Source organism: Sphingobium scionense (assembly GCF_014197035.1).
GTDB lineage: Bacteria > Pseudomonadota > Alphaproteobacteria > Sphingomonadales > Sphingomonadaceae > Sphingobium > Sphingobium scionense.
Genome location: NZ_JACIEU010000002.1, coordinates 280,947 through 338,132, shown reverse-complemented (window position 1 = coordinate 338,132; position 57,186 = coordinate 280,947). Strand labels below are relative to the sequence as shown.

The window sequence follows — 57,186 nt, the reverse complement described above, 5'->3', positions numbered from 1 at the left end:
ATATATCATGGTGGACGAATATCAGGATACCAATAGCAGCCAGTATCTCTGGCTCCGCCTGCTCGCCCAGACCCGGAAGAATATTTGCTGCGTCGGCGACGACGACCAGTCCATATATTCATGGCGCGGCGCAGAAGTCGCCAATATCCTGCGGTTCGAAAAGGATTTTCCTGGCGCCGTAATCGTCCGGCTGGAACAGAATTACCGCTCCACTCCGCACATATTGGGCGCCGCGTCCGGTGTGATCGCGGAAAATGGCAATCGCCTGGGCAAGACATTGTGGACCGACATCGATGTCGGCGAAAAGGTGCGGGTGCTCGGCGTGTGGGACGGCCCGGAGGAAGCCCGCCGCGTCGGCGACGAGATCGAGGCGATCGCCCGCGCCGGCGGATCACTGGATGAGGTGGCGATCCTCGTCCGCGCCCAGCACCAGACCCGCGAGTTCGAAGACCGCTTCATCCAGATCGGCCTGCCCTATCGCATCGTCGGCGGCTTCCGCTTCTATGAGCGCGCCGAAATCCGGGATGCGCTCGCCTATCTGCGCCTCGTCAATCAGCCGGCCGACGATCTGGCCTTCGAACGCATCGTCAACGTCCCCAAGCGCGGCCTGGGCGACAAGGCGGTCGAGAAGCTGCACCGGCTGGCGCGGGCAGAGGGCATTCCCCTCGCCCTCGCCGCCGCCCGCATCCTCGACACCGACGAACTGACGCCCCAGGCGCGCCGCGCACTCGGCGCCTTCATCGGCGACCTCGCCCGCTGGCGCGACCGTGCCGGGCAATTGCCCCATGCCGAACTGGCCCGCCAGATACTGGACGAAAGCGGCTATACCGCCACGCTCCAGGCTGAACGCTCCACCGAAAGCGCCGGGCGCCTGGAGAACCTGTCCGAACTCGCCCGCGCGATGGAGGAATATGAGACGCTGGGCGCCTTCCTCGAACATGTCAGTCTGGTCATGGATAATGAGGCGCAGCAGGATGAGCGCAAGCTTACCATCATGACCATCCACGCGGCCAAGGGGCTGGAATTCGACAATGTCTTCCTCGCCGGCTGGGAGGAAGGCATTTTCCCCTCGCAGCGCGCGCTCGACGAGGGCGGGCTCAACAGCCTGGAGGAGGAACGGCGCCTCGCCTATGTGGCGATCACCCGCGCGCGCAAGCGCTGCACCATCCTTCATGCCGCCAACCGCCGCATCTATGGCCAGTGGACCAGCTCCATCCCCTCCCGCTTCGTCGGCGAATTGCCGCCCGAACATGTGGATGAGGAAAGCAGCATGTCCGGCGGTGCCTCGCTCTGGCGCGCCAACTGGTCCGAACGGGACGATCCCTTCGCCAATGTCGCGCGCGGTTCGTCGCGTGGCCCCGGCTGGCAACGCGCCCAGACAGGCGGCCAGTTCAGCCGCGAACCGGTACGCGTCGTCGAAGCCCGCACCTCCGCCGTTTCGCTCGGCAACAAGGGCCGCGACGATGTCTCGCTCGGCCAGCGCGTCTTCCACCAGAAATTCGGCTATGGCACGATCGCCGCGATCGAAGGCAACAAGCTGGAAATCGACTTCGAAACCGCCGGCCGCAAGCGGGTGATGGACAGCTTCGTCACGCTGGCATAAGCCCGGCAAAGCCCGCTCCACTACCCCTTATGCTTTCCTATTTGCACTGTCCCTGCTCTATCCTGGGGATGGTACGGCGCCCCTGTTCACCGCGATGCGCTTTGGTCGGGTTGCTCTGGTGTCACCCGGAAGAGGCGTGCCAGACGCGCGATGCTAACCCGCCTTCACCTGCCACAGACGCTTCGGCGGGACCTGGCAGGCGCGTCGCCGATGCGGCACAGGTGCCAAAGCCCCGAACAGGCCGTTTACACTGTGAACTTCGTAGGAGAATCCCGCTGTGATGTCGCCATGACGGCCTCGCCCCTAGCCAAGCGGTTGCATGCGCGGCACTAAGGCGCCCCCGGCGGGCGGGTGACCGTTCGTGCCAGGGCCAGAACAGGGAGCATTTCGTGAACCGACGGCAATTCCTCACCACCAGCGGCGCCACGGCGCTGGCCGCATCCACCCCGCGCGCCTTTGCGCAGCCGGGATCGCAGGATGCCCGCCTGCGCGCCATGCTGGACGGCTTCTTCTATGAGCGGCTGGACGACAGCCCGGAACAGGCCACCCGCCTTGGCCTCGACACCGGTGCCCGCGCCGCGCTGCGCGGCAAGCTCAGCGATACCAGCGCCGCCGGCGCGGCCCGCGACCTCGCCCGGACCAGGACGCAGGCGAAGCAGCTTGCCGGTCTCGACCGCGCGACGCTCAGCCCGGCCAGCCAGCTCGACTATGATGTCGTCGCCTATCAGCTCGACCGCGCGGTGGGTGGCGAGCGTTTCGCCTATGGCGAGACGGCGGGCCGCTACGCGCCCTATATCCTCAGCCAACTGACCGGCTCCTATCGCGAGACGCCCGATTTCCTCGACAGCCAGCACCGGGTGAAGGACGCGGCCGATGCCGACGCCTATCTGGCGCGGCTCGAAGCCTTCCCCGTCAGCATGGATGGCGAGCTGGAACGGCAGAAGGCGGACGCGGCCAAGGGCGTGTTCGCGCCCGACTATATCCTCGACACGACGATGAAGATGCAGGCGGCGCTGCGCGACCAGCCCGCCGCCCAGACCGTGCTGGTGGCGAGCTTCGCCAGGAAGCTGGCCGCCGCCGGCCTGCCGCCCGAACGCGCCGCGCAAGCGGAAAGGATCGTCGCGGAAAAGGTCTTCCCCGCCGTCGATCGCCAGCGCGCGCTGGTGCAGCAGTTGCGCGCCAAGGCCGTGCATGACGCCGGCTGCTGGCGCCTGCCCGATGGCGAGGCTTTCTATGCGGCCGCCGCCGAGGCCGCGACCACGACCCGGCTGACCGGCGACGAAATCCATCAGATGGGCCTGGATCAGGTCGCCAGCATCTCGTCGCGGATCGACGCGATCCTGAAGGGCGAAGGGATGAGCCAGGGCACAGTCGGCGACCGGCTGGTCGCGCTCAACAAGCGCCCCGACCAGCTCTACCCCAATACCGATCCGGGCCGCGAAGCACTGCTGGCGCAGCTCAACAGCCAGATCAAGGCGATGCAGGCGCGGTTGGGGGAGGCGTTCAACACCGTGCCCAAGGCACCGGTCGAGGTGCGCCGCGTGCCGGTGACGATCCAGGCGGGGGCGCCGGGCGGCTATTATCAGAATGCCTCGCTCGACGGGTCGCGGCCGGCCATCTATTTCATCAACCTGCGCGACACGTTCGACCGGCCCAAATTCGGCCTCGCCACGCTGACCCATCATGAGGCGGTGCCGGGCCATCACCTGCAGGTGACGGTGGCGCTGGAATCGGATTCGATCCCGATGATCCGCCGCCGCGGCTTCTACAGCGGCTATTCCGAAGGCTGGGCGCTCTATTCCGAGCAGCTGGCCGACGAGATGGGCATGTACAAGGGCGATCCCCTGGGCCAGGTCGGCTATCTCCAGTCGCTGCTGTTCCGCGCCACCCGGCTGGTGGTCGACAGCGGCATGCACGCCAAGCGCTGGAGCCGCGAGAAAGCGACCGATTATCTCATCGCCACCACCGGCATCGCGCGCGGCCGCAGCCAGGGAGAGATCGACCGCTACACCGTCTGGCCGGGCCAGGCGTGCAGCTACAAGATCGGCCATACGGTATGGAACGACCTGCGCGAGCAAGTGAAGACGGCACAGGGGGACAAGTTCGACCTCAAGCAGTTCCACGAAGTGCTGACGCTGGGCGCGATGCCGCTCGACATATTGAAGCAGGCGGTGCGCCAGCGAGCGGGGATAGTCTGACACAACCGCCGTTCGTTTCGAGCCTGTCCAGAAACGAGGGCACTGCGCTACGCACTTCTCGACTTCGCTCGAAGCGAACGGAGTAGGGTGAGCGAAATGAAAAAAACGGCCCGGTGGTGCGCCACCGGGCCGTCGAGGTCCTTCCACCCAAATCGCGAAGGGCCACACCTCAAAAAGAAATGTCGAATTCCCCGCGAACTGACTGTCTTCACGGCCCCGGCCGCGAAACCCTAATCTTCCATGCTTGTTACGCTTGCGGAACCCATCTTCCCGACAAGCATCGGGATATCGCCGGGAAGATGGGGCGCGTGCGGTCAACTCCAACCCGTCATTCCCGCGCAAGCGGGGATGATGGGGATAGGGTTTAGGCCGCGAACTGATTCATCGTGTTGTGCGTGCCGCCGGCCTTCAGCGCGGCGTCGCCGGCAAAATATTCCTTATGGTCGTCGCCAATGTCGGAGCCGGCCATATTCTGGTGCTTCACGCAGGCGATGCCCTGGCGGATTTCCTGCCGCTGCACGCCCTTGACGTAGCCCAGCATGCCGGCCTCGCCGAAATATTCCCTGGCGAGATTGTCGGTGCTGAGCGCGGCCGTGTGATAGGTCGGCAGGGTGATGAGGTGGTGGAAGATGCCAGCCTGCGCCGCCGCATCCTTCTGGAAGGTGCGGATGCGTTCGTCCGCCTCGATGCCGAGGTCGGTGGCGTCAAAATCCGCGCTCATCAGCCTTGCCCGGTCATAGGCGCCGACATCCTTGCCCGCCGCTTCCCACGCGTCGAACACCTGCTGACGGAAGTTCAGCGTCCAGTTGAAGCTGGGCGAGTTGTTGTAGACCAGCTTGGCATTGGGGATCACCTCGCGGATGCGGCTCACCATGCCGCCAATCTGGCCGATATGCGGCTTTTCGGTTTCGATCCATAGCAGGTCGGCGCCGTTCTGGAGCGCGGTGATGCAGTCGAGGACGCAACGATCCTCGCCGGTGCCGGCGCGGAACTGATAGAGGTTCGAGGGCAGGCGCTTGGGCTTCAGCAACCGCCCGTCGCGGCTGATGAGAACGTCGCCATGGCCGATCGCGCCGGCATCGACCGGATCGCAGTCGAGGAAGCCATTATAGAGGTCGCCGATATCGCCCGCTTGCCGGGTGAAGGCGATCTGCTTGGTGAGGCCCGCGCCCAGCGAGTCCGTCCGCGCGACGATCACGCCGTCGTCAATGCCCAGTTCCAGGAAGGCGTAGCGGACTGCCCGGATCTTCGCGAGGAAATCCTCATGCGGGACCGTGACCTTGCCGTCCTGATGGCCGCACTGCTTTTCGTCCGAAACCTGGTTCTCGATCTGGATGCAGCAGGCGCCGGCCTCGATGAACTTCTTGGCGAGCAGATAGGTCGCCTCCGCATTGCCGAACCCGGCGTCGATGTCGGCAACGATCGGGACGATATGGGTTTCGTAATTGTCGATCTGCTGCTGCAGCTTCGCGGCGCGGACCTCGTCGCCTTCCGCGCGGGCCTTGTCGAGATCGCGGAACAGGCCGCCCAGCTCGCGGGCGTCGGCCTGGCGCAGGAAGGTGTAGAGTTCCTCGATCAGCGCGGGGACGCTGGTCTTTTCATGCATCGACTGGTCGGGCAGCGGGCCGAACTCGCTGCGCAGCGCCGCGACCATCCAGCCGGACAGATAGAGGTAGCGGCCCTTGGTGGTGCCGAAATGCTTCTTGATGCTGATCATCTTCTGCTGGCCGATGAAGCCGTGCCAGCAGCCCAGCGACTGGGTGTAGTTGGCCGGATCGGCATCATAGGCGGCCATGTCGGCGCGCATGATCTTCGCGGTATAGCGGGCGATGTCGAGGCCGCTCTGGAAGCGGTTCTGCAGGCGCATGCGGGCGACGGATTCGGGCGCAATGCCGTCCCAATGGCCCTGGCCGCCGATCAGCGTGTCGGCCTTCGCGATTTCACTTTGATAGGTCATGTCGTCATTCCCTCGGGGTGAGCTGCAAGAAAGAATGACAGCGAAGTAGACACAGGAACCGGGGTGCGGCACCCCTGCCAAAGTCCAGTTGTCGATCTTTACAAAAATCTGCTGTAAAGTTGTAAAGAGCGTACAGGAGTCGGTGTCATGGCCAAGGATCGTCCCGTCTATATGGGGCCGCGATTGCGGCGGCTGCGGCGCGAGCTGGGCCTGACCCAGGCGGACATGGCCAATGATCTGGAGATCAGCGCCTCCTATGTCGCGCTGCTGGAGCGCAACCAGCGGCCGCTGACCGCCGACATGCTGTTGCGCCTCGCCCGCACCTACAAGCTCGACATGGCCGAGGTGGCGGGCGACGGCGGCGCGGAGCAGACGGCGCGGCTACAGGCGGTGCTGAAAGACCCGATGTTCGCCGACATCGACCTGCCGCAACTGGCGACCGGCGATGTCGCGGTCAATTATCCCGGCATTACCGAGGCTTTGCTGCGGCTCTATACCAGCTATCGCGAGGAGCATCTGGCACTGGCCGACAGAGGGGCGGACCGGGGGGCGGAGGCGGAACCGCAGGAGGATGGCGCCGATCCGGTGGCGGAGGCGCGGCGCTTCATCGCCGCGCGGCGCAACAGCTTCCCGTTGCTCGACGATGCGGCCGAGAAGCTGGCGACGGAGGCGGAGGCCGAGGGGGGCTTAGCTGGCTGGCTCAAGGCGCGGCATAATTTGCGGGTGCGGCGATTGCCGTCGGACGTGATGGCGGGATCGATGCGGCGGCTGGACCGGCATCGCGACGCGGTACTGCTGGACGATGCGCTGGACGGCGCCAGCTCCGCCTTTCAACTGGCGTTGCAGATCGCCTATCTGGAGATGCGCAAGGGCTTCGACGCGCTGCTGAAGGACGGGCAGTTCGCCAGCGAAAGCGGGCGGCGGCTCGCCCGGCGGGCATTGGCCGGCTATGGTGCGGCGGCGATCCTGATGCCCTATGGCGCCTTCGCCAAGGCGGTGGAGGCCAAGCGCTATGATGTCGAGGCGCTGGCCCGGCAGTTCAGCGTCAGCTTCGAACAGGCGGCGCATCGCCTCACCACATTGCAGAAGCCGGGGCAGGAGCGCGTCCCCTTCTTCTTCCTGCGGGTCGATCCGGCCGGCAATGTCTCCAAGCGGCTGGACGGGGCCGGCTTCCCCTTTGCCCGCCATGGCGGTTCCTGCCCGCTCTGGTCGGTGCATCGCGTGTTCGAAACACCGCGCGAGGTGGTGACGCAATGGCTGGAACTGCCCGACGGCCAGCGCTTCTTCTCGATCGCGCGCACCGTCACCGCCGGCGGCGGCAGCTGGGGCGCGGCGAAGGTGGAGCGGGCGATCGCGCTGTGCTGCGCGGCCGACCATGCCCATCGGCTGGTCTATAGCCAGGATGCGCCGCCGCCCGCGCCGACGCCGATCGGCGTCACCTGTCGCCTGTGCCACCGCAGCCAGTGCATGGCCCGGTCCGCCCCGCCGATCGGCCGCGACATGCTGCCCGACGATTATCGGCGGACGCGGGCGCCGTTCGGCTTTGCCGATGGTTAGGGAGTGGGGGATTGTTCTGATGGACGAGGAGACGCCACCGATGGGGCAGCCACCCGGCCTCTCGAAGCGATCGCTGGCGATTGCCGGGCTGTCGACCATCGTCGAATGGTATGACTTCACCCTCTATCTCTATCTCGCCACCTTGTTGTCGCGCATCTTCTATGGCGGCGGCGCGGCGGGCATCGGCCATGTGCTGGCCGGCTTTGCGGTCGTCTATCTGATGCGGCCGCTGGGCGCGATAGTCTTTGGCCATATCGGCGATCGTCATGGCCGGCGGCCGACCATGTTGCTGTCGATGGCGCTGATGAGCGCGGCGATGCTGGCAACCGCACTGCTGCCGACCCAGGCGCAGGCCGGGGCGATGGCGGGCTGGCTGCTGCTGGCGCTGCGCTGTGTCATGGCCTTCTCGGTCGGCGGAGAATATACCGGCGTCGTCGCCTATCTGCTGGAAGGGGCGCCGTCCGGCAGGCGCGGCCTCGTCACATCCCTGGCGTCGGCGGCGAGCGAGGTCGGCGGGCTGCTGGCGGTGGCGCTGTCGGCCCTGACCGTGGCGCTGCTGGACGAGGCGGCGCTGGCCGACTGGGGCTGGCGCATTCCCTTCCTGGTCGGCGCGGGACTCGCGGCCCTCATCCTGCTTGCGCGGTCGCGGATCGAGGAGTCGCCCGATTTCCTGGCGCAGCGCGCCCGTGGCAGCATCCCGGCCCAGCCGCTGCGCCTCAGCCTGCATGCCTATCGCCCCGCGATCGGCCGCGGCTTTGCCATTTCGGCGCTGGGGTCGATCACCTATTATGTCGGCATCGTCTATGTGCCAAGCTTCCTGATCGCGACCGGCCGCATGGGCGAGGCCGATGCGCTGACACTATCGACGCTCGCCGCGCTGGTGGTGATCCTGGTGACGCCGCTGGTCGGCGCTTTGTCCGACCGGATCGGGCGGCAGCCGGTGCTGGTCACGCTGGCGCTCGCAGGCGTCACGCTGCCGGCCCTGCTCTTTGCCCTGATGGCACAGGGAAGCGCATTGGGCGGTGCGCTGGTGGGCGCGATCCTGCTAGCGGCGCTGGGCGGGGCAGTGAGCGCGGTCGGCGCCGTGACCACGGCCGAGCAATTTCCCGGCGAAGGGCGGCTGAGCGGCCTGGCCTTTGGCGCGACCGGCGCGACCGCGCTGTTCGGCGGCCTCACTCCCTATCTGTCGCACCAGTTGACGCAGGCGAGCGGATGGGCGTCCGCCCCCGGCTGGCTGATCGCGATCGTGGCGCTGGGCGTGCTGCCGGTCCTCTGGCGCCTGCCCGAAAGCGCGCCGCGCATGATGCGCTAAGCCGCGAGGATAAATCCGGGAACTGCCGGACGGCAAGGATGAATGGATAGCTGACCACCAGCTTTTGGCAGGACGCATCGACTGCACTGATGAGGGCGGTGCAAACAGAGCAGGTGAATGATGATCCTGCCGCTGAGACGGATCATAGCGCGAAAAAGCCTAATCCGACCGACATGACCAACATTATTGGACAGATCACGACCAAGGCGATCCACAAACGCTCATTTGTTGCACAGGCCTTCGCGGCCCAAAGGCGCGAACAACGCCCAACCTGCTACGGGGACAAATGAGTAGGTCGCAATCGCTGCACAATGAAGGCGGTTCGCGCGCATAATGTTATTTGGAAAAATGGTGGAGCCTAGCGGGATCGAACCGCTGACCTCCTGCATGCCATGCAGGCGCTCTCCCAGCTGAGCTAAGGCCCCATCCTGATACGGCGCACGCCGCGTCCCGATGGATCAGACCATGTCCGGCAATGCCGTCGGCCGAATGTCCTCCCGCGCTTACGCTTGGGAATTTTTCGGGAAAATGTCCCCCGGACATTTTCGGATTCCGAAAAATTGGTGGAGCCTAGCGGGATCGAACCGCTGACCTCCTGCATGCCATGCAGGCGCTCTCCCAGCTGAGCTAAGGCCCCGTACCATCATGAGGCGCCGTTGGGTCCGGCGCCTCGGAGGTCGCTGCCTCTAGGATCAGGCGATCCCGTTGGCAAGCAGAATTTTCACTTAATTATCGTCGTCATTGTCATCGCCGCCGGCTTCGACGCCCAGGTCGTCATCGCCGCCCAGATCGACGTCATTGTCCGGCGAATCGCCATCGTCGTCGACGTCCAGATCGATGTCCAGATCATCGTCCGCCGTCTCCAGCTCGCCATCGGCGGTCTCGACGACCTTCTTGGGCGCAACCTCTTCATACGGCAGCGGCTGCTTCGACTTCAGCACCGGTTCGGGCTCCCAGGCGGCGCCGCAGTTGATGCAGGTCACCGGGTCATCCTTGCCCAGGTCGTAGAAGCGAGTCGCGCATTTCGGGCAGGTCCGCTTCGTGCCCCATTCAGCCTTCACCATGTCCGGCCTGTTCCTTCTTCGATGCTCAAACAGAAATCACGCGGCACGACGGAAGTCGCCCACGAAACGTCGGGCGCCTTGCCATAGCGAGACCGCGCTGTCAAAAGCCGGGCGCATTTTTTCGGTTCCAAGATGATGGATACCCCGTGACCAGCCATAATGACCAACCCAGCCCGATGACCTTCACCGCCGCCCCTGTCCTGTCCGGCGCCGTGGCGGTTCCGGGCGACAAAAGCATTTCCCACCGTTCGCTGATGCTGTCCGCCCTGGCCGTGGGCGAAAGCCGGGTCGAAGGCCTGCTGGAGGGCGAGGATGTACTGGCCACCGCGGCAGCCATGCGCGCGATGGGCGCGGACATCCAGCGCGACGATGACGGCATCTGGCATATTCACGGCGTCGGCGTCGGCAGCCTGCTCCAGCCGCTGCAAGCGCTCGACATGGGCAATAGCGGCACATCGACCCGCCTGCTGATGGGCCTGGTCGCCAGCCATGGCATCACCGCCACCTTCGTCGGCGACGCATCCTTGAGCAAGCGCCCGATGGCGCGCGTCACCGAACCGCTCTCCCGTGTCGGCGCCAGCTTCACGACCAGCCCCGGCGATCGCCTGCCGCTGACCATGACCGGCGCCTGCCCGGCCGTGCCGCTCGACTATACCCTGCCCGTCGCTTCGGCCCAGGTGAAGTCGGCGATTTTGCTCGCCGGTCTCAACACGCCCGGCATCACCCGCGTGGTCGAGCCGATCCCGACCCGCGACCATAGCGAACGCATGCTCAAGGGCTTCGGCGCCGACCTCGATGTCGAGGTGCAGGCCGACGGCACCCGCATCATCACGCTCAAGGGCGAGGCCGAACTCAAGCCGCAGAATATCGTCGTGCCCGGCGACCCCTCGTCGGCCGCCTTCCCGATGGTCGCCGCGCTGCTGGTGCCGGGATCGCAGGTAACGATCAGCAATGTCGGCCTCAACGCCACCCGCGCGGGCCTGATCGACCTGCTGCGCGAGATGGGCGGATCGATCGAGATCATCAACGCCCGCGAAGTCGGCGGCGAGCCGGTCGGCGACCTGGTCGTCACCGCCTCCGCCCTGAACGGCGTCGAGCCCGATCCCGCCCGCGCGCCCAGCATGATCGACGAATATCCCGTCGCCTTCATCGCGGCAGCCTTCGCACATGGCCGCAGCATCTTCCGCGGCCTCGACGAGCTGCGCGTCAAGGAATCGGACCGCATCGCCACCATGGCCACCGGCCTGCGCGCGATCGGCGTCACGGTCGAGGAACTGGAAGACGGCATCATCATCGAGGGCAGCGGCGGCCAGCCCCTGCCCGGCGGCGGCCCGATCGCCACCAAGCTGGATCATCGCATCGCCATGAGTTTCGCGGTCGCCGGCCTGGTCTCGCGCGATGGCGTCACCATCGACGACATGCGCCCGGTCGCGACCAGCTTCCCGACCTTCACCACCCTGCTCCAGACACTCGGAGCCATCGCATGATCATCGCCGTCGACGGTCCCGCCGCATCAGGCAAGGGCACGATCGCCAAGGCGCTGGGGCGCCATTATGGCCTGCCCGTGCTCGACACCGGCCTGCTCTATCGCGCCGTGGGCTTGTCCGTGCTGAAAAATGGCGGCGACCCCGATCATCAGGCCGACGCGCTGGCCGCCTGCGGTTTCGACGACGCCATCCTTGCCGATCCGGCGCTGCGCAGCGAAGCGGTCGGCAGCCTCGCCTCGCGCGTGTCGGTGCATCAGAGCGTGCGCGACGCGCTGGTCCAGCGCCAGCGCGACTTCGCCACCCAGCCGGGCGGCGCCATCCTCGACGGACGCGACATCGGCACCGTCATCGCACCGGACGCCGATGCCAAGATCTTCGTCACCGCCAGCGTCCATGTCCGCGCCGAACGCCGCTTCAAGGATGCCCAGGCCCATGGCGGCCAGCCCGACATGGACAGCCTGATCGCCGACATCCAGGCCCGCGATACCCGCGACATGAGCCGTGACCACGCCCCGCTCAAGATCGCCGATGGCGCCGACTTGCTAGATACCAGCAATTTGACTATAGACGCGGCCGTCCAGCGGGCGATCGCGCTTGTGGACGCCCAGCTTGAAGGTCGCCCGTAAGCGTGTGACCCGATAAGGCGCGCGGATGTTTCCGGGCGCCCTTTCGTTTTTCCAGCCCGGACGTTCCACCGCCCAACCCCTTGGATACGCGCCGGATATTCGGTCCTGCGCGTGGTTTGGCCAAAGACCATCGGACACAACCGATTGGCCAGCAATGATGAGTGAAGGACCAACCATGGCCTCTACGGCATTCCCCTCGCGCGACGATTTCGCCGCGCTTCTCAATGATTCTCTCGGTGGCGAAGACGGCGGCTTTGAAGGCCGCGTCGTAAAGGGCACCGTTACCGGCATCGAAAACGACATGGCGCTGATCGACGTCGGCCTGAAGTCGGAAGGCCGCGTGCCGCTGCGCGAATTCGCCGCTCCCGGCCAGAAGGCTGACCTCAAGGTCGGCGACGAAGTCGAAGTCTATGTCGACCGCGTCGAAAACGCCCATGGCGAAGCCATGCTGTCGCGCGACCGCGCTCGCCGCGAAGCCGCCTGGGACAAGCTGGAAGCCGAGTTCACCGAAAGCGCCCGCGTCGAAGGCGTCATCTTCGGCCGCGTCAAGGGTGGCTTCACCGTCGACCTCGACGGCGCCGTCGCCTTCCTGCCCGGTTCGCAGGTCGACATCCGCCCCGTCCGCGACGTCACCCCGCTCATGGACATCCCGCAGCCCTTCCAGATCCTCAAGATGGATCGCCGTCGTGGCAACATCGTCGTGTCGCGTCGCGCCATCCTGGAAGAAACCCGCGCCGAACAGCGCTCGGGCCTGATCCAGACCCTGGCCGAAGGCCAGATCATCGAAGGCGTCGTCAAGAACATCACCGACTATGGTGCGTTCGTTGACCTGGGCGGCATCGATGGCCTGCTGCACGTCACCGACCTGTCGTACAAGCGCATCAACCACCCGAACGAAATGATCAACATCGGCGACACCGTCCGTGTCCAGATCATCCGCATCAACCGCGAAACCCAGCGCATCAGCCTCGGCATGAAGCAGCTGGAAAGCGATCCGTGGGAAGGCGCAGCCGCCAAGTACCCGGTCGGTGCGAAGCTGTCGGGCCGCGTCACGAACATCACCGAATATGGTGCGTTCGTTGAACTGGAGCCGGGCATCGAAGGCCTGGTCCATGTTTCGGAAATGTCCTGGACCAAGAAGAACGTCCACCCCGGCAAGATCGTTTCGACGAGCCAGGAAGTGGAAGTCATCGTTCTGGAAGTCGATCCCGAGAAGCGCCGCATCTCGCTCGGCCTCAAGCAGGCCCAGAACAACCCCTGGGACAGCTTCGCAGAGCGTCACCCGATCGGCTCGACCGTCGAGGGCGAAGTCAAGAACGCGACCGAATTCGGCCTGTTCATCGGCCTGGACGGCGACGTCGACGGCATGGTCCACATGTCGGACATCGCTTGGGGCATCTCGGGCGAAGACGCGCTGGCGCTGCACCGCAAGGGCGAGACGGTTCAGGCCGTCGTTCTCGACATCGACGTCGAGAAGGAGCGCATCAGCCTCGGCATGAAGCAGCTTGAGCGTGGCGGCCCGGCCGCTGGCGGCACCACCGCCGCTGCTGCTGGCCTCAACAAGAACGCGATCGTCACCGTGACCGTTCTGGAAGTTCGCGACGGCGGCCTGGAAGTCCAGGCTGGCGAAGATGGCGCCACCGGCTTCATCAAGCGCAGCGACCTGGGCCGCGACCGCGACGAACAGCGTTCGGAACGCTTCCAGCTGGGTCAGAAGTTCGACGCCATGGTAACCGGTTTCGACCGCGCCAAGAAGCCGACCTTCTCGGTCAAGGCGATGCAGATCGCCGAAGAAAAGCAGGCTGTTGCACAATATGGCTCGTCGGACAGCGGCGCATCGCTGGGCGACATCCTGGGCGAAGCGCTCAAGGCCAAGAACGAAGGCTAATCCCTTCCTTCCTGCCAACAGGCAAAGAAAAGCCCGCCGGAACCCAGGTTCCGGCGGGCTTTTTCCTGTCCATGCGACATTTCCTTGCCGCTTCGAAACGATTTGATTGCTCCCCGATTGTCAACGGCTTGCCAATTGTTTATAAATGTCCGGAGGGGAATATTTGGGGTGCTGGAGGACTTATGATCCGTTCTGAACTGATCCAGAAACTCGGCGAAGAAAATCCGGGCCTCAGCCTGCAGGAGGTGGAGAAGATCGTCGACCTCTTCTTCCGGGAAATTGTCGACCGTCTGTCGGGCGGAGGCCGGGTCGAACTGCGCGGTTTCGGCGCGTTCACCACCCGCGCACGCGATGCCCGCACCGGCCGCAATCCGCGTACCGGCGAACAGGTGCCGGTCTCGGCCAAGCGTGTTCCCTATTTCAAGCCGGGCAAGGAAATGCGCGAGCGGCTGAACGGCAAGCTCGCCGACTGACCGCCCCTCTTGACCTGCCGCGCCCAAGCCTTCAGGGGAAGGCGCAGCGCGGACGTGGCGAAATCGGTAGACGCAGCGGACTTAAAATCCGCCTCCCCCGGGGAATATGGGTTCAAGTCCCATCGTCCGCACCATCATCAGACCTGATCTTCGGTAGGCAAAGGCAAGAGCTTGGCAGGACTATGGAAGCGGTGCCTACGCGCTATGCGGCGCAGGAGGCACAGACATGATGATGCCCGGCAGTTGGTCGATATTCTCTATCGCAAGCTGCTGCTGCGCGCGCCTGATCCGACAGGGCATGCCCATTTCGCCGCAGCTCTGTCGGATGATCGGGCATCGGTTTCGGATGTGCTCGACGCGATCCTGCACTCACCGGAATTTTACGCGCGGCGAGCCGATATTGCGCGGCAATATTATCCGCAGGAAAAGAACGGATTTTTCGCCGACATGTCCCAGTTCGGCGAGGTATCGCTGCTGATCCGCGCGATGATGGACACAGCCTGCTCCAATAAGATCCTGGTTGATGTCGGCGTAATGGGCCGGACAGGATCGAACAGCTATGACTTGCTGCGCTGGTTTGGCTGGCGCGGCCTGTTAGTTGAAGCCAATAGCAAGCTGATCGACAATATCCGCGAGGAATTTGGCGCACTGGACTATCGAATCGTCAATGTCGCCGTGTCCGACAGGGCCGGTAGCGCGACATTGCATATCGGATCGTCCGATGGCGTATCATCGCTCAATGAAAATCACAGCCGGATGTTCGGTCCGACAAGGGGGAGCCTCGCGGTCGACATGGAAACATTGCCGACCATATTGGAAAGGGAGAATATCCCGCTCTACTTCGACCTCCTGTCGATCGACATCGAAGGTGAAGACATCAAGGTACTCAACCATCTGATTGGCAGTTCCCCTTATCGCCCCAATTGGATCATCTTCGAAGCGGGCGAAGTCGGCGCCTATCGCCCCGGCCTGCTGCCCCTGATCGCGCAGTTCGATGATGAATATGAAATGGTCGTCAGGACACAGGCTAATCTGATCTTTCGCAATCGATCACTGCCAACGCCCGTGCGCGAAACGGCAAGCAGCTAGTCTAGCCAGACCCCGGTTTTCCGAAGCATCGCGCAAGATTGAGAATCGGTTTTGCGCGTTGCGTTCTCCCATCCACCGGCAATATCCGCTCTAATCCCATCGCCTGCAGCAGCCTGCCCTGGCCAATGATCAGAAATCGGCGTCGATCAACGCCAAACGGTCGAGCGCGAGCATTTCCCGGCGGGTCGGATGTTCGGGATCGTCAGCACCCAGCCACAACCTTACCAGTTGCGCCTCCTCCATCCGGGAAAGCTCGGATGCGATCTCGACATCGGCGGCAGAGCCTATGGCCCGCCCGCACGCCCTGGCCTTGACCAGCGCCGCCAGGGCCGCGTTCTTCCCGGCGAGAGCCTGCTCGACCCGTGCCCAGATCAGGATATCCCCGGCGCTGATCGGCGCATCTTGCAGCGGCGCAGCCATCATTCCCATCACCATTCGTCCATAGCAAATCCGACCGCCCTTTTAGCACCCCCGATTTTTCACCCGGATGTCCGGAAAATTACAGGCCGGTAACGCAAATGCCATGCGCCCCGCGACACAAGCTCCAGCGCGCCTCATGGGATTTCTTTTGGCGAAAGGGTGGCAATTCCCCGCTTCCCCCGCAATGATGCGTCATGACCGACGCAATCAATCCGCAGAGCTTCAGTGACTCCCTCGTCATCCTGGGAGCTGCTGGGTTGGTCATTCCCGGCTTTGCCCGCTTCCGCATCAGCCCCGTCATCGGTTTCATTCTGGTGGGACTTGCTGTCGGCCCGGCAGGACTTGGCTCGCTGGTCGGCGAATATCCCTGGCTCTATCATGTCACCATCTCCAACCGGGCGGCGATTGAGCCATTTGCAGAATTGGGCGTCATATTATTGCTCTTTTCCATAGGGCTGGAACTGAGCTTCCGGCGTTTGTGGAGCATGCGCGCGCAGGTATTCGGCGTCGGTGCCACCGAACTGCTGGGCAGTGCGGCCCTTATTGCCATGGGCCTCTATCTGCTTGGCCAGCCGACGGCCGGCGCGATCGGCCTCGGCCTGGCCCTCGCTTTATCCTCCACCGCCGTAGTGCTGCCCATGGTCGGCACCCAGAGCGCGGTCGGCCGGTCGGCCTTCTCGATGCTGCTGTTCGAGGATCTGGCGCTGGTACCGATCATCTTCATGCTCGGTGCCCTCGCCCCTTCGGTCGCCACCAGCCCGGACGCCGCCTGGAACGAACTCGCCACCACCCTTTTGAAGGGCGGGCTCACCATCGCCGTGATGCTGGTCTTCGGCCGCTTCATCCTGCCCCATATCTTCCGCCAGGCCGCGCGCACCAAGAGCCCAGAAGTCTTCCTCGCCGCCAGCCTGCTGGTGGTGATCGTCTCCAGCCTCGCTACCTCGATCGCCGGCCTCTCGCCGATCGTCGGTGCTCTGCTTGCAGGCATCCTGATCGCCGAAACCGACTATCATGGCGAGGTCGAAGTGATGACCGCCCCGTTCAAGGGGCTGGCGCTCGGCGTCTTCCTCATCACCGTGGGCATGAGCCTGGACCTGCGCGTGATCCTCGCCAACTGGCCCAGCCTGTTGCTCGCCGTGCTCGGCGTCGTGCTCGCCAAGACGCTGGTCACCGGCCTGCTTCTCTATTTCTCGGGCGTGCGCAAGGGCGTCGCGCTGGAAGTCGGCGTGCTGATGTCCAGCCCCTCGGAAACCACATTGATCGTGCTGTCGGCGGCGGCCGCCGCCAAGCTGATCCTCCCCTCCACTGCCGCCTTCTGGCAAATCGTCACCGCCATCGGCCTCACCATCACGCCGCTGCTTGCCCGCTTCGGCCATGACATCGCCCAACGGCTGGAAAACGCGATAGGCGAGGAACGTATCGAAGCCGATCCTGACCAGATCGAGGCGGCCGCCGTCGTCATCGGCTTTGGCCGCGTCGGGCAGATGGTCTGCGACCTGCTCAAGACCCATGGCCAGCGCTTCATCGTCGTCGAATCCGACCCAGACGTCGTCGCCGAAGCCCGGCGCCTGGGCTATCCCATCCTCTTCGGCGACGTCGCACGCGCCGAAATGCTCGACCGCCTCCGCCTCGGCCATGCCCGCGCCCTCATCCTGACGATGGACGATCCGGTCCTGTCGGTGCGCGTCACCAAGCGGGTGCGTGGCTGGGTGCCCGACCTGCCGATCATCGCCCGCGCCCGCGATGCCGACCATGCCACTCAACTCTACAAGGCGGGGGCCAGCGACGCCGTGCCCGAAACGCTCGAAAGCTCGCTGCAACTGGCCGAAACCGCACTGGTCGACCTGGGCGTCGCCATGGGCCCGGTGATCGCCTCGATCCACCAGGCACGCGAGGATCTGCGCGTCGGCATCAAGGAAGCCGCCCAGCTCCAGTCCGCCCCCCGCCTGCGTCGCCTGCGCCAGGACGAGGTGCCCTGAAGGCACCAGCCTTTCCTATTGCGCTCATCTCTGTTCTATCCTCCGCGATGAAACGCGCGCACAACATCGCCCATATCGACCGCAACTGTCGCTTCGCTGTCGCCTGGCTGTCGCTTCACTGTCGCGTCGAAGGCGCGTGGCTGTGACCCGATTGTTACGTCGCTGTCGCGTGGGTAACGCGTGGCAGGCGCGTTTCCGGTGCAAATGGCCCAAATCCATCCTGACGACACTGTGAACTTCGACTGTCGCGTCGCCGCGTCAGCCCTGATGCACCTCGGGCGGGCTGAACACCGACCAGCCGGTCCGCCGCGCCAGCATCTCCAGCGCCTTTGTGCCCAGCGCGCTGTTGCCGCTGGCGTTGAGGCCGGGCGACCAGACCGCGATCGCCGCGCGGCCCGGCACGATCGCCAATATGCCGCCGCCCACGCCCGACTTGCCGGGAATGCCGACGCGGAAGGCGAAATCGCCCGACGCATCATAATGGCCGCAGGTCAGCATCAGCGCATTGATGCGCCGCGCCCGGCTGGGCGATACGACCCGTCCGCCCTCGGGATGGCGCCCGTCGAGCATCAGGTAACGTCCCGCCAGCGCCAGTTGCCGGCAACTCATCTCGATCGCGCATTGATGGAAATAGCTGCCCAGCACCAGATCGACCGGATGGCGGACATTGTTGAAGGCGCGCATATAATTGGCGAGCGCCATGTTGCGATAGCCGGTCGCCGTTTCCGACGCGGCGACCTCCTCATTGATGCGGATCGCGTCGTCGCCAGCCAGGTAGCGGACGAAGCGCAGCATTTCGCCGATCGCCACGCGCGGCTGATGCCCGCCCAGATTGACGTCGGCCACCACGATCGCCCCGGCATTGATGAAGGGATTGCGTGGGATGCCATGTTCCTGCTCCAACTGGACGATGGAGTTGAACGCATTGCCCGACGGCTCACGCCCGACCCGGTCCCACAGCTGGTCGCCGACCTTGCCCAGCGCCAGCGTCAGCGCGAACACCTTGGAAATGGACTGGATCGAAAAGCCGCTATCGGCGTCGCCGCCGGTCAGCAGGCGCCCGTCGGCGGTGGCAATCGCAATCCCGAACTGGCCGGCATCCACCTTCGCCAGTTCGGGGATATAGCTGGCGACGGTGCCCCGCTCCGTCTCCCTGGCCATGGCGGCCACGATATCGTCGATCAAAGCTGTCAGATCCATGGCAGCCTCTTAGTGCCTGTTTCAAAAATCGCGAAAGGGCGATTTTTCGGTACGGTACCAGCCCGCGCCCCGCCCAACCACCCGATCCAGTGTCATCCTGTCGGGTGGTTGGGCGGGGGCGCGGGCTGGTACCGGCTTTCTCAAACGGCGTTTCAGCCAAACAGCCAGTGGCCCAGCATCCGATCGAAGGGCAAGGTGAAGAAACCGGCGATCAGCAGCGCGCCCGTCACCATGCCGCGCACCGAGCGACGATGGCGCTTGAGGTCATGGCGCCGCGCAGACAGCAGGATGATCGGCACCTGGATCAGGGTGAAGATCGACAGGAGATGGATGATGCTGAACCGGCTGCCGGGTCCGTGCAGCAGGAAACTGTCGACCGCGGTCAGGAACAGCGCGCCGCTCCACACCCAGCCCATCCAGCGATGCCGCCCGTCGCCGCGCCGTCGCAACAGCATCACCGGCGTAAGCGCCAGCGCGAGCAGGATCGTCAGCAGATGGAACCAGACCAGCCCCGGCACCTGCGCCACTGCCCATGCCCCCGCCCGATCGCGGTCAGCACCACGGCGAGCAGGATGATCGACGCCACCGCCAGGAAGCGCTCATAGCGATCCGGCGCGAGACTCCGTGGCTGCGACGATGTGCTTGCAATGCTGGCCATATATCCCCCTGCACCGCACCCTGTCAGGCGCGCAGGGACGGGTCAATCGGCTGCGGACAGCGCCTTGTTGGCTGCTGCGATGCGCCGGCGAACCACGGCGGTCAGTTCTTCGATCGTCGACACCTGTTCCACGCCATAGCGGGCAGCGGTGATGTCGACATTGCCCTTGCGCCAGAAACCTTCGGGGCACAGCACCACCAGCTTCCCGCCGCGCGCATGCAGGCCCATTTCCAGCAGGCTGACCGGGCTCTGCGTGCCGGGCGCCAGATAGAGGATGATGATGTCGGCGCTGTCCAGCGCGGCCAGTTCCCATTCCACCTGCTGGCGGAAATGGGGGTCGTTCGCCTCGGGCTTCCAGGCCGGGTTCCAGTCGGCCCGGCGTGGGTTCAGGATCGCCACTCTCTCATCAGCCAGCGCCGCGATCATGTCGCGCTGCCAGTCGGTCGCCTTGCCCATATCGATGCTGCCGCCCAGGAACAGGCGTGCGCGATCATGCGCGACCGGCAACGGCTCGGGCGAGGTAATGATCACCGCCTCGCCCGCCCGCGCTGTCATCGGCAGGGCGAGCAGACAGGATGCAAGGATCAGGCGCAGCATAGGGACGGAAGGCGCACCGGCGGCGCGCCTTCCCATCTTGTCAGGCCGGAACGCTGGCGAGTGCGGCCTTGACCGCGTCGATCGCGGCCTGCGCCTTGTCGCCATCCGGGCCGCCGCCCTGGGCCATGTCGGCACGGCCGCCGCCGCCCTTGCCGCCCAGCGCCTCGACGCCCGCACGGACCAGATCGACCGCGCTGAAGCTGCCGGTCAGGTCGTCGGTCACGCCCACCGCAATGGTCGCGCGGCCATCGACCACGGCCAGCACCGCCGACACGCCGCTGCCGAGCGTCTTCTTGTTGCCATCGACAATGCCGCGCAGTTCCTTGGGGTCGAGGCCGTCGATCACCTGGCCCAGGAAGTCGACGCTGCCGACCTTCTCGGGACCGGCCGGCTTGGCCGAACCGCCACCGCCCGCCCCTGCTCCTGAAAGGGCCAGCGCCTTCTTGGCCTCGGCCAGTTCCCGCTCCAGCTTGCGGCTCTGCTCGACCAGCGCGGCGATGCGCGCGGGCACCTCTTCCGGCGTGGTCTTGAGCGCCGCCGCGGTCTGGCGCAGCTTCTCGTCGCGCTCGACCAGCCACAGGCGCGCCGCCTCGCCGGTCAGCGCCTCGATCCGGCGCACGCCCGAGGACACGGCGCTTTCCGACACGATCTTGAACAAGGCGATGTCGCCCAGCGCGCGAACATGGGTGCCGCCGCACAGTTCGACCGAATAGCTGTGGTCGTCGCCCTTACCCATGGAAAGGACGCGGACTTCATCGCCATATTTCTCGCCGAACAGCGCCATCGCGCCGGCGGCGATCGCGTCGTCCGGGGTCATCAGCCGGGTCATGACCTCGTCATTATGACGGATCTGCGCGTTCACATCGGCCTCGACCTTGGCGATCTGGGCCTGGGTCAGCGCCTCGGGATGCGAGAAGTCGAAGCGCAGGCGGTCGGCCGCGACCATGCTGCCCTTCTGGGTGACATGGCCGCCCAGTTCCTTGCGCAGCGCGGCATGGAGCAGGTGGGTGGCGCTGTGGTTGGCGCGAATGCGATCGCGACGCTCGACATCCACCGTCAGGTTGACGGTGTCGCCGACCTTGACGCTGCCCGCGCTGATCGTCGCCTGATGCGCATGCAGGCGGCCAAGCGGCTTGGACGTGTCGGCAACCTCCGCCACCAGGCCGCCCAGCGTGGTGATCGTGCCGGCGTCGCCATTCTGGCCGCCGCTCTCGCCATAGAAGGGCGTCTGGTTGGTGATGATCGTCACCTTGTCGTCGGCCGACGCTGCATCAACCCGCGCGCCATCCTTGAGGAGGGCCAGCACTTCGCCCTCGCCCTTGGTCGAGGCATAGCCGATGAACTCGGTGCTGCCGAGCGTTTCGGCGATATCGTACCAGATCTCGTCCGACGCCTTTTCGCCCGATCCCTTCCAGGCGGCGCGTGCCGCGGCCTTCTGTTCGGCCATGGCGGCGTCGAAGCCGGCCCGGTCGACAGACAGGCCCTGGGTGCGCAGCGCATCCTCGGTCAGGTCATAGGGGAAGCCATAGGTGTCGTAGAGCTTGAACGCGGTCTCGCCCGGCAGGGTCGCCCCCTCGGCCAGATCGGCGGTCGCCTCGTCCAGCAGCTTGAGGCCGTTTTCCAGCGTCTTGCGGAACCGGGTTTCCTCGCGCAGCAAGGTTTCCTCGATCAGCGGCTGGGCGCGGACCAGTTCGGGGAAGGCGCCGCCCATTTCCGACACCAGGCTCGACACCAGGCGATACATCAGCGGATCCTTGGCACCGATGATGTGCGCATGCCGCATGGCGCGGCGCATGATCCGGCGCAGCACATAGCCACGGCCTTCGTTCGCCGGCAGCACGCCGTCGGCGATCAGGAAGCTGGTCGAACGCAGATGGTCGGCGATGACGCGGTGGCTGGCCTGGAACTCGCCGTCGGTCGCGGTGCGGGTCAGCGCCCCGCTCTCGGCGATCAGCGCCTTGAACGTGTCGATATCATAATTGTTATGGACGCCCTGCATCACTGCGGCGATGCGCTCCAGCCCCATGCCGGTGTCGATCGAGGGCTTGGGCAGTTCCGAAACGATCTCGTTGGCTTCCTGCTCATATTGCATGAAGACGAGGTTCCAGATCTCGACGAAGCGGTCGCCATCCTCTTCCGGCGATCCGGGCGGGCCGCCCCAGATATGGTCGCCATGGTCGTAGAAGATTTCCGAGCAGGGACCGCACGGGCCGCTGTCGCCCATCGCCCAGAAATTATCCTTGGTCGGGATGCGGATGATCTTGTGATCGGGCAGGCCGGCGATCTTCTTCCACAGGTCGAACGCCTCGTCGTCCGTGTGATAGACGGTCGTGGTCAGCTTTTCCGCGGGCAGGCCCCATTCCTTGGTCAGGAGGGTCCAGGCATGATGGATCGCCTGTTCCTTGAAATAGTCGCCGAAGCTGAAATTGCCCAGCATTTCAAAGAAGGTATGGTGGCGCGCGGTATAACCGACATTGTCCAGATCGTTGTGCTTGCCGCCGGCGCGGACCGACTTCTGGCTCGACGTCGCGGTCTTGTAGGGGCGCGTTTCCAGACCGGTGAAGACATTCTTGAACGGCACCATGCCGGCGTTCACGAACATCAGCGTCGGGTCGTTGTGCGGCACCAGCGGCGCGGACGGAACGATGGTGTGGCCATTGGCCCCGAAATAATCGAGGAAGCTGCGGCGAATGTCGTTGGTCGAGGTCATGCGCGCGATTTAGTGGGAAGCGGCCCGCCGCACAAGCGGGGGATTTGGTCTATTCCTCCCCGGCACGGGGAGGTGGCAGGCCGAAGGCCTGACGGAGGGGCACCGGCGGGCAGTCGGAGACTTTCAATCACGCAAAGCGCTCATGGCGACTGCCCCTCCACCACGCCCTTTCGGGCACCGCCCCCTCCCCGGTCCGGGGAGGAATTACCCCATCGGCGCCTCGATCGACACAGGCGGCTTGGAGAACCATTGCGGCCCCTGCGCGGTCATGTGGAAGCAATCCTCCATGCGCACGCCCATCGCGCCGGGCAAATACAGCCCCGGTTCGTTGGAGAAGCACATGCCGATGTCCAGCTTGGTCGTCTCGCCATGGACGAGGTTGACCGGCTCATGCCCTTCCATGCCGATGCCGTGGCCGGTGCGGTGGGACAGGCCGGGCAGCTTGTAGCCGGGGCCGTAGCCCAGTTTCTCATAATAAGCGCGGACCGCATCATCGACCGTGCCGGCCGCCACGCCCAGCTTCGCCGCCCGGATCGCGACCTGCTGGCCCTGTGCCACCGCGTCCCACACCTTGCGCTGCTGCGCCGTAGGCGCGGCGCCATAGACGAAGGTGCGGCTGATGTCGGACTGATAATCCTCGACCGTGCAGCCGCAATCCATCAACACCACCTCGCCCGCCCGCACCGACTGCGGCTTGCCCGAGCCATGCGGATAGGCGGCCGCTTCGCCCAGCAGGATCAGGTTGAACTCGCCCTTGCCGCCGAGCGCGCTGGTCGCCGCGCTCATCAGCGCGCCGATATCGGCCGGGGTCATGCCCGCCTTCACCTGCGGATGGGTCCAGCGATAGGCGGCCATGGTGACGTCCGCCGCCTTCTGCATCAGCGCGATCTCGGCTGCCGTCTTGCGCATGCGAATGGCCCGCGTCACCGGGTCTTTCACCAGGGTCGCGGCGGGCAGCGCGGCCTTCAGCCCATCGACCGCGAAATAGCGGACCGTCTCCTCAATGCCGATGCGGCCCTTGTCCAGCCCTCGCGCCTTCAGATAATCGGCGATCGGCGCATAGGGGCTTTCATGCTCCTGCCAGACGCGGACCTCGGCGGGGATGGCGAGCGATTCGTCGATCGAAGGCTTTTCGAAAAAGGGACAGACGACCAGAGGCCTGCCGCTGGCCGGAATGACCAGCGCGGTCAGCCGCTCGGAACGCCACCAGCGAATGCCGCTATAATAGATGAGGCTGGCGCCCGGCTCGACCAGCAGCGCGTCGATACCCTGTGCCTGCATCAGCTTCTGCGCCCGCGCCAGCCGGTCGGCGCGCTCGGCCCTGCCGATCGGGGTGACGTCGCGCGTGATCGACTGAAGCGCCTCGACTGCCTTTTCCTGCGCGAACAGGCGCGGACTGACCAGCGAGGTAGCGACCCCGGCAGCGGCATAGCGAAGCAAGGTGCGGCGATCAGGCGTAAGCATAATGTCCCCCGGTGCGCAGCGCGGCCTGATAGGCGGGCCGCGCCTGTATTCTCTCCAGCCACCCGATCAGATGCGGACGCGATTCGTCAAGCCCGCCGCGCGCCCGCGACGCCTCGATCGGAAAGCTCATCATCATGTCGGCGGCGGAAAAGTCCGGCCCGGCGAAATAAGGGCGGCTTGCCAGTTCGCTTTCCAGCCAGTCGAGATGATCGTCCAGCATCCCCTGCACCGTCGGTCGCGCCGGCCGGCCGAGCAGGCCCAGCTTGCCGACCACCAGCAGGGCCAGCAGCGGCGGCATCATCGATCCTTCGGCATAATGGAGAAACTGGCGCCAGCGGATCGCGCCCTCCGCCTCGGTCGGCGCGCCGAAGCGGCCACCGGCCCGCGCGACCAGATATTCCATGATCGCCCCGGTCTCGATCAGCCGGTGGCCATCCACCTCCACCACCGGCGACCGGCCAAGCGGATGGACGGCGCGCAGGGCGGCCGGCGCCCGCATCGTCTTGCGATCCCGCTCATAGCGGCGCACTTCATAAGCCTCGCCCAGTTCCTCCAGCAGCCACAGGATTCGCTGCGAACGGCTGTTATTCAAATGATGGACGATGATGGTCATGGCGCCTCTCCCATGCTGCGACCCGATCAGGGCTAACGCAGCATGGGAAAGAGTGACAGCGAAGTTTACGCTATCTCGAGGGTTTCCTCCGCCTTGGCGCGGGCGCGATAGGCGTGCAGCAACGGCTCGGTATAGCCATTGGGCTGCGCGACACCCTCGAACACCAGGGCGCGTGCCGCCTGGAAGGCCAGGCTCTCGCCCTCGCGCCCGCTCATCGGCTGATAGAGCGGATCGCCTTCATTCTGCGCATCGACCTTGGCCGCCATGCGGACCAGCGCGGTATCGACCTGTTCCGCGGTGCAGACGCCGTGCAGCAGCCAGTTTGCCATATGCTGCGAAGAAATGCGCAAGGTCGCGCGATCCTCCATCAGGCCGACATCATGGATATCGGGCACCTTGGAACAGCCAACACCCTGGTCGATCCAGCGGACGACATAGCCCAATATGCCCTGCGCATTATTGTCCAGTTCCTGCGCGATCTCTTCTTCGGAGAAGTTGCGGCCGACCGCGACGGGGATGGTCAGCAGCCGGTCGAGCGAAGCGATGCCCTCGTCCTTGCGCTCTTCCTGACGGGCGAAGACGTCGATACGGTGATAATGGGTCGCGTGCAGCGTCGCCGCCGTCGGGGACGGAACCCAGGCGGTGTTGGCGCCACTCTTGGGATGGCCGATCTTCTGCTCCAGCATGTCGGCCATGCGATCAGGCGCCGCCCACATGCCCTTGCCGATCTGCGCCCGGCCCGACAGGCCACAGGCTAGGCCGATCTGGACGTTGCGATCCTCATAGGCCGTGATCCAGTCACTCGCCTTCATCTCGCCCTTGCGGATCATCGGCCCGGCCTGCATCGACGTGTGCATCTCGTCCCCGGTGCGGTCGAGGAAGCCGGTATTGATGAAGACGATCCGGTCGCGGACGGCATGGATGCAGGCCGCCAGATTGGCCGATGTGCGCCGCTCCTCGTCCATCACGCCGACCTTGATCGTGTGGCGCGCCATGCCCAGCATATCCTCGATCGCGTCGAACAGGCGGTTGGTGAAGGCCGCTTCCTGCGGCCCGTGCATCTTGGGCTTGACGATATAGACGCTGCCCGCGCGGCTGTTGCCATCCGCCTTTGCCAGATCATGCAGCGCGATCAGACTGGTGACGATGCCGTCGATAATCCCCTCGGGCGCATCCTGCCCATCGGGCAGCGCGATCGCCGGCGTGGTCATCAGATGGCCGACATTGCGGACGAACAACAGGCTGCGGCCCGGCAGCGTGAAGCCGCTGCCATCGGGCGCGCTATAGGCGCGATCGGGATTGAGCGCGCGAGTCATCAGCTGCCCGCCCTTCTCGAACGTCTCGGTCAGGTCGCCCTGCATCAGCCCCAGCCAGTTGGCATAGGCGGTGACCTTGTCCGCCGCATCGACCGCCGCGACCGAATCCTCCAGGTCGCAAATAGTGGTCAGCGCGGATTCCAGGACGACATCGGATATGCCGGCCGGGTCGGTCGCGCCGATCGGGTGGGCCGGGTCGAAGACGACCTCGATATGCAGGCCATTATGGCGGAACAACTTGCCCTTCGCGCTGGTGCCGACGAACTGCGCCGGATTGGCCAGCATGATTTCCTCGCCCGCCAGATCCGTCCAGCTTCCGCTCGCCAGCGGAACGGCATCGTCCAGAAACGCCTTGGCCCAGGCGATGACCTGCGCCCCGCGCGCCGCATCATAGCCCTTGCCCGAAGCCGCGCCCGCTATGGCATCCGTGCCATAGAGCGCGTCATACAGGCTGCCCCAGCGCGCATTGGCGGCGTTGAGCAGGAAACGGGCATTGAGGATCGGGACGACCAGTTGCGGCCCGGCCATGCGGGCGACTTCGGCATCGACATTCCTGCTGCCAATCTCGAACGGCGCGGGTTCCTCGACCAGATAGCCGATCTCGCGCAGGAAGGCCTGATAGGCGGCGGCGTTATGCGCCTGTCCTCGACGCACCTGATGCCAGGCATCGATCTGCGTCTGCAGGTCATCGCGCGTGCGCAGCAGCGCCGCATTATCGGGGGTGAAGCGCGCCAATATGTCGGCGGTGCCCGCCCAGAAGGCGTCGGCGTCAATGCCCGTGCCCGGCAGCGCGCGCTGCTCGATGAAGTCGGCCAGCGTTTCGGCAACCTTCAGGCCGGCACGTTCTGTCATGCGGTCGGTCATGCAATCCACTCCTTGCTATGCCGTCCTTTTACGCCTTTCCAATTATACCGTGTAGACGCTATTATTCGAATAAAGACTTTCCTGTGGTGAACGAATATGATGGACCCGGACCATGAATTGTTCGTGAGCATCGTCGATGAAGGCGGGCTGGCGGCCGCCGGGCGGCGGCTCCACATATCGCCGGCGATGATGTCGAAGCGGCTGGCCCGGCTGGAGGACAGGCTGGGCGCCCGGCTGATCCACCGCACCACCCGCCGGCTGGCGCTGACCCCGGCGGGCGAGCGGCTCCATAGCGACCTGCGCGCGATCCTCGCCACCCTCGACGAAGCCGAACGGCGCGTGTCGGGCGTGTCGGCGATCGCGTCCGGTCCGCTGCGAATCACTGCCCCGACATCCTTCGGCCGCATGCATCTTGCGCCCTATCTCCAGCCTTTCCTGGATAATCATCCCCGTATTGATCTGCGGCTCGACCTGTCCGACGATTATGTCGACCTGATCGAAAGCCGGGCGGACCTGGCCATCCGCATCGCCGCCGATCCGGGCGCCGGCCTCACCGCCCGGCGGCTGGCGCCCAACCGCCGCATCCTGTGCGCCGCGCCCGCCTATCTTGAGCGCTTCGGCACGCCGCATCGCATCGCCGACCTCAAGCATCACCGCCTGCTCGCCGCCGACGGCCAGCTGCCCTGGCGTCTGATCAGCCCCAAGGGGCCGGTCGCGATCGACGGCCACAGCCATATCCGCACCAACAGCAGCGAAGTCGTGCGCGAACTGGCGCTGTCGGGCAGCGGCATCGCGCTGCGCTCGCTCTGGGACATCAGCGACGCGTTGGCGCAGGGCGATGTGCGCCAAATCCTGCCCGATCATGAAGGGTCGAGCGACGTCGCCCTCTATGCCGTGCAACTGCCACAGGCCAATCCGCCACTGGCCATCACCGCCTTCGTCGACTTTCTTGCTGCGCAATATGCCCTTGCGCCGCCGTGGGAGTCGCGGACGGACCGCACTGGCTTGCCCTAGCGGAACACAGTCTCTAAGGCGCATCGCATGGACGATAACACCCGCCGCGCCGCCCTAGACTATCACCGCTTTCCCCAGCCCGGTAAGCTCGCGATCGAGCCGACCAAGCGCATGGTGAACCAGCGCGATCTGGCGCTGGCCTATTCGCCGGGGGTGGCCGCCCCTTGCGAGGAGATCGCTGCCGATCCCGCCAAGGCGCTGGACTACACGGCGCGCGGCAATCTTGTCGCGGTCATCTCCAACGGCACCGCCGTCCTCGGCCTCGGCGCGATCGGCGCGCTGGCGTCGAAGCCGGTGATGGAAGGCAAGGCCGTCCTCTTCAAGAAATTCGCCGACATCGACGTGTTCGACATCGAAGTCGACACCACCGACACGGACAAGTTCGTCGAAGCCGTCGCCCTGCTGGAGCCGACCTTTGGCGGCATCAATCTGGAAGACATCAAGGCGCCCGAATGTTTCGAGATCGAACGGCGCCTGAAGGAACGGATGAACATTCCGGTCTTCCATGACGATCAGCACGGCACCGCCATCGTCGTCGCCGCCGCCGTGCGCAACGCGCTGGTGCTGCAGGGCAAGACGCTGGCCGATGCAAAGCTCGTCACCTCGGGCGCCGGCGCCGCCGCGCTCGCCTGCGTCGACCTGCTCGTCTCGATGGGCCTGCCGATCGACAATGTGACGATGACCGACAAGGACGGCGTCATCCATTCGGGCCGCGAAGGCATGCTGCCCAATATGGCGCGCTATGCCCGCGACACCAACGCGCGCACCCTGCCCGACGTGCTGCCGGGCGCCAACCTGTTCTTAGGGTTGTCGGCGCCGGGCGTGCTGAAGCCGGAATGGCTGCCGCTGATGGCGCCCAATCCGCTGATCTTCGCGCTCGCCAATCCGGAGCCGGAAATCCGCCCGGAAGCCGCGCGCGAAGTGCGCCCGGACGCGATCATCGCCACCGGCCGGTCGGACTATCCGAACCAGGTCAACAACGTCCTGTGCTTCCCCTATATCTTCCGCGGCGCGCTGGATTGCGGCGCGACCCAGATCAACGAAGCGATGAAGGTCGCCGCCGCCGACGCGATCGCCGCCCTCGCCCGCATGCCCGCGCATGACAGCGTGGCGCAGGCCTATGGCGGACGCAAGCTGGTGTTCGGCGCCGATTACATCATCCCGACCCCGTTCGATCCGCGCCTGATCGGCGAGATTGCCGGTGCCGTCGCCAAGGCGGCGATGGACAGCGGCGTCGCCACCAAGACGCTGGACCTGGAAGAATATAAGCGCGCGCTGTCGCACCAGAACACCCGGTCGGGCCAACTGATGTTGCCGGTGTTCCATGCCGCGCGCGGCAGCCAGTGCCGCATCGTCTATGGCGAGGGCGAGGATGAGCGCGTGCTGCGCGCGATCCAGGACGGTCTGGACGAAGGCATCGTCAAGCCGACCATCGTCGCGCGCCGCCGCCTGCTGGAACAGAAACTGGGCGACATGGGCCTCAGCTTCCAGCTCGACCGCGATGTCGAGGTGATCGATCCCGAGACGGATCATGACATCATGCGCGAACTGGTCGAGGCCTATCGCGCCATCGCCGCGCGCAAGGGCGTGCCGCCAGACGAAATCCTGCGCCATGTCTATCGCCGCCCGACCGTCACCGCCGCCATGCTGCTGCGCACCGGCCGGGTCGACGCCGCACTGGTCGGTGGCCGCTCCGAATATTGGGGCCAGGTCGAACATGTGCTGCGCATCATCGATCGCGCGCCCAACCACAGCCGCATCTATGCCCTGTCGGGCCTGATCCTCGACGCCGGCGCGCTGTTCATCACCGACACCCATATGGTGCCGGACCCGACGCCCGACCAGATTGCGGAAATGACGCTGCTGGCGTCGACCGAATTGCAGCATTTTGGGCTGAAGCCGCGCGTGGCGCTGCTGTCGCACTCCAATTTCGGCGCGTCCAACAGCCCCAGCGCCCGCAAGATGCGCGCCGCGCTCGACCTGGTGCGCCAGGCCGCGCCGGAGCTGGCGGTCGATGGCGAAATGCACGCCGACGCCGCGCTCAGCCAAGCGCTGCGCGAGCGGCTGATCCCCGACTCCCGGTTCGAGGGACCGGCCAACCTGCTGGTGATGCCGAACCTCGACGCGGCAAATATCACGCTGACGGCGCTCGGCGCCTCGTCCAGCTCGCCCACGGTCGGGCCGATGCTGATCGGCACCGCCCAGCCGATCCATGTGCTGACGCCCGGCGTCACCGCGCGCGGCATCCTCAACCTGACCGCCATCGCCGCCGCCGAAGTGGCACGCGAAGGCTGACCTTAACCTTTGCCGGTTAGGCTGTTAGCTTGACCGGCAAAGGATGAAGCGAGGAAGATCATGGCAGGCGTCATCGGCACTTTGGCTCGCAGCCTTGGCCCGAAACTGCTGATCGGCGCCGTCCTGGGCGGCGGCGCGCTGCTGCTGACCGACAAGATTGATCGCAACGCCGGCAACGCGACCCAGGCCAAGCCGGCCGAGGCCGCCGCCGCGCCCAAGCCGCTGCCGCTGGTCGAACGGCGCAGCGACCAGGGCATGAAGGTCGATCCTCATGCGCTGGCGGTCAAGCGCGTGCTCAAGATCGAGGGGCCTTTCGAGCATGGCGACTATGCCTGGGACGAGGAAGGCGCACCGGCCAAGGGGCCGGTCATCATCACCGTCGACCTGAAAGCCCAGACCCTCTCCGTCTTCCGCGACGGCTATGAAATCGGCGCCGCCGTCATCCTCTATGGCGCGACCGACAAGCAGAGCCCGCTCGGCGCCTTCCCGATCATGCAGAAGGACGCCGACCATTATTCCAGCACCTACAACAACGCGCCCATGCCCTATATGCAGCGGCTGACCAGCGACGGCGTCGCCATCCATGGCAGCGACGTCAAATGGGGCTATGCCACCCATGGCTGCATCGGCGTGCCCAAGGAATTTGCACAGAAGCTGTTCGGCGTGACCAAGGTCGGCGACATGGTCATCATCACCAACGGCAAGATGCTGGATACCAGCAAGGCCGTCGTCAGCGGCTGACCCACCCCTATTGCGGCGCATCCTCGATCGCCGGCGCATGACGCACCGTCAGCGCGCTGCCGCCTGACGCCGCAATGATGCAGAATATCGCCACGCCCTGCAGCACCGTCAACCGCTCGCCCAGCACGACGAAGCCCGCCAATGCCCCGATCGCCGGCGCCGCGCTCAGCAACAGGCCGAACACCGGCGCGGGCAGGCGCCGCATCGCCTCCATCTCCAGCGAATAGGGCAAGGCACTCGACAGCAGGGCGATGGCCAGCCCGACCATCAGCACCCAGGGCGAAAAGAGCGATGCACCGGCATGGGTCAGCCCGACCGGCAGCACCAGAATCGCCGCCGCCAGCATGCCCCAGGCGACCGCATCGCCGCGCAGCGCGCCCGACACCCGCTTGCCGGTCAGGATATAAAGCGCCCAGCAGGCCGCCGCCCCGACAGCGAAGATGACACCCAAAGGATCAAGCACGGCATCGCTGCGCAGCGGCAAGAGCAGCAGCAGGCCGATCACCGCCGCCCCTAGCCACAGGAAGTCGCGCGGCCGGCGCGCCCCGAACAGCACGATCGCCAGCGGCCCCGTCACCTCGATGGCCATGGCGATGCCCAACGGAATGCGGGCGAACGCCTGATAGATGAGCAGGTTCATCAGCGCGAGGGTGGCGCCATAGATCAGCAGCGGCCAGCGCACATCGGCCGGGATCGGTCGGCGCCATGGCCGCCGGAACAGCATCAGCAGGATCGCGGCCAGGAAGATGCGCAGCGCCGCGATGCCATAGGCGCCGACGACCGGGAACAGCGTCTTGGCAAAGGCCGCGCCCATGTTCATCGACAGCAGCGACGCCAGCACGGCGCCCGCCCCCGCCAGCACCGCCCCCTGCCCGTTCATTCCGTTCCTGCTCATGCGCAATGGATACCATATACGATTAATTGGAAAAGCGTCATTCGATACCGCGTTGCACCAGATGCGTTGCCAGTTGCAAGAATCTCATACGTATGCAGCCTTGACCAACGCTGTCACTCGGCCCATCTGGCGGACTTCCGTCATTTTGCATTGCAGCATGGAGCTTGTCATGGGCAGCCAGTCCCACAAGGCGCACCCCGCGCTCGTCCTTTTCGCGCTGTCCGTGGGCGCCTTTGCGATCGGCACCACCGAATTCGCCTCCATGAGCCTGCTGCCCTTCTTCGCGCGCGACCTGCATATCGACCTGCCGACCGCGGGCCATGCGATCAGCGCCTATGCGCTGGGCGTGGTGGTCGGCGCGCCGCTGATCGCCGCCTTTGGCGCGCGCCTGCCGCGCCGCACGCTGCTGATCGCGCTGATGGCGATGTTCGCGGTGGGCAACGGCCTGTCGGCCCTGTCGCCCAGCTATCACTGGATGCTCCTGTTCCGTTTCCTCTCGGGCCTGCCCCATGGCGCCTATTTCGGCGTCGCTGCGCTGGTCGCGGCCAGCCTGGTGCCGATCGAAAAGCGCACCCTGGCGATCGCCAAGGTGATGTCAGGCCTGACCATCGCGACGGTGCTCGGCGTGCCGGTCGCCAACTGGATGGGCCAGATATTGGGCTGGCGCTCGGGCTTCTTCGTGGTCTGTGCGCTCGCCGTGCTGACCATGAGCCTGGTCGCACTCTACGCCCCGCGCGACGCCGGCGACCCGAAGGCCAGCCCGATGCGCGAACTGGGCGCGCTCGGCAAGTCCCAGGTCTGGCTGACGCTGCTGACCGGCGCGATCGGCTTTGGCGGCCTGTTCGCGGTCTACACCTATGTCGCCTCGACCATGATCGAAGTGACCCATGTGTCCGAAACCTATGTGCCGCTGGTGCTGATCGTCTTTGGCCTGGGCATGACGGTCGGCAATCTCGCCGTCGCATGGCTGGCCGACCGCGCGCTCAACCGCACCGTCATCGGCATCCTGTTGTGGAGCGCCGTGGCCCTGGCCCTCTTCCCCTTCATGGCCGGCAATATCTGGAGCCTCAGCCTGATCGTTTTCCTGATCGGCATTGGCGGTGGCATGGGCACGCCGTTGCAGGCGCGACTGATGGATGTGGCCGGCGACGCGCAAACGCTGGCGGCTGCACTGCATCACAGCGCCTTCAACGTCGCCAATGCGCTTGGCCCCTGGCTCGGCGGTCTGTCGATCGCGGCCGGCTATGGCCTGGTATCGACCGGCTGGATCGGCTGCGCCTTGTCGCTCGGCGGCCTGGCCATCTATCTGGTCGCCATCGCCACCGCACGGCGCAGCGCCCAGCCCGCGCTGGCCCCCTGCGAATAAGCCGCTTCCTTCCATCCGTTCCGCTGGTTAAGGCGGGGGGATGACGGATCGGGCACGCGAACAGACCTTACAGGAAGCGGCGATCGCCGCATTGCGCCGTGGCGACGCGGCAGTGGCCCGCGCCACCCTTGGCGAGATGGCCGATCCGCCGGCCATGCTGCTGGCCCAGGCCTGCAACCGGCTGGGTGATCTTGACGGCGAACAGGCGGCGCTCAACCGCATCCTGGAACAGGATATGCGCAATCTGCCCGCGCTGCTCGCCATGGGGCAGAATTTCCAGCGGCGCGGCGATCAGCGCGGCGCGACATCCTGGTTCCGCAGCGCCCTGGCACAGGCCGCCGCCCATGGTGCGGCGCCCGCGCTGCAACCGCTGCTGCAACGGGCGCAGGAGGCGATCGCCGGCGCCAGCCGGGATTTCGAGGATCATCTCGACGCGGCGATGGCGGGCCTCCCCACGCTCCCCCGCATTGCCCAGGCGACCGACCTGCTGCTGGGGAAAAGCGAACTCTATCTCCAGCAACCCAGCATGTTCTATTTTCCCGGCCTGCCGCAGCGCGCCTTTTACGAGCGCGACGAATTTGCCTGGGTGCCCGCAGTAGAGGCGGCAAGCGACGCCATCATCGCCGAACTGAACGACGTCCGTGCCGGCGCCCCCGATTTCGCGCCCTATGTCCAGACGCCCACCGATCGCCCGGCGCCCAACAACCCGCTGCGCGACGATCCCTCCTGGGGCGCCTATTATTTCTGGCAACAGGGCGAGGTCGTTGCCGATCATGCCGCCCGCTGCCCCACCGTCATGGCCGCGCTCGACCATGCCGATCGCCCGATGATCACCGGCCGCTCTCCGATGGCGCTGTGGTCGCTGCTCAAGCCCGGCACCCATATCCAGCCCCATCATGGCCTGCTCAACACCCGCCTGATCTGCCACCTGCCGCTGATCGTGGCCGACAATTGCGCGCTGCGGGTCGGTGCAGAGACTCGCGCCTGGGCACCGGGCGAGATGCTGATCTTCGACGACAGTATCGAACATGAGGCCTGGAACCGGGGCAATGACACCCGCGTCGTCCTGCTGTTCGAAGTCTGGCGCCCGGAAATCCACGCAGAGGAGCGGATCGCGCTCACCCGCCTGTTCGAAGCGATCGACCGCTTCGGCCCGAAACAGGTCGACGCCGGCTAACCCGCCTCTTTCCAGAACGCCCATCTGCGACTATGGGCGCGGACAAAGACGACAAGAGAGGATGGCACGGGGCGCTCACGCTTTTCGGACATGCCATGACCTCGATCGACCCGACGCCCCCGGCGCCGTCTCCTGCCCTGCCCGTTCCGCCCGCCCATGTCGCGCGGCCGCATAGTCCTGCCGAGGATTTCTATGCGATCGCCATCGGCTGCGCGTTCATCGCCATGGGGCTGATGCTGCTGAAACAGGCAAAGCTGGTGACCGGCGGCATGGCCGGCATCGCGCTGCTGCTGTCCTATCTCATCCATCTGTCGCCCGCGACGCTGTTCCTGCTGATCAACATCCCCTTCTTCCTGTTCGCCGGACGGGCGATGGGCATGGCCTTCGGCCTCAAGACCCTGTTCGCCAATATCGCGATCATGGGCGTCGGCCTTGCCATGCCCTATGCGATGGAAATTGCCCGGATCAGCCCCTTTTTCGCCGCGCTGTTCGGCGGCTCGATCATCGGATTCGGCATCCTGGCCATCGCCCGCCATGGCGCGGGCGTCGGTGGCGTCGGCGTGGTCGCGCTGATCCTGCAGAAATCGCGCGGCTGGAATGCCGGCCGCACCCAGATGGCCTGCGACGTACTGATCCTGCTCGCCTCGCTGCCGATCCTCAATGCGGAACGCTTTGGCCTCTCCGTCCTGTCAGCCGCCGCGATCAACGCCGTGCTGTTCGTCAACCACCGCCCCGGCCGCTATATCGGCCATTGATGCGCGCCTGCGTCCCCGGCTAGACGGACCCCGGCGCCCATGCCGGTGCGCCCGTCATAAAAGGGGTCCAGAATGAAGCGGTTCGCGCTCTGTATAGTATTGGCCAGCACGGCCCTGTCGGTTCCGGCCAGTGCCGCCACGCCCACCAGCGCAACCGCACCGGCCGACGCCCGCACCATCGCCGCGATCCGCGCGCGCCCGGCGGTCAAGGCCGCCTTCGCCGCGCTGGAGGCCGAACATGACCAGTGGGTCGACAATATCGTCACCCTGACCCAGATCCCGGCGCCGCCGTTCAAGGAAGAGGCGCGGGCCAAGGCCTATGCCGACATGTTCCGCGCCGCCGGCCTCACCGATGTGGAGATTGACGAGGGCGGCAATGTGCTGGGCCTGCGCCGTGGCAGCGGCAAGCCGGGCGGCAAGCTGATCGTCGTGTCCGCCCATCTCGACACCGTCTTTCCCGAAGGCACGCCGGTCACGGTGCGGCGCGAGGGCAACAAGCTCCACGCGCCCGGCGTCGGGGACGATGTCGCCGGCCTCGCCACCCAATTGAGCCTCATCAAGGCGATCGTCGGCGCCAATATCAGCGCGCCGATGGACATATTGTTCGTCGGCGATGTGGGTGAGGAAGGCCTGGGCGACCTGCGCGGCATGAAGCAGTTGTTCCACAAGGGCAAATATAAGGACCGCATCGCCAGCTTCTTCTCGATCGACGATGGCTCGGTCGATGGCCTGATCAATGGCGGCGTCGGATCGAAACGCTATCGCCTGACCTTCAGCGGTCCCGGCGGCCACAGCTTCGGCGCCTTTGGCCTGGTCAATCCGATGACGGCGATGAGCCAGGCGATCGTCGATCTCTACAAGATCCCGGCGCCCCTGTCGCCCAAGACGACCTACAGCGCCAGCGTCGTGGGCGGCGGCTCCTCGGTCAACGCCATCCCGCAGGAAGTCTGGCTGCAGGTCGACATGCGATCGGAAAGCGCGGCTGAACTGGCAAAGCTGGAACAGGCGTTCCTGGCCACGGTGGACAAGGCGGTCGAGACCGAAAATGGCACCCGCTCGATCAAGGAAGGCCCGATCCGCGTCGACAAGAAGGTGGTGGGCGATCGTCCGGCCGGCAGCACCGCCGCCGACACGGCGCTGGTCCGCCAGACCGCCGCCGCCTATGCCGCCGAAGGCGTCACCGCGCGCATGAGCTTCAGCTCGACCGATGCCAATGTGCCGATGAGCCTGGGCATCCCGGCCATCACCATCCCGCGCGCGGCGACCGGCGGCCGGGGCCATTCGCCCGACGAATGGATCGACGTGTCGGCGCCGGAATCGCTCAAGGTCAAGCGCATGGACCTGGTCGCCCTGCTCGCCGCAGCCGGCTATCGCTAATTGCCATGGCGGGGCTGGCAGATATGCCAGCCCCGTTCAGTCCGCCTCGCACAGCGGCTCGTCCTCGCGATCGCGCGCGCGCAGGGCCGCACCCGCATCATTGGCGATGCGCGGGAAGGTCACCCCTTCCAGATTGCCGCGCCCGTCGCACAACCGGTCACAGGCCATGTCGACCACGCCGGGCAGCGCCACCTGGTCGCCATCATATTGGGCGACGATGATGCACTTCCTGCCCCCGGAAAAGCTCAGGATCAGCTTGTCGCCGGCCCGCCGCGCCGTGCCCGCGCCATGACAACTCTGTTCGGTGCCGAAGATCGCCTCCAGCCCGAAACGATAGTCGCCCGACTTGGCGGGAAGGACGCAGAGCGAATCCCGTCCCGCCTCATGCCGGCGCTGGAACAGCCCTACCGGCGCGACCTTGGACGTGTCCGTAATCGCCCCCGTCTCGATCGCCGCGCGCTCCAGCCCCGACGCCGCCGCCCCATCGCGATCGGGCGCGGCTGCGCCCGGCGTCGCCGCCTGCTGGCACCCGGCCAGAAGAAATGCGAAGAAAAGGCTAGTGCGCCGCATCGACGCCCGGTTCATCGACCGCGCTCAGCCCATCGGGTCCGATCCGGCGGAAGAAGCAGGACCGCGCGCCGGTGTGGCAAGTCGGCCCCGCCGGCTCCGCCAGCACCCAGACCGCATCCTGGTCACAGTCGATCCGGATGTCCCGCACGCCAAGCATATGGCCGGAACTCTCACCCTTCTTCCACAGCGCCTTGCGGCTGCGCGACCAAAAATGGGCAAGGCCGGTCTCGACCGTCAGCGCCAGCGCCTGCGCATTCATATGCGCCACCATCAGCACTTCCCCCGAGGTGACATGGGTCACCACCGCGGTGATAAGGCCATGGTCATCATATTTGGGGTTGAGGGTCAGCCCCCGGTCGCGTGCGTCATCCATCCGCGCGCTATAATCGGCAATGCGGCCCGTGCGAAGTCCCTTCGGCGCTCGGCATTGCGGTCACGGCCTGACAGTGCCATGGGGTCGGACTGTCGCATTTTGGCAAATCTGTTGCACGGATGCTACAGAATGGCGACAGTCTTGCTTGCCCCAAGGCGCGCGCGCGCATAGCGTCGCGCGCGATCCGCAACAGCGGACACAAGCAGGGAAACGGATGCCAGGCCAATCAAGGGGGCCAAATATGACATCTTCGCATATCTTTACCAGCATTTCGCGCGGCGCGCTCGCCGTCGCTCTCACCGCTCTGGCGCCGATCGGCGCTGCCCATGCCCAGACCGAAGCGCCCGCCGCATCGGGCGAAGGCCTGGGTGAAATCGTCGTCACCGCCTCGCGCCGGGCTGAAAATGCCAAGGACGTGCCGGTCGCCGTGACCGCCATCGGCGGCGAAAAGCTCGACGCGCTCAACAGCAGCGGCCTCGACGTCCGCTTCCTCGCCGCGCGCACGCCCAGCCTTCAGGTCGAAAGCTCGTTCGGCCGCACCTTCCCGCGCTTCTACATCCGCGGCCTTGGCAACACCGATTTCGATCCCAACGCCGCCCAGCCGGTCTCGGTCGTGCTCGACGATGTCGCGCTCGAAAATCCGATGCTCAAGAGCTTCCCGGTGTTCGACCTTGCCAGCGTTGAAGTGCTGCGCGGCCCGCAGGGCACGCTGTTCGGCCGCAACACCCCGGCGGGCGTCGTCAAGATGACCTCGGCCGCACCGACCGATCATTTCACCGGCTATGCCAGCGCCTCCTGGGCCACCTACAACACCGTCAATGCCGAAGCCGCGATCGGCGGCCCGATCGCCGACGGCCTCAGCTTCCGCGTGTCGGGCCTGCTCCAGCGTCGCGACGACTGGGTCAAGAACGACAATGAAGGCGGCAACGCCGCCAGCGAGCTGGAAGGCTATCGCGACATGGCCGGCCGCGTGCAGCTGGCCTATGAAGCCGGCGACTTCAAGGCGGTGCTGAGCGGTCATTATCGCGACCTCGACGGCAGCCCGCGCGTGTTCCGCGCCAACATCTTCCAGCAGGGCAGCAACCATTTCGTCGACGGCTTCGACAAGGATCATGTGAACCTGGACGGCTATACCAGCCAGTCGATGAAGCAGGGCGGCGGCAATCTGCGCATGCAGCTCCATGTCGATGGCCTGGGCACCTTCTTCTCGACCACCGGCTATGAGAAGGCCAGCGTCGAAAGCACCGGCGACATCGATGGCGGCGGCTGCTACCCCTATACCGGTTGCACCGCCGGCCAGCTCGGCGTCGGCTCGTTCGACTCCAACACCGGCGGCGTGACCAAGCCGGAGGAATTCAGCCAGGAATTCCGCTTCGCAACGGACGACATGAACGGCATCCGCCTGCAGGCGGGCACCTATTTCTTCCACCAGCGCCTGAAGTACAACGAATATGCCTATGATCTCGCGGGCAACCGGGTGAGTGCGATCCTGCACAACAACACCAACGAGAATATCGGCCTGTTCGCCTCGGGCGAAGCCAAGGTGACGTCGGCCCTGACGCTGCGTGCCGGCGTGCGTTATTCGCACGACGACAAGCGCGACACGATCACGCTCGATCCGGCGCTCGCCGCCAGCAGCATCTCGTCGCAGCTGATCGGCGTCGACCTGCCGCTCAGCAACACCGCGCAGGGCAGCAACCTGTCCTGGGACGTCAGCGCCACCTATGCGCTCACCCCCGACGTCAACCTCTATGGTCGCGTCGCCACCGGCTATCAGGGTCCGGCGATCCAGGACCGCGTGACCTTCTTCAGCGTCCCCTCGGTCGCCAAGAAGCAGACCACCATCTCCTATGAAGGCGGCATCAAGGGCGCGATCGCCAACATGGTCCGCTTCGACCTGTCGGCCTATTATTGGAACACCGACGACCTCCAGCTGACGGCGGTCGGCGGCGTCGGCAACTCGGCTCGCCTGATCAACGTGAACAAGGCGGTCGGCTATGGTCTGGAAGGCAATCTGGAGGCGCAGCCGCTCGATCACCTGAACCTGACGGTGGGCGGCAGCTACAACTTCACCGAAATCCGCGACAAGAACGCCTTCGTGGCAGTCTGCGGCTCGGGCATGTGCACGCCCACCGGCAACACCTTCGTCAATGGCGGCACCACCTACAGCTATCTGGATGGCAATGACCTGCCCCAGGCGCCGCGCTACATCGCCAATGCGACCCTGCGCTATGGCATCCCGGTCGGCGACGTGGGTGAAATCTTCGCCTATACCGACTGGGCCTATCGTAGCAAAATCAACTACTTCCTCTACTCGGCGGCCGAATTCCGCGGCCGTTCGTCGCTGGAGGGCGGCCTCAAGGTCGGTTACAAGTCGAACCATGGTTATGAGATCGCGGCCTTCGCGCGCAACATCACCAACCAGATCCGCGCCGTCAGCGCGATCGACTTCAACAACCTGACCGGCATGATCAACGAGCCGCGCATCATCGGCGGCATGATCAAGGCGAGCTTCTAGAGCCTGATCGCTTGAGGTGGGAGCAGTTCGCGCTTCCACCAATGGCGTCAATCAGGCTCTAAACCGAAGTCTAAGCGCCCCATAGGCGTTAGTCGGCAGAGGAAGGGCGTCCCGCAAGGGGCGCCCTTTCTTGTTGCGCCCAGGACACCGGAAAGCCGCCGCGAAGCGCCAGGAAAATGATCGAAGCCGGAAACGCGAAAACCCCGCTCTACCGAGGCAAAGCGGGGTTTTATTTCGCGCATTCCCGAAGGAAATGGGGCGATCGACGGGATCCGAACCCGCGACCTCCGGTACCACAAACCGGCGCTCTAACCAACTGAGCTACGATCGCCACAGGGGCTGTTGCCCCGCGAGAAGGGCCACATATGCGGCCGCCCCTCCCCCGTCAAGCGGCTTATGTGAAAGGATGAAAATTATCGCCCGGCATCGTTGCCGGACGCCGCCAGACGGGCGCGCAACACGGCCAGTTCGTCCGCCCCGACACGCGGCCGCCCCTCTGCCGGCTTGCCCTTGCGCAGCTTCTTGCGGTCCTTTTCCGAGGGATCGACGGCGCGAACCCGGACCGCCGCATGACCCTGCCCGCGAATCCCAAGTTCCTCCGCAGCCCCGCGCGACAGGTCGATGATCCGCCCGCGCGAAAATGGGCCTCGGTCGTTGATCCGCACCAGGATCGTGCGCCCGGTGTCCAGCGCCGTCACCTCGACATAGGCGGGCAAGGGCAGGCTGGTGTGCGCGGCGGTGATCCAGCCAGGCCGGAAGCGTTCGCCATTGGCGGTGCGATTGCCCGACTCCGATCCATACCAGCTGGCATAGCCGACCAGATCATAGCCCGGCTGATCCGCCGGTACATAGGTGGTGCCGCGCACCGTATAGGGCTTGCCGATCCGCACCGGCATATCGCTCACCGGGCGGAAATTACCGCCGCCACAGGCTGAAAGTGCACCCAGCAGCGCCAAGGCCGCGCCCGAAGTTCCGATGCCCCGTCCGATCGCTCTCATGCCCCTTCCTAACCCCGCCGACCGATCAGGTCGAGGGCAACGGGCCGGCCAACGCCGCCATCCGACGCATAAGGCCATGAAAAAAGGGGCAGTGGCTGCTGGCCACTCCCCCTTCCTTTCGGCATACACGCGCGCAACGGGGCTGTCCCCTATTGCTGCGCCACTCTCCCTTAATCTGTCCCGACCGCGACGCCGGCAAAATCATCGAATGACAACGCGCCCGACCGGGCGCACCTGCATCCTTAGTTGACCGAATCCTTCAGGCCCTTGCCGGCCTTGAACTTCGGCTGCGACGACGCCTTGATCGTCATCGTCTCACCAGTGCGCGGGTTGCGACCGGTCGATGCCTTGCGCTGCGAAACGGAGAAAGTGCCAAAACCCACCAGGCGTACTTCGTCGCCCTTCTTCAGCGCACCGGTGATGGCGTCGAATACGCCCTCGACCGCCTTGCTGGCGTCGCTCTTGCTAAGACCGCTGCTTTCAGCGACCGCGCTGATAAGATCCTGCTTGTTCATGCCTTAGGAACCCCCTTTTTAGCTGTTTGATCGTCAAGGAATCGCGGCGTAGGCGGGGCAATAAGGCCCAGCTTTCAAGCGGTGTCAAAGGGAAAGCGATAAATGCGCCGGCTCCGGCGCGTTTTTGCCTTCACAGGCTCAAACGCGCCGAAAACAGGGATTTAGTGGCGGATGGCTGCGTCCCCATCGCGCCCCTGCCCATGGGTCGGCTGCGCCGCCAGATCATCCTCTTCCGTCCAGGTGATCGCCTCGGGCTTGGACACCAGCGCCCGCGCCAGCACCTCGTCCACATGGGACACCGGAACAATCTCCAGCACTTCGCGGATGTTGGCCGGAATTTCCGCTAGGTCTTTCTCGTTTTCCTGCGGGATCAGCACCGTCTTGATGCCGCCACGCAGCGCCGCGAGAAGCTTCTCCTTGAGGCCGCCGATCGGCAGCACCCGCCCCCGCAGAGTGACCTCACCGGTCATCGCCACATCCTTGTGGACGGGGATGCCGGTCAGGGTCGACACGATGGTCGTGACCATGCCGATGCCGGCCGACGGACCATCCTTGGGCACTGCGCCCTCAGGCAGGTGGATATGGATGTCCTTGCGGTTGAACAGGCTCGGCTTGATGCCATAGCCGGGCGAACGCGCCTTCACATAGGAGAAGGCGGCCTGCACCGATTCGTTCATCACTTCGCCCAGCTTGCCGGTCGTCTTGATAAGGCCCTTGCCGGGCACGGTTACGGCCTCGATCGTCAGCAGTTCGCCGCCGACCTCGGTCCAGGCGAGGCCCGTGACGGCACCGATCTGATTCTCTTCCTCACCCACGCCATGGCGGAACTTCTGCACGCCGGCATAGTCGGCCAGATTGTCGGGCGTGATCACGATCTTGTCGAACGCGCCTTCGAGTATCTTGCGCAGCGCCTTGCGGGCCAGACGCGCCACTTCCCGCTCCAGCGTGCGGACGCCGGCTTCACGAGTATAATAGCGGATCAGGTCGCGGACCGCAGCCTCGGTCACTTCGAACTCGCCATTCTTCAGGCCATGGGCGTCGATCTGCTTGGGCACCAGATGGCGCTGGGCGATCTCGACCTTCTCGTCCTCGGTATAACCTTCGAGCCGGATGATCTCCATACGGTCGAGCAGTGGCTGCGGCAGATTCAGCGAGTTGGCCGTGGTCACGAACATCACGTCGGACAGGTCGACGTCGATCTCCAGATAATGGTCCTGGAACTTGCTATTCTGTTCGGGGTCCAGCACTTCCAGCAGCGCCGACGCCGGATCGCCCCGGAAATCCTGGCCCAGCTTGTCGATCTCGTCGAGCAGGAACAGCGGGTTCATCGTGCCCGCCTTCTTGAGGTTCGACACGACCTTGCCCGGCAGCGAGCCGATATAGGTCCGTCTGTGGCCACGAATTTCGGCTTCGTCGCGCACGCCGCCCAGCGACTGACGCACGAACTCGCGGCCCGTCGCCTTGGCGATCGACCGCCCCAGCGAGGTCTTGCCGACGCCCGGCGGGCCGACGAGGCACAGGATCGGCCCCTTCAGCTTGTTGGTGCGCGCCTGCACCGCCAAATATTCGATGATCCGGTCCTTGACCTTCTCCAGCGCGAAATGATCCTCGTCCAGGATCGACTGCGCCTTTTTGAGGTCGGTCTTGACCCGGCCCTTCTTGCCCCAGGGCAAGCCCAGCAACACGTCGAGATAGTTGCGCACTACCGTGGCTTCAGCGGACATGGGCTGCATGCCCTTGAGCTTCTTCAGCTCTGCCGTCGCCTTGGCGCGTGCCTCCTTGCTAAGCTTGGCCTTGGCGATCTTCTCGGCCAGTTCGGCGAGTTCGTCGCCTTCCTCGCCTTCACCATTGCCCAGTTCGCGCTGGATCGCCTTGAGCTGCTCGTTCAGATAATATTCGCGCTGGGTCTTTTCCATCTGGCGCTTCACGCGGCCACGGATCTTCTTCTCGACCTGCAGCACGCCCAGTTCGCCTTCCATGAAGGCAAAGACCATCTCCAGCCGCTTGACCGGATCGGCCTCGACCAGCAGCGACTGCTTGTCAGCGACCTTGACGTTGATGTTAGCGGCGACGGAATCGGCCAGGCGACCGGCGTCCTCGATCTCGCGCAGTTGCACCGGCGTTTCGGCCGGCAGCTTCTTGTTGAGCTTGGCGTAATTCTCGAACTGCTCGGCAACCGAGCGCATCAGTGCGGAGGCTTCAGGCCCTTCGGCGACGATTTCCTCGACCGGGGCGACCTCGGCGATCAGATAGCCTGCCTCGGCCGGGGCCAGATCGGCAAGCTGGGCGCGATGCTTGCCCTCGACCAGCACGCGCACCGTGCCGTCGGGCAGCTTGAGCAGTTGCAGCACCACCGACACCACGCCGGTGTCATACAACGCGTCCTTGCCCGGATCATCCTCGGCCGGATCGAGCTGGGACACCAGGAAGATTTCCTTATTGCCCTCCATCGCCGCTTCCAGCGCGGCGACGCTCTTGTCGCGACCGACGAAGAGCGGGACGATCATCTGCGGGAAGACGACGATGTCGCGCAGCGGCAGAAGGGGATATTGCGTAGTCATTCACTCTCCAGGGCCGAACCTACGGCCCGTCATGCGGTTCATCGCCTTTATGGGGATGCCCGTCGCGTCAATCAATCAGCGATCACCATATTGCTGCAACGATGAACAAGGCCTTATCCACCAGCGGGCGCCGGTTCAGGCCCTCAGAACGGCAGCTTGAAGCCGGGGGGCAGCGACAGGCCGGCGGTCATCTTGCCCATTTCCGTGTTGCTGACCTCGTCCGCCTTCTTGCGCGCATCGTTGAACGCGGCGGTGATCAGGTCTTCCAGCATCTGCTTTTCCGACGGTGCCAGCAGGCTGTCGTCGATCGACACGCCCAGGATACGGCCCTTGGCCGATGCCTTCACCTTGACCAGGCCGCCACCGGCCGCGCCTTCGACTTCCAGCTTGTCCAGATTGTCCTGCGCGCGCTGCAGCTCTTCCTGCACGCGGCTGGCCATCCCCAATATTTCGTTCAGATCCTTCATGCTTCGGCACTCCATTGTTCCGGCTCGTCCGAATGGACCAGCTCGGCATCGGGGAAGGCGTCCATTGCCGCCTTGACCACCGGGGTTTCCAAAATTGCGGCGCGGCTGTCGGCCAGCTGGCGCTGTTCATTGGCCAGCAGGGTCGGCTTGGCCTCCCCCTCGCCCTGCGTCACCGTCCAGGCCACGCCGGTCACCTCGCGCAGCGCCGGGATGATCCGGGTGGCGAAGTCGGGCGACAGGCTGGCCGTGCCGCGATACTCCAGCATCGGCGGATCATAGCGGATGATCCCCACGCAATCATGCATTTCCTGCGCCAGATGCCCTTTGCTCTTCTGCCAGAAGGCTTCGATCAGATCCTCGAAGGTGGCGGGCAGGCTGGACGCGGGTTCCGGCGCAGATGGAGCGGCGGCCGGCGCCTGGCCCGGCATCACCGGCGCGGCCATCGGCACCCCGCCCTGCAGCATCCTGGCAAGGTCGCTCGGATCGGGCATGGTCGCGGCATGCATCACGCGCAGCAGCGCCATCTCGCACGCCTCGATCGGCAGGGCGGCGGTCGCCACCTCGTCATGGCCCTTCAACATCAGCTGCCACAGCCGATGCAGCGGGCCGAAGCCGATCTGCGATGCCCAGTCGGCGAGCGCGCCGCGCTCCTCGTCGGACTGGCCCGGCGTCGCAAGGTCGCGCCCGGCCTTCACCAGCGTGACCGCATGCATCAGCTCCAGCAGGCCGCGCATCAGCGACAGCGGCTCGACCCCCAGCGCATATTGGTCGCGCACCCCGCCCAGCAGCGCGGCGGTATCGCCCTCCAGCAGCAGGCCGAGCAGCCGACGGGTGGATCCGCGATCCGACAGGCCCAGCATCTCGCGCACCTGCGCGGCCGTAACCATCGGCTCGCCCTCACCCATTTCGGCATGGGCGATCGCCTGGTCCAGGATCGACAGGCCGTCACGCGCGGAGCCTTCGGCCGCCTGCGCGATCAGCGACAGCGCATCCGGCTCGGCCGCGACCTGTTCGGCTTCCACCACATGAGCGAAATGACCGGCCAGCATCTCGGCCGGGATGCGGCGCAGGTCGAACCGCTGGCAGCGCGACAGCACCGTCACCGGCACCTTGTTCACCTCGGTCGTGGCGAACAGGAATTTCACATGGGCAGGCGGCTCCTCCAAGGTCTTGAGAAGCGCGTTGAACGCATTCTTCGAGAGCATATGGACTTCGTCGATGATGTAGATCTTGTAGCGCGCCGACACGGCGGCATAGCGCACCGCCTCGATGATCTCGCGCACATCGTCGACGCCGGTATGGCTGGCGGCGTCCATCTCGACCACGTCGATATGCCGGCCCTCGGCGATCGCCATGCAGGGTTCGCACACGCCGCAAGGGTCGATCGTCGGCCCGCCCTGCCCATCAGGGCCGATGCAGTTCAGCGCCTTGGCGATCAGCCGCGCCGTCGACGTCTTGCCGACCCCGCGCACGCCGGTCATCAAAAAGGCATGGGCAAGGCGGCCGCGCCGGATCGCGTTACCCAGCGTCTGGACCATGGCGTCCTGCCCGATCAGTTCGCGAAAGTTGCGCGGACGATATTTGCGCGCAAGCACGCGATAGGGCTGAGGGGAATCGGACATGCCTGTTTCCTAACCGTTCGGGTGCGGCTTGTCGAAGCCCGTTCGGACCTTGCGAAGAGATGATGCTGTGCGGAAAGGTGGGAGCCGGAACGACCCGCAGAAAAATCGTTGTGGCTGCTTCCGTCAGGATCTGACCAGGTTGGCGACGACTACGTCCGCCCGACTCCCGGCCGGGCATATGGCGAACTCATGACAGGAAGGCAAGGGCCTCGATGCCCTTGCCATTCCATAAGCCTAGTTCAGCCCGCTCTTCTGCGCCTTGCTCACGAATTCCAGCGCCGAATGGGCCGCTTCGGCGATCGCTGCCTCCGCCTTCTTGTCGTCCACCGTCGGCCGATCGAGATAGATGGCCAATATATATTCCTCGCCCGCCGGCGACTTCACCAACGCGACATCATTATAGGCGGTGCCGCAACTGCCGGTCTTGCTGCCCGACGTCCAGCCTTCGGGAAGGCCGGCTTTGATCCGCTTATCGCCGGTAGTGCTGGCGTTCAGCCAGCCGCGCAGCGTGTCGGCATCGGCCGCAGCCATGTCGCGGAACAGCAGCCGCCCCATCAACCCGGCCATGGCAGCGGGGCTTGTCGTGTCGCGCGGGTCGCCTTCGATATTCTCGTTCAGCTCGGGCTCGATACGGTCGAGCCGCGTGATCTTGTCGCCATGGGCGCGGATGAAAGAGGTCAGCCCCTCCGGTCCGCCCAGCATCGGCAGCAACAGGTTGGCGGCGCTGTTGTCGCTCACCTCGACCGCCGCCTCGGCCAGCTCGGCCATCGACATGCGGCCGCGCTTCTTGTTCTTCTTCACCACCGGGGCGTAGTCGAGGATATCCTCCTTGGTGAAAGGTATCTCCCCCTCCAGCCCGAACTTGCCGCCCTGCGCACCGATCAGCACGGCAGCCGCCAGCGGCGCCTTGAAGGTCGAGCACATGGCAAAGCGATCGTCGCGGTTGAAACCCAGAATCAGCGCACCCTCGCGATCGACCAGCGCGATCCCCATGCGCCCGCCAGTCTCTTCCTCGATCTCCTTGGGGTTGCGGACCGATGTCAGGGCCGATTGCGGCACCAGATAGCGCGGCGCGGGCGGCAACAGCGTCGGCAGGGTCGGCGCCTCTTCCACCTTCTTGGCTGGCGCCTTCTTCTTGGGCGCCGCCGACAGCGGCAAGGCCAGGACCAGACAAGCGGTCAGCGCCGCCAGCGAGAGGGATTTGCGCAGCGCCATGGCTCACATACCTTGCATATTGTAGAATTCACCGGGGATACGGACGGTCAGCGTTTCCAGCTGTTCGGACAGGATGATCTGGCACGCGAGACGGCTTGTGCGGGTCGCGGCGGCCGCCAGGTCCAGCATATCCTCCTCATCCTCGCTCGCGCGCGGCAGTCGGTCGAAATCGGCGGCATCGACGATGACATGACAGGTCGAACAGGCCATCTGCCCCTCGCATGTCCCCTCCAGCGGCTGGCCCGCCGCCTGCGCAACCTCCAGCAGGACGGACCCGGCAGGCGCATCGACGTCCCGTCGATTTTCGCCGTCGGCGCTGATGAAGGTGACCATGGTCATGCTATGCGACGCTCCCTGCTCACGGCGCCGCTTGTGCAGTCGCCGCCCCGTTAATCACCTTCGCAGCCTCCTCCAGTTCGGCCGATGTCGTGTATCGGCCAAAGCCGATCCGCACCGATCCACGCGCCTGACTGTCTGAAAGACCCAGCGCGCGCAGCACATGGCTAGGCCGCCCGGACCCGCTCGCGCAAGCGCTGCCGAGCGAAAAAGAAACATTGCGGCAATCGGACAACAATCGCGCGCCGTCGATCCCGGCGCGACGAATGTTGAGATTGCCGGGATAACGCGCGTCGGCGCTGCCGTTCAGCGCCCAGTCGGCGAACAGCGCGCGCGCCTGCGCAGACAGCGCCGCCACATGCGCGCGGTCGGCCTCCGCCTGTTCCCGCATCAATCGCGCCGCCACGCCAAAGCCCGCGCACAGGGCCGGCGACAGCGTGCCGGACCGCAGCCCGGCCTCCTGCCCGCCGCCATGGATCAGCGGGTCGATCTTCACGCCGTCGCGCAGCCACAGCGCGCCTATCCCCTTCGGCCCATGGATCTTGTGCGCGCTGATCGCCACCATGTCGCACTGGCTGGGGATTACCTCCCGGCCATAGCCCTGCACTGCGTCGCACAGGAACAGGGCGCCGGCATCATGGGCCAGATCGGCGAGCGCAGCAACCGGCTGGATCACGCCAATCTCGTTATTGACCAGCATCGCGACGACCAGCGCCACCCCTGACACGATCTCCCGCGCCGCCGCCTCCATATCGACCAGCCCGTCGCCATCCACCGGCAGGACCGTCACCGCCCGGCCCGTCCGCCGCATCGCCGCCACCGTATCCAGCACGGCGGCATGCTCGGTCGCGATGGTGACGATGCCACCCGCCGGCGCGCCCTGAATCGCGATGTTCAGCGCTTCGGTCGCGCCTGACGTAAAGAGCAGCCTGCCGCCCGGCGGCAGCAACTGGACGATCGCATCACGCGCCAGTTCCACCTGCGCCGCGACCATGCGCCCGGCGCGATGCGCGCTGTGCGGATTGGCAAACTGGTCACGCAGCAGCGGCACCATCGTCTCGAAGGCTTCGGGCGCCAGCGGCGTCGTCGCCTGATAGTCGAGATAGATCACCGGCCCGCCCGCTTCGCCATGGCGGTCCATGTGGCAAGGAAGCGATCGACATCTGCCGCGCTCGTCTGCGGGCCGAAACTCACCCGCACCACTTCGCCCGCCGCCGCCGCGTCCCAACCCATGGCGCCCAGCACATGGCTGGTCTTGAGCGAGCCGGACGAACAGGCGCTGCCCGCCGACACGGAAATGCCGGCGAGATCGAACTGGATCAGCTGCGCCCGCGCCGACAGGCCAGGCATGCGATAGCTGGCGATCGCCGGCAGGCGCGGCGCATCGCGCGCGACGATTTCGCCGCCCGCCGCCTCGATCCCGGCATCCAGCCGTGCCCGCAGCGCGGCCGCCACCGGCATCCACTCGCCCCGCGCCTCCAGCGCCGCCGCCATCGCCATGATCGCCGGCAGATTTTCGGTGCCGGCGCGATAACCCTGCTCCTGCCCGCCGCTCGGCTCGACCAGCGCCAGGTCGCGGATCAGCAGTGCGCCGATCCCCGGCGGCCCGCCAAACTTGTGCGCGCTGACCGCGATCATGTCGGCGTCGGGCAGCGCCAGCTTGCCCGCGCCCTGGGCGCAGTCGGCAAACAGCAGCAACCCCGCGCGCCGGAAATCCGCCAGCGGCTGGATCACGCCCGTCTCGTTGTTCACATGCTGGATTGCGACCAGACTGCCCGGCGCCAGCTCCGGCAACAGCACCTGACCATCGCCATCCACCGCCAGCCGCTCCGCATCCTTGCTCACGCGCAGCACCGCATCATGCTCGACCCGCGAGGTGACGATTCGCGCCGCCTTGGCGCGGGTCAGCGCGATGGCGATCGCCTCGCTCGCGCCGGAGGTGAAGAGGATATGGCCATCCCATCCCAGCGCCGCCGCGATCCGCCGCCGCGCATCTTCCAGCATGGCCCGCGCCGCGCGCCCGTCGCTATGCGGGCTGGACGGGTTGGCCCAACTGGCCATCGCGGCGACCATCGCGGCCTGCGCCTGCGGCAGCATCGGGGTGGTCGCGGCATGATCGAGATAAAGGCGGTCGGCGGCCAAGCGGAACTACTCATTGATTGCGGAAATGGCGGCGGCATCTATATAGGCGGATTGCCGCGCTGCGCCAGCGTGAAGGCCATATGGCCAAGCTCCGGCGCGCGCACGGACCCTTTCCTCGCTGCCCCGTGGCAGCCCAGACCATAACAGGTGCCATGCCCGACGTCATTTTCCCCGGACCCGAAGGTCGCCTCGAAGGCCGCTTCAGCCCCCCGCCCCGCCCGCGCGCACCGGTCGCCATGATCCTGCACCCGCATCCGCAGGGCGGCGGCACGATGAACGACCGCATCACCCAGGCGCTCTACAAGACCTTCGTGAAGCGCGGCTTTGCCGTGCTGCGCTTCAACTTCCGCGGCGTCGGCCGCAGCCAGGGCACGTTCGACAATGGCATCGGTGAACTGAGCGACGCCGCAGCGGCACTCGACTGGGTACAGAGCTTCCACCCCGAAGCGCAGACCACCTGGATCGCCGGCTTCTCCTTCGGCGCCTGGATCGGCATGCAGTTGCTGATGCGCCGCCCGGAAATCCGTGGCTTCATCTCGGTCGCGCCGCCGGCCAACATGTATGATTTCTCCTTCCTGGCGCCCTGCCCCTCGTCGGGCATCATCGTTCAGGGCACGGCGGACGAAGTGGTGACTGCCAGCGCGGTGCAGAAGCTGGTCGACAAGCTGCGCACCCAGAAGGGCATCACCATTCATCATGACGAGATCAAGGGGGCCAACCACTTCTTCGAGCATGAGCTGGACCAGCTGATGAAGTCGGTCGACAATTATCTCGACATGCGCCTGTCGCCGGACTCGCCGATCCGCTGAGGACCGGCCCGATCGGGACGATATGGGGGGCTGCCGCCGGGCAGCCCCTTTTTCTTTGCCAGCCCGATCCGAAACATCATTGGGACAAGGCGCCCCTACCCGCGAAACCGGGTCTCGCTTGCCAGTTCCCATGGCCCGCCGCGATAATACCAGGCGGCCAGGCCGGCGATCGCCAGCAGGCGGGGATGGAAATCGGCGCGCAATTGTTCGGCCAGCGCCCGCGCGACCCTCGGCTCCACCTTGTTCTGCACGGTCAGATGCGGGCGAAAGCCGGCCTGGTCCTGCGGCGTCAGCAGGCCGGTGAAGGCGTCCGCCAAGTCGCCACGCAACGCCGCCAGATCGGGACTGTCGATGCGATAGGCGACCCCCCGCCCCAATAGCAGCACATCGCCCAGCCGCGCCCGTGGCGCGGGGCCGGCGCATGCCTGCTTCATCCGCGCCTTGAGTTCCGGCAGCAGCGAAGGCGGCAGATGATGGAACAGCGTGACATGTGCCGGCACCTGATTGCGTTCGGGCGGAAAATGGGCGCGGCGCAAGCCGTCCGCCCAGGCGAAATCGGCAGCGCCCAGCAGCGCGGTGACGATGATAGGATCAGCCAGGAGCGCCTCCCTGCAACGCGATGGCGGACTTTCGCCCGGCCGAGACAGGCTATATGATGACACAGGCCGCGCCCGGCAAGCAGGCGCGGACCAGGAGGGGAAGCATCATGCGCGCACCGGCATCCTTCGTCATCATCGCCGTCATCCTGCTGCTATGGAACCTGATGGGGGTCGCCGCCTTCGTCATGCAATATGGCGCCGACCTTGGCGAACTCGCCAAGACCGATCCCGACACCGCCCGCGCCTTCGCCCAGATGCCCGGCTGGGCCTGGGTGGTCTATGCGGTGGCGGTGGGTGCCGGCACGCTGGGGGCGATCGCCCTGCTGATGCGCCGCCGCGTCGCGGTGCCGCTGTTCCTGCTGTCGCTGCTCGCGGTGATCGTCCAGTTCGGATACACGTTCCTCGGCACCGACCTGCTGGCGGTGAAGGGCGCGGGCTCAGCAATCTTCCCGGCCGTCATCTTCCTGATCGGCATCGGCCAGTGGCTCTACGCCCGCAGTCAGGCGGCCAAGGGTCTGCTGCGCTGATCAGCGCCGATCAGGCCGCGCTCTGCAATATCTCCTGGCCGATCATGTCCACGTCGAACGGCGCAGTCTGGTAGAGGTCGTTGATCCAGTTGCCGAACAGCAGATGGGCATGGCTGCGCCAGCGATTTTCCGGCGGCCGGGCCGGGTCGTCGTCAGGAAAATAATGGGCCGGCAGTTGGCGGCCGCCGTCGCGCGCATATTCGTCGCCCAGGGTGCGCGTGTCATATTCGACATGGTTGAACATGTGCAGGAAGCCATGACGCGGATCATGGACCAGGCATGGCCCGGTCTCCGCGCTGTCGGCCAGCAGTTGCAGCCCGCGATCGACCGGCAGCGATTCCCGCCGCACTTCCGACCAGCGCGACACGGGGATCGAGAAATCGTCGGAAAAACCCCGCAGATAGGGCGAGGCCGGGGCATGGTTGCGATGGCGGAACACGCCGAACGCCTTGCGCTCCAGCGCATGCTTCTCGACCCCGTGGAAATGATAGAGCGCCGCCTGCGCCGCCCAGCAGATGCTGAGCGAGCGATGCACATGGGTCTGGGTCCAGTCGAAGATGGCGCGCAATTCCTGCCAATAGCGCACCTCCTCGAACGGCAGATGCTCGACCGGCGCGCCGGTGATCAGGAAGCCGTCGAACCGCTCGTCGCGCACGTCGCTCCAGGGGCGGTAGAAAGACTGCATATGATCGGCGGAGGTGTTGCGCGACACATGGTCGCTGATCCGCACCAACGTCAGTTCCACCTGCAGCGGCGAGGCGCCGAGCAGACGCGCAAGCTGCGTCTCGGTATCGATCTTGTTGGGCATCAGGTTCAGCAGCGCGATCCGCAGCGGGCGGATATCCTGCCGCACCGCGTCCGCCTCGCCCATCACGGCAACGCCCTCGGCTTCCAGCGTGCGGCGGGCGGGCAGGTCGTCGGCAATCTTGATCGGCACGTCTCGTCAGTCCTTCCTGGCGGGGCGACGATCGGTGGCTGAGGTCCGCTTTGTTGCCGGATCGGCCACATCCTCCCGGATCGGGAGTGCCACCTTGCCCGGAACGGCAGGTTGGCGTTGGGCGTCGCCCCAACTCTTGATGCTGATCTGTCTCTAACGCGCGCCGAAGCTCATGGCAAGCCCGGCTATCAACGCCTCAAGCTGCGCTTACAGCTCGCCCCGCGCGCGCCGGATCTCAAACCATTTGCGCACATTCTCATTATGCTGCTGATAGGTGTCGGCGAAAATATGGCCGCCCTTCCCGTCCGCGACGAAATAGAGCGCGTTGGTTTCGGCCGGGTGCAGCACCGCCAGGATGGACAGGCGACCGGGATTGGCGATCGGTCCCTTGGGCAGGCCGGTCATGGCATAGGTGTTGTAATCGTTGACGTCGGCGATCTCGGACTTCTTGATCCGGCGGCCAAGCGGCTTGCCCCTGGTGATCGGATAGATGATCGTCGGGTCGGCCTGCAGCATCATATTCTTGCGCAGGCGGTTGCTGTAGACGCCGGCGACCATCGGCCGCTCCTTGGCGATCGCGGTTTCCTTCTCGACGATCGAGGCGAGGATGATCGCCTCCTGGGGCGACTTGGCGATCGTATTGGGGGCGCGTTCGGCCCAGAGCTTGGCCAGCGCCTTGTCCATCGCCGCCTGCATGCGCTTCAGCACCGCAGCGCGCGGCTCGCCCTTGTCGAAGGCATAGCTGTCGGGCAGCACGCTGCCCTCCTGCGGCACCGCGACATCGCCGGTCAGCTCGTCATTGGCCATCAGCCGTTCCTGCACCAGGATCGACGGCATGCCTTCGGGGATGGTGACCAGCCGGGTCAGCGTCTTGCCGCCCTGCAGGATCGACAATATCTCGCGGTTGCTGGCGCCCTTGGGCACCACGAACTCCCCGGCCTTGATCGGCTTGGCGCCGCCAAAGACCTTCGCGCGGGTCAGGAAGGCATCGGCCGAACGCACCGCGCCGGCCGATTTCAGCAGCACCGCGGCATCGGACAGGGTCGATCCCTCCGGCACGACGATGCTGATATCCTGGGGGGCCGGCCCCGTCTCGGTCCAGCCATGGACGAAACGGAAGCCGACAAAGGCGACGACGGCCAGGCCGATCAGAAGGATGATGCAGCCCAGTTGCCGCACCGGATTTGCGCCGGATCGTCTTGCCATCATCCCAACTACCCGACCCAAATAATGCCCACCGGCTATGGCTTACATGATCCTCCCCCATTGGGGGAGGGGGACCGCGCCCGAAGGGCGTGGTGGAAAGGTATCCCGCTATCGATAGGGTGATACCCCTCCGTCAGGCCTTCGGCCTGCCACCTCCCCTTTGCAGGGGAGGATTGGAAGGTCAGATCGCCTTCATGATGAGCGAGGCGTTGGTGCCGCCGAAGCCGAACGAGTTGTTCAGCACCGCGCGCACCTTGCGCTCCTTGGCCACATGCGGGACGAGGTCCACGCCCTTGCAGCTTTCGCTCGGCTCGTCGAGGTTGAGCGTCGGCGGCACGATCTGGTCGCGCATGGCGAGGATGCAGAAGATGCTCTCCACCGCGCCCGCGCCGCCCAGCAGGTGGCCGATCGCCGACTTGGTCGACGACATGGACATGCTGCCGAGGTGATCGCCAAACAGGCGCTTGACCGCGCCCAGTTCCAGTTCGTCGCCCAGCGGGGTCGAGGTGCCATGCGCGTTCACATAATCGATATCTTCCAGCGCGAGGCCCGAACGCTTGAGCGCCATCTGCATCGAGCGGAAGCCGCCATTGCCTTCCGGATGGGGCGCGGTGACATGATAGGCGTCGCCGGTCAGGCCATAGCCGATGACTTCGGCATAGATTTTCGCGCCACGCTTCTTGGCATGTTCATATTCTTCCAGCACGACCACGCCCGCGCCTTCGCCCATGACGAAGCCGTCACGGTTGACGTCATAGGGACGCGACGCCTTTTCCGGCGTGTCGTTGAAGCCGGTCGACAGGGCACGCGCCTGCGCGAAGCCAGCGATGCCGATCGGGCAGATCGCGCTTTCCGCGCCACCGGCCAGCATCACGTCGGCATCGTCCATCGCGATCATGCGCGCGGCGTCGCCGATCGAGTGGGCACCGGTCGAGCAGGCGGTGACGACCGCATGGTTCGGCCCCATCAGGCCGTATTTGATCGACACCTGACCCGAGATCAGATTGATCAGGCGACCATGGACGAAGTGCGGCGAAACGCGGTTCGGCCCCTTGTTGGCCAGCACCAGCGATTCGCTTTCGATACCCGGCAAGCCACCGATGCCCGAGCCGATCGAACAGCCCGCGCGCAGGCGCTCTTCTTCCGACATATTGTCGAGGCCCGCATCGCGCAGCGCCTGGCTGGCGGCGGAAATGCCATAGACGATGAACGGATCGACCTGACGCTGGATCTTGTGATCGACGTCGATCGAAGCGTCATAGCCATATTCATGATCCGCCGGCTTCACCTCGCAGGCGATGCGGCATTTATAATCGGTGGCATCGAACCGGGCAATCGTCGCCGCGCCGGATTTCGACGCGATGATGTTCTTCCAGGTGGTTTCGACATCCCCGCCAAGCGGACTCACCATGCCAAGGCCGGTTACAACGACGCGACGCATATGCTTGCTCCGAAATTCCAATTTTTGGTTCCGTACCGCCCATCTAGGCGTTCCACACGCACTTGTGAACGGCAGACCAGATACGAAAAGGCTCCCCAAGCTCCGGGATCACCGGACAGGAGGAGCCAATCCTTGTGCAAGGAGGGCGGCCCACCACATAGGCAGGCCGCGAAGCCCTTAGGCCTTGCTGTCGATATAGTCGATCGCGTCCTTGACGGTGGCGATCTTCTCGGCCGCATCGTCAGGGATTTCGACGCCGAACTCTTCTTCGAACGCCATAACCAGTTCCACGATGTCCAGGCTGTCTGCGCCCAGATCGTCGATGAAGCTGGCGTCCTCGGTCACCTTCTCGGCTTCAACGCCCAGATGCTCGACGACGATTTTCTTTACGCGATCCGCGGTCTCACTCATGAGTGGTCCTTCTTACTGGGTATCGTTGGTGGTTCTGAATAACCGTTAAGGCATTGCCCTAGTGCCAAGCCCCGATAGAGGCAAGAGGCAAGGCCGCCAAGCCCCAAGATGGAGCGGCAGGCACCTTTCGGCAACAAAAAGGCCGAAAAAACCCGGAAACAAGGACTTGTTTACCAAAATTTCAGCCGCTTGTGCCAGCAAATAGCCATGATCGCCCGCCTGTGCCCCGACCATCTCATCACCCCCGAGAGGGTCCGAATGACCGCCTGGTTGATGCTGGCAGCGACGTTGATCGGCCTAACATACCTGTTCGCGACGGCCCATGGCACGGTAGATTCGCTCGGACGCCCGCTCGGCACCGACTTTTCCGACGTCTGGACGGCGGGATGGATGGCCGACCATGGCCAGGCCGCGCGGGCATGGAACTGGCCTGCCCATCATGCGGTGCAGAAGGCGGTCCATCATGATCCCGCCATTCCCTTCTATGGCTGGCACTATCCCCCGCCGTTCCTGATCCTGGCCACGCTGCTGGCGCAAATCCCCTATGTCCCTGCCCTCATCCTGTGGCAGGGATTGACGCTTGCCGGCGCATTGCTGGTCGTCCGCCATGTCCTGCCGGGTCAGCGCGACGCCCTGCTCATCACGCTCGGCGCACCGGTGGTGATGGTGTGCCTGGGCCATGGCCAGAATGCCTTTATGACCGCCGGCCTGCTGGGCGGCGGCATGGCCCTGCTCGACCGACGCCCGTGGATCGCCGGCATGCTGCTAGGCGCATTGGTCTACAAACCGCAATTTGCCGTGCTGATCCCGGTGCTGATCATCGCGCGTGGCAATGTCCGCGCCTTCCTGGCCGCCGGCCTGACCTCGGTCGGCCTGTGCCTGCTGACATTGCTGATCTGGGGCTGGCCGGTGTGGCAGGCCTTCATCGATTCTCTACCGCTGACGCAGCATATCATCATCGAAAATGGCGCCACCGGCTGGGAAAAGATCCAGAGCCCCTTTGCCGCCCTTCGCCAGTGGGGCGGCAGCATTCCAGCCGCCTATGTGGTCCAGGGCCTGGTGACGGCCATCGCCATCGCTATCGCCGCGCTGGTCGCCCGCCGCGGGACGATGGAAGTGCGAGGGGCCGCCGCGCTCAGCGCCGCGCTGCTCTGCACGCCCTATGTCCTCGACTATGACTATGTGCTGCTGGGGATGGCGATCGCCTTCGTCGCGGCCGACATGGGCAAGCGCGGCCCGCTTCC

At 65.5% G+C, this 57,186-nt stretch carries 48 protein-coding genes, 4 tRNA genes, 1 other RNA gene, 1 pseudogene and 1 riboswitch (2 of these 55 running past the window's edge); of the genes and pseudogenes, 23 read left to right on the top strand and 31 right to left on the bottom strand.

Annotated elements, in window-relative coordinates:
• Positions 1–1,603, top strand: the 3' portion of a protein-coding gene (locus GGQ90_RS03520; RefSeq protein ID WP_188080839.1) for an ATP-dependent helicase. It extends 674 nt beyond the left edge of the window; 1,603 of the gene's 2,277 nt are visible here — the last part of the coding sequence; its start codon lies off the left edge, out of view; it ends in the stop codon at positions 1,601–1,603.
• 389 nt (positions 1,604–1,992) lie between these two features.
• Positions 1,993–3,801 carry a DUF885 family protein gene (locus GGQ90_RS03515; RefSeq protein WP_188080838.1) on the top strand — a complete coding sequence of 603 codons (1,809 nt, stop codon included), beginning with the start codon at positions 1,993–1,995 and terminating at the stop codon, positions 3,799–3,801.
• 364 nt (positions 3,802–4,165) lie between these two features.
• Here GGQ90_RS03515 and GGQ90_RS03510 read toward each other — a convergent pair whose 3' ends face one another.
• Complete coding sequence (locus GGQ90_RS03510; RefSeq protein WP_188080837.1) at positions 4,166–5,758, bottom strand: isocitrate lyase; 1,593 nt, start codon at positions 5,756–5,758, stop codon at positions 4,166–4,168.
• 147 nt (positions 5,759–5,905) lie between these two features.
• Between GGQ90_RS03510 and GGQ90_RS03505 the strand changes: the two genes are divergently transcribed.
• The 3 genes from GGQ90_RS03505 (at position 5,906) to GGQ90_RS28950 (ending at position 8,917) form a co-directional block, all read left to right on the top strand.
• A complete protein-coding gene (locus GGQ90_RS03505) occupies positions 5,906–7,315 on the top strand; it encodes a helix-turn-helix domain-containing protein (protein ID WP_188080836.1) in 1,410 nt (469 codons plus the stop codon).
• 40 nt (positions 7,316–7,355) lie between these two features.
• Positions 7,356–8,627: an MFS transporter gene (locus GGQ90_RS03500; RefSeq protein ID WP_188080880.1), complete on the top strand. Its 1,272-nt coding sequence runs from the start codon at positions 7,356–7,358 to the stop codon at positions 8,625–8,627.
• 89 nt (positions 8,628–8,716) lie between these two features.
• Positions 8,717–8,917 (top strand): hypothetical protein, encoded by a 201-nt coding sequence (locus GGQ90_RS28950; protein ID WP_223178056.1) that lies wholly within the window; start codon positions 8,717–8,719, stop codon positions 8,915–8,917.
• A 59-nt stretch (positions 8,918–8,976) separates the two neighbouring features.
• Here GGQ90_RS28950 and GGQ90_RS03495 read toward each other — a convergent pair.
• From GGQ90_RS03495 to GGQ90_RS03485, 3 genes are all read right to left on the bottom strand, one after another.
• Positions 8,977–9,052, bottom strand: a tRNA-Ala gene (locus GGQ90_RS03495).
• A gap of 136 nt (positions 9,053–9,188) precedes the next feature.
• Positions 9,189–9,264, bottom strand: a tRNA-Ala gene (locus GGQ90_RS03490).
• An 88-nt stretch (positions 9,265–9,352) separates the two neighbouring features.
• Positions 9,353–9,691 (bottom strand): TIGR02300 family protein, encoded by a 339-nt coding sequence (locus GGQ90_RS03485; RefSeq protein ID WP_188080835.1) that lies wholly within the window; start codon positions 9,689–9,691, stop codon positions 9,353–9,355.
• Between the two features lie 176 nt (positions 9,692–9,867).
• On the opposite strand from GGQ90_RS03485, the gene aroA reads away from it, so the two are divergent.
• From aroA to GGQ90_RS03455, 6 genes are all read left to right on the top strand, one after another.
• Positions 9,868–11,178, top strand: a complete 1,311-nt coding sequence (aroA, locus tag GGQ90_RS03480; RefSeq protein WP_188080879.1) for a 3-phosphoshikimate 1-carboxyvinyltransferase — start codon at positions 9,868–9,870, stop codon at positions 11,176–11,178.
• Positions 11,175–11,804 (top strand): (d)CMP kinase, encoded by a 630-nt coding sequence (locus tag GGQ90_RS03475; protein WP_188080834.1) that lies wholly within the window; start codon positions 11,175–11,177, stop codon positions 11,802–11,804. The genes aroA and GGQ90_RS03475 overlap by 4 nt, the downstream gene beginning before the upstream one ends.
• A gap of 175 nt (positions 11,805–11,979) precedes the next feature.
• Positions 11,980–13,692 carry a 30S ribosomal protein S1 gene (rpsA, locus tag GGQ90_RS03470; RefSeq protein ID WP_188080833.1) on the top strand — a complete coding sequence of 571 codons (1,713 nt, stop codon included), beginning with the start codon at positions 11,980–11,982 and terminating at the stop codon, positions 13,690–13,692.
• 182 nt (positions 13,693–13,874) lie between these two features.
• Positions 13,875–14,165: an integration host factor subunit beta gene (locus GGQ90_RS03465; protein WP_188080832.1), complete on the top strand. Its 291-nt coding sequence runs from the start codon at positions 13,875–13,877 to the stop codon at positions 14,163–14,165.
• Positions 14,166–14,213: 48 nt separating this feature from the next.
• A tRNA-Leu gene (locus tag GGQ90_RS03460) sits at positions 14,214–14,299 on the top strand.
• A 109-nt stretch (positions 14,300–14,408) separates the two neighbouring features.
• Entirely contained in the window at positions 14,409–15,254 is an 846-nt protein-coding gene (locus GGQ90_RS03455; protein ID WP_188080831.1) for an FkbM family methyltransferase, read from the top strand.
• Positions 15,255–15,383: 129 nt separating this feature from the next.
• On the opposite strand, the gene GGQ90_RS03450 is transcribed toward GGQ90_RS03455, so the two are convergent.
• Positions 15,384–15,677 (bottom strand): hypothetical protein, encoded by a 294-nt coding sequence (locus tag GGQ90_RS03450; protein ID WP_246428105.1) that lies wholly within the window; start codon positions 15,675–15,677, stop codon positions 15,384–15,386.
• Between the two features lie 191 nt (positions 15,678–15,868).
• Between GGQ90_RS03450 and GGQ90_RS03445 the strand changes: the two genes are divergently transcribed.
• On the top strand, positions 15,869–17,653 hold the full coding sequence (locus tag GGQ90_RS03445; protein WP_188080829.1) for a cation:proton antiporter domain-containing protein: 1,785 nt from the start codon (positions 15,869–15,871) through the stop codon (positions 17,651–17,653).
• A 258-nt stretch (positions 17,654–17,911) separates the two neighbouring features.
• Here the strand turns inward: GGQ90_RS03445 and GGQ90_RS03440 are convergent, their stop codons facing one another.
• From GGQ90_RS03440 to GGQ90_RS03410, 7 genes and pseudogenes are all read right to left on the bottom strand, one after another.
• Positions 17,912–18,853: a glutaminase gene (locus tag GGQ90_RS03440; RefSeq protein ID WP_188080828.1), complete on the bottom strand. Its 942-nt coding sequence runs from the start codon at positions 18,851–18,853 to the stop codon at positions 17,912–17,914.
• A 152-nt stretch (positions 18,854–19,005) separates the two neighbouring features.
• Positions 19,006–19,511: pseudogene (locus tag GGQ90_RS03435) on the bottom strand (DUF2306 domain-containing protein).
• Positions 19,512–19,553: 42 nt separating this feature from the next.
• A complete protein-coding gene (locus tag GGQ90_RS03430) occupies positions 19,554–20,108 on the bottom strand; it encodes a nucleoside 2-deoxyribosyltransferase domain-containing protein (protein ID WP_188080827.1) in 555 nt (184 codons plus the stop codon).
• A 40-nt stretch (positions 20,109–20,148) separates the two neighbouring features.
• On the bottom strand, positions 20,149–22,818 hold the full coding sequence (alaS, locus tag GGQ90_RS03425) for an alanine--tRNA ligase (protein ID WP_188080826.1): 2,670 nt from the start codon (positions 22,816–22,818) through the stop codon (positions 20,149–20,151).
• Positions 22,819–23,022: 204 nt separating this feature from the next.
• A complete protein-coding gene (locus tag GGQ90_RS03420) occupies positions 23,023–24,282 on the bottom strand; it encodes a M24 family metallopeptidase (protein ID WP_188080825.1) in 1,260 nt (419 codons plus the stop codon).
• Complete coding sequence (locus GGQ90_RS03415; RefSeq protein ID WP_188080824.1) at positions 24,269–24,895, bottom strand: glutathione S-transferase family protein; 627 nt, start codon at positions 24,893–24,895, stop codon at positions 24,269–24,271. Before GGQ90_RS03415 ends, GGQ90_RS03420 begins: the two co-directional genes overlap by 14 nt.
• A gap of 65 nt (positions 24,896–24,960) precedes the next feature.
• On the bottom strand, positions 24,961–27,075 hold the full coding sequence (locus GGQ90_RS03410) for a malate synthase G (protein ID WP_188080823.1): 2,115 nt from the start codon (positions 27,073–27,075) through the stop codon (positions 24,961–24,963).
• Between the two features lie 96 nt (positions 27,076–27,171).
• Between GGQ90_RS03410 and GGQ90_RS03405 the strand changes: the two genes are divergently transcribed.
• Genes GGQ90_RS03405 through GGQ90_RS03395 form a run of 3 tightly spaced genes read left to right on the top strand, consistent with a single transcriptional unit; the run spans position 27,172 to position 31,125 of the window.
• Positions 27,172–28,089 carry a LysR family transcriptional regulator gene (locus tag GGQ90_RS03405; protein ID WP_188080822.1) on the top strand — a complete coding sequence of 306 codons (918 nt, stop codon included), beginning with the start codon at positions 27,172–27,174 and terminating at the stop codon, positions 28,087–28,089.
• Between the two features lie 27 nt (positions 28,090–28,116).
• On the top strand, positions 28,117–30,384 hold the full coding sequence (locus GGQ90_RS03400; RefSeq protein ID WP_188080821.1) for an NADP-dependent malic enzyme: 2,268 nt from the start codon (positions 28,117–28,119) through the stop codon (positions 30,382–30,384).
• 60 nt (positions 30,385–30,444) lie between these two features.
• Positions 30,445–31,125 carry a L,D-transpeptidase family protein gene (locus tag GGQ90_RS03395; protein WP_010337124.1) on the top strand — a complete coding sequence of 227 codons (681 nt, stop codon included), beginning with the start codon at positions 30,445–30,447 and terminating at the stop codon, positions 31,123–31,125.
• Positions 31,126–31,132: 7 nt separating this feature from the next.
• Here GGQ90_RS03395 and GGQ90_RS03390 read toward each other — a convergent pair whose 3' ends face one another.
• Entirely contained in the window at positions 31,133–32,020 is an 888-nt protein-coding gene (locus GGQ90_RS03390) for an EamA family transporter (protein WP_417774588.1), read from the bottom strand.
• Positions 32,021–32,189: 169 nt separating this feature from the next.
• On the opposite strand from GGQ90_RS03390, the gene GGQ90_RS03385 reads away from it, so the two are divergent.
• The 4 genes from GGQ90_RS03385 to GGQ90_RS03370 all read left to right on the top strand — a co-directional run bounded on the left by GGQ90_RS03385 (position 32,190) and on the right by GGQ90_RS03370 (position 36,695).
• Positions 32,190–33,386, top strand: a complete 1,197-nt coding sequence (locus tag GGQ90_RS03385) for an MFS transporter (RefSeq protein ID WP_188080819.1) — start codon at positions 32,190–32,192, stop codon at positions 33,384–33,386.
• Between the two features lie 40 nt (positions 33,387–33,426).
• The gene (locus tag GGQ90_RS03380; protein WP_188080818.1) at positions 33,427–34,563 is read left to right on the top strand and encodes an aspartyl/asparaginyl beta-hydroxylase domain-containing protein; all 1,137 of its coding nucleotides are present in this window, start codon (positions 33,427–33,429) and stop codon (positions 34,561–34,563) included.
• A gap of 95 nt (positions 34,564–34,658) precedes the next feature.
• A complete protein-coding gene (locus GGQ90_RS03375; RefSeq protein WP_004207693.1) occupies positions 34,659–35,318 on the top strand; it encodes a YitT family protein in 660 nt (219 codons plus the stop codon).
• Between the two features lie 72 nt (positions 35,319–35,390).
• On the top strand, positions 35,391–36,695 hold the full coding sequence (locus tag GGQ90_RS03370; RefSeq protein ID WP_188080817.1) for a M20/M25/M40 family metallo-hydrolase: 1,305 nt from the start codon (positions 35,391–35,393) through the stop codon (positions 36,693–36,695).
• A gap of 36 nt (positions 36,696–36,731) precedes the next feature.
• On the opposite strand, the gene GGQ90_RS03365 is transcribed toward GGQ90_RS03370, so the two are convergent.
• Together GGQ90_RS03365 and hisI are read right to left on the bottom strand one after the other, a co-directional pair.
• Entirely contained in the window at positions 36,732–37,265 is a 534-nt protein-coding gene (locus GGQ90_RS03365) for a hypothetical protein (protein ID WP_188080816.1), read from the bottom strand.
• Positions 37,252–37,638 (bottom strand): phosphoribosyl-AMP cyclohydrolase, encoded by a 387-nt coding sequence (gene hisI, locus GGQ90_RS03360; protein WP_188080815.1) that lies wholly within the window; start codon positions 37,636–37,638, stop codon positions 37,252–37,254. The genes GGQ90_RS03365 and hisI overlap by 14 nt, the downstream gene beginning before the upstream one ends.
• Before the next feature lie 241 nt (positions 37,639–37,879).
• On the opposite strand from hisI, the gene GGQ90_RS03355 reads away from it, so the two are divergent.
• Positions 37,880–40,156, top strand: a complete 2,277-nt coding sequence (locus tag GGQ90_RS03355) for a TonB-dependent receptor (protein ID WP_188080814.1) — start codon at positions 37,880–37,882, stop codon at positions 40,154–40,156.
• 254 nt (positions 40,157–40,410) lie between these two features.
• Here GGQ90_RS03355 and GGQ90_RS03350 read toward each other — a convergent pair.
• From GGQ90_RS03350 to GGQ90_RS03300, 11 genes are all read right to left on the bottom strand, one after another.
• Positions 40,411–40,487, bottom strand: a tRNA-His gene (locus GGQ90_RS03350).
• A gap of 82 nt (positions 40,488–40,569) precedes the next feature.
• Positions 40,570–41,154 carry a septal ring lytic transglycosylase RlpA family protein gene (locus GGQ90_RS03345; RefSeq protein WP_188080813.1) on the bottom strand — a complete coding sequence of 195 codons (585 nt, stop codon included), beginning with the start codon at positions 41,152–41,154 and terminating at the stop codon, positions 40,570–40,572.
• A 242-nt stretch (positions 41,155–41,396) separates the two neighbouring features.
• Positions 41,397–41,669, bottom strand: coding sequence for an HU family DNA-binding protein (locus GGQ90_RS03340; RefSeq protein WP_004207699.1), 273 nt, complete (start codon positions 41,667–41,669; stop codon positions 41,397–41,399).
• Between the two features lie 161 nt (positions 41,670–41,830).
• Positions 41,831–44,230: an endopeptidase La gene (gene lon, locus GGQ90_RS03335; protein WP_188080812.1), complete on the bottom strand. Its 2,400-nt coding sequence runs from the start codon at positions 44,228–44,230 to the stop codon at positions 41,831–41,833.
• Positions 44,231–44,373: 143 nt separating this feature from the next.
• On the bottom strand, positions 44,374–44,697 hold the full coding sequence (locus GGQ90_RS03330; RefSeq protein WP_188080811.1) for a YbaB/EbfC family nucleoid-associated protein: 324 nt from the start codon (positions 44,695–44,697) through the stop codon (positions 44,374–44,376).
• The gene (locus tag GGQ90_RS03325) at positions 44,694–46,319 is read right to left on the bottom strand and encodes a DNA polymerase III subunit gamma/tau (protein WP_188080810.1); all 1,626 of its coding nucleotides are present in this window, start codon (positions 46,317–46,319) and stop codon (positions 44,694–44,696) included. The genes GGQ90_RS03330 and GGQ90_RS03325 overlap by 4 nt, the downstream gene beginning before the upstream one ends.
• Positions 46,320–46,392: 73 nt before the next feature.
• Positions 46,393–46,490, bottom strand: an RNA gene (gene ffs, locus GGQ90_RS03320) — signal recognition particle sRNA small type.
• Between the two features lie 63 nt (positions 46,491–46,553).
• Complete coding sequence (gene blaSGM / locus GGQ90_RS03315) at positions 46,554–47,534, bottom strand: SGM family class A beta-lactamase (RefSeq protein WP_188080809.1); 981 nt, start codon at positions 47,532–47,534, stop codon at positions 46,554–46,556.
• 3 nt (positions 47,535–47,537) lie between these two features.
• Positions 47,538–47,873, bottom strand: a complete 336-nt coding sequence (locus GGQ90_RS03310; protein WP_188080808.1) for a 2Fe-2S iron-sulfur cluster-binding protein — start codon at positions 47,871–47,873, stop codon at positions 47,538–47,540.
• Between the two features lie 19 nt (positions 47,874–47,892).
• Positions 47,893–49,011, bottom strand: coding sequence for a cysteine desulfurase family protein (locus GGQ90_RS03305; RefSeq protein ID WP_188080807.1), 1,119 nt, complete (start codon positions 49,009–49,011; stop codon positions 47,893–47,895).
• Positions 48,978–50,012: a cysteine desulfurase family protein gene (locus GGQ90_RS03300; protein WP_188080806.1), complete on the bottom strand. Its 1,035-nt coding sequence runs from the start codon at positions 50,010–50,012 to the stop codon at positions 48,978–48,980. Before GGQ90_RS03300 ends, GGQ90_RS03305 begins: the two co-directional genes overlap by 34 nt.
• Before the next feature lie 152 nt (positions 50,013–50,164).
• Between GGQ90_RS03300 and GGQ90_RS03295 the strand changes: the two genes are divergently transcribed.
• On the top strand, positions 50,165–50,821 hold the full coding sequence (locus GGQ90_RS03295) for an alpha/beta hydrolase (RefSeq protein ID WP_004207708.1): 657 nt from the start codon (positions 50,165–50,167) through the stop codon (positions 50,819–50,821).
• Positions 50,822–50,916: 95 nt separating this feature from the next.
• On the opposite strand, the gene GGQ90_RS03290 is transcribed toward GGQ90_RS03295, so the two are convergent.
• Entirely contained in the window at positions 50,917–51,420 is a 504-nt protein-coding gene (locus tag GGQ90_RS03290) for a 2'-5' RNA ligase family protein (RefSeq protein ID WP_188080878.1), read from the bottom strand.
• A 107-nt stretch (positions 51,421–51,527) separates the two neighbouring features.
• On the opposite strand from GGQ90_RS03290, the gene GGQ90_RS03285 reads away from it, so the two are divergent.
• Positions 51,528–51,947 carry a sugar transporter gene (locus GGQ90_RS03285; RefSeq protein ID WP_188080805.1) on the top strand — a complete coding sequence of 140 codons (420 nt, stop codon included), beginning with the start codon at positions 51,528–51,530 and terminating at the stop codon, positions 51,945–51,947.
• Between the two features lie 10 nt (positions 51,948–51,957).
• On the opposite strand, the gene GGQ90_RS03280 is transcribed toward GGQ90_RS03285, so the two are convergent.
• The 4 genes from GGQ90_RS03280 to GGQ90_RS03265 form a co-directional block, all read right to left on the bottom strand.
• Positions 51,958–52,884, bottom strand: coding sequence for a homoserine O-acetyltransferase/O-succinyltransferase family protein (locus tag GGQ90_RS03280; protein ID WP_188080804.1), 927 nt, complete (start codon positions 52,882–52,884; stop codon positions 51,958–51,960).
• A 39-nt stretch (positions 52,885–52,923) separates the two neighbouring features.
• Positions 52,924–53,032, bottom strand: a riboswitch (SAM-I-IV-variant riboswitch).
• Positions 53,033–53,091: 59 nt separating this feature from the next.
• Positions 53,092–54,063: an endolytic transglycosylase MltG gene (gene mltG / locus GGQ90_RS03275; protein ID WP_188080877.1), complete on the bottom strand. Its 972-nt coding sequence runs from the start codon at positions 54,061–54,063 to the stop codon at positions 53,092–53,094.
• 208 nt (positions 54,064–54,271) lie between these two features.
• A complete protein-coding gene (fabF, locus tag GGQ90_RS03270) occupies positions 54,272–55,531 on the bottom strand; it encodes a beta-ketoacyl-ACP synthase II (RefSeq protein ID WP_188080803.1) in 1,260 nt (419 codons plus the stop codon).
• Positions 55,532–55,708: 177 nt separating this feature from the next.
• Positions 55,709–55,942 carry an acyl carrier protein gene (locus GGQ90_RS03265; RefSeq protein ID WP_004212096.1) on the bottom strand — a complete coding sequence of 78 codons (234 nt, stop codon included), beginning with the start codon at positions 55,940–55,942 and terminating at the stop codon, positions 55,709–55,711.
• 207 nt (positions 55,943–56,149) lie between these two features.
• Here GGQ90_RS03265 and GGQ90_RS03260 point away from each other — a divergent pair, with 207 nt between their 5' ends.
• On the top strand, positions 56,150–57,186 hold the 5' portion of the coding sequence (locus GGQ90_RS03260) for a glycosyltransferase family 87 protein (RefSeq protein WP_188080802.1). Its footprint extends 187 nt past the window's final position; only the first 1,037 of its 1,224 coding nucleotides appear in the window; its start codon is at positions 56,150–56,152; its stop codon lies beyond the right edge, outside the window.

Bases quoted from the DNA above. Each gene is read 5' to 3' on its own strand.
- GGQ90_RS03500 (WP_188080880.1), top strand. From the start codon at position 7,356: ATGGGGCAGCCACCCGGCCTCTCGAAGCGATCGCTGGCGATTGCCGGG.
- GGQ90_RS03385 (WP_188080819.1), top strand. From the start codon at position 32,190: ATGGGCAGCCAGTCCCACAAGGCGCACCCCGCGCTCGTCCTTTTCGCG.
- GGQ90_RS03370 (WP_188080817.1), top strand. From the start codon at position 35,391: ATGAAGCGGTTCGCGCTCTGTATAGTATTGGCCAGCACGGCCCTGTCG.
- hisI (WP_188080815.1), bottom strand. From the start codon at position 37,638: ATGGATGACGCACGCGACCGGGGGCTGACCCTCAACCCCAAATATGAT.
- GGQ90_RS03485 (WP_188080835.1), bottom strand. From the start codon at position 9,691: ATGGTGAAGGCTGAATGGGGCACGAAGCGGACCTGCCCGAAATGCGCG.
- GGQ90_RS03450 (WP_246428105.1), bottom strand. From the start codon at position 15,677: ATGATGGCTGCGCCGCTGCAAGATGCGCCGATCAGCGCCGGGGATATC.
- GGQ90_RS03305 (WP_188080807.1), bottom strand. From the start codon at position 49,011: ATGGACCGCCATGGCGAAGCGGGCGGGCCGGTGATCTATCTCGACTAT.
- GGQ90_RS03340 (WP_004207699.1), bottom strand. From the start codon at position 41,669: ATGAACAAGCAGGATCTTATCAGCGCGGTCGCTGAAAGCAGCGGTCTT.
- GGQ90_RS03400 (WP_188080821.1), top strand. From the start codon at position 28,117: ATGGACGATAACACCCGCCGCGCCGCCCTAGACTATCACCGCTTTCCC.
- GGQ90_RS03390 (WP_417774588.1), bottom strand. From the start codon at position 32,020: ATGAGCAGGAACGGAATGAACGGGCAGGGGGCGGTGCTGGCGGGGGCG.
- GGQ90_RS03355 (WP_188080814.1), top strand. From the start codon at position 37,880: ATGACATCTTCGCATATCTTTACCAGCATTTCGCGCGGCGCGCTCGCC.
- GGQ90_RS03415 (WP_188080824.1), bottom strand. From the start codon at position 24,895: ATGACCATCATCGTCCATCATTTGAATAACAGCCGTTCGCAGCGAATC.
- GGQ90_RS03510 (WP_188080837.1), bottom strand. From the start codon at position 5,758: ATGACCTATCAAAGTGAAATCGCGAAGGCCGACACGCTGATCGGCGGC.
- GGQ90_RS03295 (WP_004207708.1), top strand. From the start codon at position 50,165: ATGCCCGACGTCATTTTCCCCGGACCCGAAGGTCGCCTCGAAGGCCGC.
- GGQ90_RS03375 (WP_004207693.1), top strand. From the start codon at position 34,659: ATGACCTCGATCGACCCGACGCCCCCGGCGCCGTCTCCTGCCCTGCCC.
- alaS (WP_188080826.1), bottom strand. From the start codon at position 22,818: ATGACCTCGACCAACGACATTCGCCGCAGCTTCCTCGATTATTTCGGG.
- lon (WP_188080812.1), bottom strand. From the start codon at position 44,230: ATGACTACGCAATATCCCCTTCTGCCGCTGCGCGACATCGTCGTCTTC.
- GGQ90_RS03395 (WP_010337124.1), top strand. From the start codon at position 30,445: ATGGCAGGCGTCATCGGCACTTTGGCTCGCAGCCTTGGCCCGAAACTG.
- GGQ90_RS03410 (WP_188080823.1), bottom strand. From the start codon at position 27,075: ATGACCGACCGCATGACAGAACGTGCCGGCCTGAAGGTTGCCGAAACG.
- GGQ90_RS03330 (WP_188080811.1), bottom strand. From the start codon at position 44,697: ATGAAGGATCTGAACGAAATATTGGGGATGGCCAGCCGCGTGCAGGAA.
- rpsA (WP_188080833.1), top strand. From the start codon at position 11,980: ATGGCCTCTACGGCATTCCCCTCGCGCGACGATTTCGCCGCGCTTCTC.
- GGQ90_RS03405 (WP_188080822.1), top strand. From the start codon at position 27,172: ATGATGGACCCGGACCATGAATTGTTCGTGAGCATCGTCGATGAAGGC.
- GGQ90_RS03465 (WP_188080832.1), top strand. From the start codon at position 13,875: ATGATCCGTTCTGAACTGATCCAGAAACTCGGCGAAGAAAATCCGGGC.
- GGQ90_RS03285 (WP_188080805.1), top strand. From the start codon at position 51,528: ATGCGCGCACCGGCATCCTTCGTCATCATCGCCGTCATCCTGCTGCTA.
- GGQ90_RS03265 (WP_004212096.1), bottom strand. From the start codon at position 55,942: ATGAGTGAGACCGCGGATCGCGTAAAGAAAATCGTCGTCGAGCATCTG.
- GGQ90_RS03325 (WP_188080810.1), bottom strand. From the start codon at position 46,319: ATGTCCGATTCCCCTCAGCCCTATCGCGTGCTTGCGCGCAAATATCGT.
- GGQ90_RS03420 (WP_188080825.1), bottom strand. From the start codon at position 24,282: ATGCTTACGCCTGATCGCCGCACCTTGCTTCGCTATGCCGCTGCCGGG.
- aroA (WP_188080879.1), top strand. From the start codon at position 9,868: ATGACCTTCACCGCCGCCCCTGTCCTGTCCGGCGCCGTGGCGGTTCCG.
- GGQ90_RS03505 (WP_188080836.1), top strand. From the start codon at position 5,906: ATGGCCAAGGATCGTCCCGTCTATATGGGGCCGCGATTGCGGCGGCTG.
- GGQ90_RS03380 (WP_188080818.1), top strand. From the start codon at position 33,427: ATGACGGATCGGGCACGCGAACAGACCTTACAGGAAGCGGCGATCGCC.
- fabF (WP_188080803.1), bottom strand. From the start codon at position 55,531: ATGCGTCGCGTCGTTGTAACCGGCCTTGGCATGGTGAGTCCGCTTGGC.
- blaSGM (WP_188080809.1), bottom strand. From the start codon at position 47,534: ATGGCGCTGCGCAAATCCCTCTCGCTGGCGGCGCTGACCGCTTGTCTG.
- GGQ90_RS03310 (WP_188080808.1), bottom strand. From the start codon at position 47,873: ATGACCATGGTCACCTTCATCAGCGCCGACGGCGAAAATCGACGGGAC.
- GGQ90_RS03445 (WP_188080829.1), top strand. From the start codon at position 15,869: ATGACCGACGCAATCAATCCGCAGAGCTTCAGTGACTCCCTCGTCATC.
- GGQ90_RS03345 (WP_188080813.1), bottom strand. From the start codon at position 41,154: ATGAGAGCGATCGGACGGGGCATCGGAACTTCGGGCGCGGCCTTGGCG.
- GGQ90_RS03430 (WP_188080827.1), bottom strand. From the start codon at position 20,108: ATGCTGCGCCTGATCCTTGCATCCTGTCTGCTCGCCCTGCCGATGACA.
- GGQ90_RS28950 (WP_223178056.1), top strand. From the start codon at position 8,717: ATGAGGGCGGTGCAAACAGAGCAGGTGAATGATGATCCTGCCGCTGAG.
- GGQ90_RS03475 (WP_188080834.1), top strand. From the start codon at position 11,175: ATGATCATCGCCGTCGACGGTCCCGCCGCATCAGGCAAGGGCACGATC.
- GGQ90_RS03365 (WP_188080816.1), bottom strand. From the start codon at position 37,265: ATGCGGCGCACTAGCCTTTTCTTCGCATTTCTTCTGGCCGGGTGCCAG.
- GGQ90_RS03440 (WP_188080828.1), bottom strand. From the start codon at position 18,853: ATGGATCTGACAGCTTTGATCGACGATATCGTGGCCGCCATGGCCAGG.